The sequence below is a fragment of the Curtobacterium sp. MCBD17_008 genome (assembly GCF_003234475.1).
GTDB lineage: Bacteria > Actinomycetota > Actinomycetes > Actinomycetales > Microbacteriaceae > Curtobacterium.
This window is the reverse complement of the sequence record NZ_QKTK01000009.1, coordinates 1-55,658: the sequence shown is the minus strand read 5'-3', so window position 1 is coordinate 55,658 and position 55,658 is coordinate 1. Positions and strand designations below refer to the sequence as shown.

Annotated in this window: 54 protein-coding genes and 1 pseudogene (1 of these 55 running past the window's edge); 39 read left to right on the top strand and 16 right to left on the bottom strand. The window is 72.9% G+C overall.

Annotation, left to right across the window (positions count from 1 at the left end; all coding sequences use genetic code 11):
- Window positions 1-1,151 carry the 5' portion of a hypothetical protein gene (locus tag DEI95_RS09920; protein WP_111060127.1) on the bottom strand. 943 nt of this gene lie to the left of the window's left edge, so the window shows 1,151 of its 2,094 coding nt (coding positions 1-1,151); its start codon is at window positions 1,149-1,151; its stop codon lies beyond the left edge, outside the window.
- Window positions 1,152-2,024: 873 nt separating this feature from the next.
- Between DEI95_RS09920 and dnaK the strand changes: the two genes are divergently transcribed.
- From dnaK to DEI95_RS09895, 5 genes are all read left to right on the top strand, one after another.
- The gene (gene dnaK, locus DEI95_RS09915) at window positions 2,025-3,896 is read left to right on the top strand and encodes a molecular chaperone DnaK (protein WP_111060126.1); all 1,872 of its coding nucleotides are present in this window, start codon (window positions 2,025-2,027) and stop codon (window positions 3,894-3,896) included.
- Window positions 3,897-3,901: 5 nt separating this feature from the next.
- Entirely contained in the window at window positions 3,902-4,693 is a 792-nt protein-coding gene (locus DEI95_RS16850; protein ID WP_110890679.1) for a nucleotide exchange factor GrpE, read from the top strand.
- Window positions 4,694-4,723: 30 nt separating this feature from the next.
- Window positions 4,724-5,725 (top strand): DnaJ C-terminal domain-containing protein, encoded by a 1,002-nt coding sequence (locus tag DEI95_RS09905; protein WP_110823343.1) that lies wholly within the window; start codon window positions 4,724-4,726, stop codon window positions 5,723-5,725.
- Between the two features lie 178 nt (window positions 5,726-5,903).
- Window positions 5,904-6,314: a heat shock protein transcriptional repressor HspR gene (locus DEI95_RS09900; RefSeq protein WP_111060183.1), complete on the top strand. Its 411-nt coding sequence runs from the start codon at window positions 5,904-5,906 to the stop codon at window positions 6,312-6,314.
- 84 nt (window positions 6,315-6,398) lie between these two features.
- The gene (locus DEI95_RS09895) at window positions 6,399-8,030 is read left to right on the top strand and encodes an Ig-like domain-containing protein (protein ID WP_111060125.1); all 1,632 of its coding nucleotides are present in this window, start codon (window positions 6,399-6,401) and stop codon (window positions 8,028-8,030) included.
- A 308-nt stretch (window positions 8,031-8,338) separates the two neighbouring features.
- Here the strand turns inward: DEI95_RS09895 and DEI95_RS09890 are convergent, their stop codons facing one another.
- Entirely contained in the window at window positions 8,339-9,043 is a 705-nt protein-coding gene (locus tag DEI95_RS09890) for a GntR family transcriptional regulator (RefSeq protein WP_111060124.1), read from the bottom strand.
- A 159-nt stretch (window positions 9,044-9,202) separates the two neighbouring features.
- Between DEI95_RS09890 and DEI95_RS09885 the strand changes: the two genes are divergently transcribed.
- Window positions 9,203-10,354, top strand: coding sequence for a class I SAM-dependent methyltransferase (locus DEI95_RS09885; protein ID WP_111060182.1), 1,152 nt, complete (start codon window positions 9,203-9,205; stop codon window positions 10,352-10,354).
- A gap of 195 nt (window positions 10,355-10,549) precedes the next feature.
- Here the strand turns inward: DEI95_RS09885 and DEI95_RS09880 are convergent, their stop codons facing one another.
- The 3 genes from DEI95_RS09880 to DEI95_RS09870 form a co-directional block, all read right to left on the bottom strand.
- On the bottom strand, window positions 10,550-12,529 hold the full coding sequence (locus DEI95_RS09880) for a hypothetical protein (protein WP_111060123.1): 1,980 nt from the start codon (window positions 12,527-12,529) through the stop codon (window positions 10,550-10,552).
- A 149-nt stretch (window positions 12,530-12,678) separates the two neighbouring features.
- Window positions 12,679-13,512: an aldo/keto reductase gene (locus DEI95_RS09875; RefSeq protein ID WP_110890683.1), complete on the bottom strand. Its 834-nt coding sequence runs from the start codon at window positions 13,510-13,512 to the stop codon at window positions 12,679-12,681.
- A gap of 83 nt (window positions 13,513-13,595) precedes the next feature.
- On the bottom strand, window positions 13,596-14,018 hold the full coding sequence (locus tag DEI95_RS09870) for a pilus assembly protein CpaE (protein WP_110823351.1): 423 nt from the start codon (window positions 14,016-14,018) through the stop codon (window positions 13,596-13,598).
- 293 nt (window positions 14,019-14,311) lie between these two features.
- Here DEI95_RS09870 and DEI95_RS09865 point away from each other — a divergent pair, with 293 nt between their 5' ends.
- The 3 genes from DEI95_RS09865 to DEI95_RS09855 all read left to right on the top strand — a co-directional run bounded on the left by DEI95_RS09865 (window position 14,312) and on the right by DEI95_RS09855 (window position 19,093).
- The gene (locus tag DEI95_RS09865) at window positions 14,312-17,050 is read left to right on the top strand and encodes a glycoside hydrolase family 2 protein (RefSeq protein ID WP_111060122.1); all 2,739 of its coding nucleotides are present in this window, start codon (window positions 14,312-14,314) and stop codon (window positions 17,048-17,050) included.
- 201 nt (window positions 17,051-17,251) lie between these two features.
- Complete coding sequence (tatA, locus tag DEI95_RS09860) at window positions 17,252-17,551, top strand: twin-arginine translocase TatA/TatE family subunit (RefSeq protein WP_111060121.1); 300 nt, start codon at window positions 17,252-17,254, stop codon at window positions 17,549-17,551.
- 105 nt (window positions 17,552-17,656) lie between these two features.
- Window positions 17,657-19,093, top strand: coding sequence for an MFS transporter (locus DEI95_RS09855; RefSeq protein WP_111060120.1), 1,437 nt, complete (start codon window positions 17,657-17,659; stop codon window positions 19,091-19,093).
- On the opposite strand, the gene DEI95_RS09850 is transcribed toward DEI95_RS09855, so the two are convergent.
- Entirely contained in the window at window positions 19,038-20,267 is a 1,230-nt protein-coding gene (locus DEI95_RS09850) for a heparan-alpha-glucosaminide N-acetyltransferase domain-containing protein (protein ID WP_181436267.1), read from the bottom strand. The two genes, DEI95_RS09855 and DEI95_RS09850, sit on opposite strands and share 56 nt — an antisense overlap.
- 357 nt (window positions 20,268-20,624) lie before the next feature.
- Between DEI95_RS09850 and DEI95_RS09845 the strand changes: the two genes are divergently transcribed.
- From DEI95_RS09845 to DEI95_RS09785, 14 genes are all read left to right on the top strand, one after another.
- Window positions 20,625-22,793: an ATP-dependent Clp protease ATP-binding subunit gene (locus tag DEI95_RS09845; protein ID WP_111060118.1), complete on the top strand. Its 2,169-nt coding sequence runs from the start codon at window positions 20,625-20,627 to the stop codon at window positions 22,791-22,793.
- Between the two features lie 190 nt (window positions 22,794-22,983).
- Window positions 22,984-23,538 (top strand): DUF2231 domain-containing protein, encoded by a 555-nt coding sequence (locus DEI95_RS09840; RefSeq protein ID WP_110823364.1) that lies wholly within the window; start codon window positions 22,984-22,986, stop codon window positions 23,536-23,538.
- Window positions 23,539-23,580: 42 nt separating this feature from the next.
- Window positions 23,581-24,234 (top strand): response regulator transcription factor, encoded by a 654-nt coding sequence (locus tag DEI95_RS09835; RefSeq protein ID WP_110890690.1) that lies wholly within the window; start codon window positions 23,581-23,583, stop codon window positions 24,232-24,234.
- Window positions 24,231-25,406 carry a HAMP domain-containing sensor histidine kinase gene (locus tag DEI95_RS09830; RefSeq protein WP_111060117.1) on the top strand — a complete coding sequence of 392 codons (1,176 nt, stop codon included), beginning with the start codon at window positions 24,231-24,233 and terminating at the stop codon, window positions 25,404-25,406. The genes DEI95_RS09835 and DEI95_RS09830 overlap by 4 nt, the downstream gene beginning before the upstream one ends.
- Before the next feature lie 47 nt (window positions 25,407-25,453).
- Window positions 25,454-25,966, top strand: a complete 513-nt coding sequence (locus DEI95_RS09825) for a hypothetical protein (RefSeq protein ID WP_146243643.1) — start codon at window positions 25,454-25,456, stop codon at window positions 25,964-25,966.
- A 107-nt stretch (window positions 25,967-26,073) separates the two neighbouring features.
- Window positions 26,074-26,589: a hypothetical protein gene (locus DEI95_RS09820; protein ID WP_111060116.1), complete on the top strand. Its 516-nt coding sequence runs from the start codon at window positions 26,074-26,076 to the stop codon at window positions 26,587-26,589.
- Window positions 26,589-27,086, top strand: a complete 498-nt coding sequence (locus tag DEI95_RS16690) for a hypothetical protein (RefSeq protein WP_181436266.1) — start codon at window positions 26,589-26,591, stop codon at window positions 27,084-27,086. Before DEI95_RS09820 ends, DEI95_RS16690 begins: the two co-directional genes overlap by 1 nt.
- A gap of 23 nt (window positions 27,087-27,109) precedes the next feature.
- Window positions 27,110-28,126 (top strand): peptidoglycan-binding protein, encoded by a 1,017-nt coding sequence (locus DEI95_RS09815; RefSeq protein ID WP_181436265.1) that lies wholly within the window; start codon window positions 27,110-27,112, stop codon window positions 28,124-28,126.
- Between the two features lie 146 nt (window positions 28,127-28,272).
- Window positions 28,273-28,959: an ABC transporter ATP-binding protein gene (locus DEI95_RS09810; protein WP_258367564.1), complete on the top strand. Its 687-nt coding sequence runs from the start codon at window positions 28,273-28,275 to the stop codon at window positions 28,957-28,959.
- Window positions 28,956-30,143, top strand: coding sequence for an ABC transporter permease (locus DEI95_RS09805; RefSeq protein ID WP_111060113.1), 1,188 nt, complete (start codon window positions 28,956-28,958; stop codon window positions 30,141-30,143). The genes DEI95_RS09810 and DEI95_RS09805 overlap by 4 nt, the downstream gene beginning before the upstream one ends.
- 164 nt (window positions 30,144-30,307) lie before the next feature.
- Window positions 30,308-31,096: a DeoR/GlpR family DNA-binding transcription regulator gene (locus DEI95_RS09800; protein WP_110890698.1), complete on the top strand. Its 789-nt coding sequence runs from the start codon at window positions 30,308-30,310 to the stop codon at window positions 31,094-31,096.
- Window positions 31,093-32,124, top strand: a complete 1,032-nt coding sequence (locus tag DEI95_RS09795) for a 1-phosphofructokinase family hexose kinase (RefSeq protein WP_111060112.1) — start codon at window positions 31,093-31,095, stop codon at window positions 32,122-32,124. Before DEI95_RS09800 ends, DEI95_RS09795 begins: the two co-directional genes overlap by 4 nt.
- Before the next feature lie 114 nt (window positions 32,125-32,238).
- Window positions 32,239-34,401 (top strand): fructose-specific PTS transporter subunit EIIC, encoded by a 2,163-nt coding sequence (locus DEI95_RS09790; protein ID WP_111060111.1) that lies wholly within the window; start codon window positions 32,239-32,241, stop codon window positions 34,399-34,401.
- Between the two features lie 184 nt (window positions 34,402-34,585).
- Window positions 34,586-35,287 (top strand): DedA family protein, encoded by a 702-nt coding sequence (locus tag DEI95_RS09785; RefSeq protein WP_110823387.1) that lies wholly within the window; start codon window positions 34,586-34,588, stop codon window positions 35,285-35,287.
- 44 nt (window positions 35,288-35,331) lie between these two features.
- Here DEI95_RS09785 and DEI95_RS09780 read toward each other — a convergent pair whose 3' ends face one another.
- Window positions 35,332-35,529, bottom strand: a complete 198-nt coding sequence (locus DEI95_RS09780) for a DUF2945 domain-containing protein (protein ID WP_110891495.1) — start codon at window positions 35,527-35,529, stop codon at window positions 35,332-35,334.
- Window positions 35,530-35,803: 274 nt separating this feature from the next.
- Between DEI95_RS09780 and DEI95_RS09775 the strand changes: the two genes are divergently transcribed.
- On the top strand, window positions 35,804-36,799 hold the full coding sequence (locus DEI95_RS09775) for a serine/threonine-protein kinase (RefSeq protein WP_220036647.1): 996 nt from the start codon (window positions 35,804-35,806) through the stop codon (window positions 36,797-36,799).
- Window positions 36,800-36,922: 123 nt separating this feature from the next.
- The gene (locus DEI95_RS09770) at window positions 36,923-37,546 is read left to right on the top strand and encodes a phosphoribosylanthranilate isomerase (protein ID WP_110823401.1); all 624 of its coding nucleotides are present in this window, start codon (window positions 36,923-36,925) and stop codon (window positions 37,544-37,546) included.
- A gap of 78 nt (window positions 37,547-37,624) precedes the next feature.
- Here the strand turns inward: DEI95_RS09770 and DEI95_RS09765 are convergent, their stop codons facing one another.
- Both DEI95_RS09765 and DEI95_RS09760 read right to left on the bottom strand, forming a co-directional pair.
- Window positions 37,625-38,389: an HAD-IIB family hydrolase gene (locus tag DEI95_RS09765; protein ID WP_110823948.1), complete on the bottom strand. Its 765-nt coding sequence runs from the start codon at window positions 38,387-38,389 to the stop codon at window positions 37,625-37,627.
- 76 nt (window positions 38,390-38,465) lie between these two features.
- Window positions 38,466-39,050 (bottom strand): nitroreductase family protein, encoded by a 585-nt coding sequence (locus DEI95_RS09760; RefSeq protein ID WP_110823404.1) that lies wholly within the window; start codon window positions 39,048-39,050, stop codon window positions 38,466-38,468.
- A 61-nt stretch (window positions 39,051-39,111) separates the two neighbouring features.
- Between DEI95_RS09760 and DEI95_RS09755 the strand changes: the two genes are divergently transcribed.
- Window positions 39,112-40,035 carry an AEC family transporter gene (locus DEI95_RS09755; protein WP_111060181.1) on the top strand — a complete coding sequence of 308 codons (924 nt, stop codon included), beginning with the start codon at window positions 39,112-39,114 and terminating at the stop codon, window positions 40,033-40,035.
- Between the two features lie 16 nt (window positions 40,036-40,051).
- Here DEI95_RS09755 and DEI95_RS09750 read toward each other — a convergent pair whose 3' ends face one another.
- Window positions 40,052-40,888, bottom strand: coding sequence for an exodeoxyribonuclease III (locus tag DEI95_RS09750; protein ID WP_110823406.1), 837 nt, complete (start codon window positions 40,886-40,888; stop codon window positions 40,052-40,054).
- A 98-nt stretch (window positions 40,889-40,986) separates the two neighbouring features.
- On the opposite strand from DEI95_RS09750, the gene DEI95_RS09745 reads away from it, so the two are divergent.
- The 7 genes from DEI95_RS09745 to DEI95_RS17055 are packed head-to-tail and all read left to right on the top strand — an operon-like array spanning window position 40,987 to window position 43,981.
- Window positions 40,987-41,433: an Asp23/Gls24 family envelope stress response protein gene (locus DEI95_RS09745; RefSeq protein ID WP_111060110.1), complete on the top strand. Its 447-nt coding sequence runs from the start codon at window positions 40,987-40,989 to the stop codon at window positions 41,431-41,433.
- Entirely contained in the window at window positions 41,430-41,621 is a 192-nt protein-coding gene (locus DEI95_RS09740; RefSeq protein WP_110823409.1) for a DUF2273 domain-containing protein, read from the top strand. Before DEI95_RS09745 ends, DEI95_RS09740 begins: the two co-directional genes overlap by 4 nt.
- The gene (locus tag DEI95_RS09735; protein WP_110901061.1) at window positions 41,618-41,959 is read left to right on the top strand and encodes a hypothetical protein; all 342 of its coding nucleotides are present in this window, start codon (window positions 41,618-41,620) and stop codon (window positions 41,957-41,959) included. Before DEI95_RS09740 ends, DEI95_RS09735 begins: the two co-directional genes overlap by 4 nt.
- A complete protein-coding gene (locus DEI95_RS09730; protein WP_110823413.1) occupies window positions 41,956-42,570 on the top strand; it encodes a hypothetical protein in 615 nt (204 codons plus the stop codon). Before DEI95_RS09735 ends, DEI95_RS09730 begins: the two co-directional genes overlap by 4 nt.
- Window positions 42,567-43,157 (top strand): hypothetical protein, encoded by a 591-nt coding sequence (locus DEI95_RS09725; RefSeq protein WP_111060109.1) that lies wholly within the window; start codon window positions 42,567-42,569, stop codon window positions 43,155-43,157. The genes DEI95_RS09730 and DEI95_RS09725 overlap by 4 nt, the downstream gene beginning before the upstream one ends.
- Window positions 43,158-43,160: 3 nt before the next feature.
- Complete coding sequence (locus DEI95_RS17060) at window positions 43,161-43,553, top strand: hypothetical protein (protein ID WP_309146537.1); 393 nt, start codon at window positions 43,161-43,163, stop codon at window positions 43,551-43,553.
- A complete protein-coding gene (locus DEI95_RS17055; RefSeq protein ID WP_309146536.1) occupies window positions 43,481-43,981 on the top strand; it encodes a phosphotransferase in 501 nt (166 codons plus the stop codon). The genes DEI95_RS17060 and DEI95_RS17055 overlap by 73 nt, the downstream gene beginning before the upstream one ends.
- 105 nt (window positions 43,982-44,086) lie before the next feature.
- Here DEI95_RS17055 and DEI95_RS09715 read toward each other — a convergent pair whose 3' ends face one another.
- Window positions 44,087-45,442, bottom strand: coding sequence for a peptidoglycan DD-metalloendopeptidase family protein (locus DEI95_RS09715; protein ID WP_111060108.1), 1,356 nt, complete (start codon window positions 45,440-45,442; stop codon window positions 44,087-44,089).
- A gap of 131 nt (window positions 45,443-45,573) precedes the next feature.
- Window positions 45,574-47,259, bottom strand: a complete 1,686-nt coding sequence (locus tag DEI95_RS09710; RefSeq protein WP_111060107.1) for a hypothetical protein — start codon at window positions 47,257-47,259, stop codon at window positions 45,574-45,576.
- A 287-nt stretch (window positions 47,260-47,546) separates the two neighbouring features.
- On the opposite strand from DEI95_RS09710, the gene pyrE reads away from it, so the two are divergent.
- The 3 genes from pyrE (at window position 47,547) to DEI95_RS09695 (ending at window position 50,686) form a co-directional block, all read left to right on the top strand.
- The gene (gene pyrE, locus DEI95_RS09705) at window positions 47,547-48,098 is read left to right on the top strand and encodes an orotate phosphoribosyltransferase (protein WP_111060180.1); all 552 of its coding nucleotides are present in this window, start codon (window positions 47,547-47,549) and stop codon (window positions 48,096-48,098) included.
- Entirely contained in the window at window positions 48,095-49,975 is a 1,881-nt protein-coding gene (locus DEI95_RS09700; RefSeq protein ID WP_111060106.1) for a hypothetical protein, read from the top strand. The genes pyrE and DEI95_RS09700 overlap by 4 nt, the downstream gene beginning before the upstream one ends.
- 66 nt (window positions 49,976-50,041) lie before the next feature.
- A complete protein-coding gene (locus tag DEI95_RS09695; RefSeq protein WP_111060105.1) occupies window positions 50,042-50,686 on the top strand; it encodes a HEAT repeat domain-containing protein in 645 nt (214 codons plus the stop codon).
- A gap of 150 nt (window positions 50,687-50,836) precedes the next feature.
- Here the strand turns inward: DEI95_RS09695 and DEI95_RS09690 are convergent, their stop codons facing one another.
- Complete coding sequence (locus tag DEI95_RS09690; RefSeq protein ID WP_110891484.1) at window positions 50,837-51,529, bottom strand: metal-dependent transcriptional regulator; 693 nt, start codon at window positions 51,527-51,529, stop codon at window positions 50,837-50,839.
- Between DEI95_RS09690 and DEI95_RS09685 the strand changes: the two genes are divergently transcribed.
- The gene (locus DEI95_RS09685) at window positions 51,528-52,481 is read left to right on the top strand and encodes a CPBP family intramembrane glutamic endopeptidase (protein WP_111060104.1); all 954 of its coding nucleotides are present in this window, start codon (window positions 51,528-51,530) and stop codon (window positions 52,479-52,481) included. The two genes, DEI95_RS09690 and DEI95_RS09685, sit on opposite strands and share 2 nt — an antisense overlap.
- Before the next feature lie 5 nt (window positions 52,482-52,486).
- Here DEI95_RS09685 and DEI95_RS09680 read toward each other — a convergent pair whose 3' ends face one another.
- Window positions 52,487-53,284, bottom strand: a complete 798-nt coding sequence (locus DEI95_RS09680) for an HAD-IIA family hydrolase (protein WP_110823427.1) — start codon at window positions 53,282-53,284, stop codon at window positions 52,487-52,489.
- A 98-nt stretch (window positions 53,285-53,382) separates the two neighbouring features.
- Here DEI95_RS09680 and DEI95_RS09675 point away from each other — a divergent pair, with 98 nt between their 5' ends.
- Window positions 53,383-54,060: a TetR/AcrR family transcriptional regulator gene (locus DEI95_RS09675; RefSeq protein WP_181436264.1), complete on the top strand. Its 678-nt coding sequence runs from the start codon at window positions 53,383-53,385 to the stop codon at window positions 54,058-54,060.
- 43 nt (window positions 54,061-54,103) lie between these two features.
- Complete coding sequence (locus DEI95_RS09670; RefSeq protein ID WP_375342352.1) at window positions 54,104-54,778, top strand: TrmH family RNA methyltransferase; 675 nt, start codon at window positions 54,104-54,106, stop codon at window positions 54,776-54,778.
- Window positions 54,779-55,223: 445 nt separating this feature from the next.
- Here DEI95_RS09670 and DEI95_RS09665 read toward each other — a convergent pair whose 3' ends face one another.
- Complete coding sequence (locus tag DEI95_RS09665) at window positions 55,224-55,490, bottom strand: hypothetical protein (protein ID WP_146243642.1); 267 nt, start codon at window positions 55,488-55,490, stop codon at window positions 55,224-55,226.
- Window positions 55,444-55,658, bottom strand: a pseudogene (locus tag DEI95_RS16685) (hypothetical protein); the annotation flags it as partial. The pseudogene DEI95_RS16685 and the gene DEI95_RS09665, both read right to left, overlap by 47 nt.

Sequence of the window (55,658 nt, the reverse complement as noted above, 5' to 3'; positions counted from 1 at the left end):
GCCTGCAGCTGGATCTTGCCCGAGCCGAGGCCGGAGAGGTCACGACTGAACGACCCGTCGGCGTTCGTCACCGCGAACGAGTCGACCTGCTTCCCGCCGGTCGTGATCGCGACCTGCGCACCCTTGGAGGACTTCCCGGTGACGGTCATCTTCCCGTCGGTGAACGTCGTCGGAGCGTCCAGCGACACTGCGGCGCCGAAGTCGGCCTCGGTCGTGATGGTCTGGGTGTCGTCGATGCCGGTCTGCTCGACGGTCAGCGTGTGCTTGCCGGCCCCGAGCGGCTCGATCTCGAGTGCCCACGCACCGTTCTGCACTTCGGTGGAGCCGAGCCGCTCGCCGTCCTCGTCCTTCACGGTGATCGTGCCGCCGTCGACGCCAGTGCCCTTGACGATCGCCTTCTTCGTGACGTCGTCCGGGAACTCGACCGACGCCGTCGGCTTCGCGACTGAGTTCTTGCCGGGGTTGATCTTGAGGTCGGAGTGCGTGCGGTTGTTGCCCTTCGTGATTCCTGCGGCCACGAGGGTGTACTCGCGGTCCTCGAGCTCGTCGATCGAGGCGAACCAGGTGTTGTTCCTCGCGGCCTTGGTCGAGGCGAGGACGTCATTCGTGGCCTTGTCGTACACATTGACCTCGGTGCCCGCCGGTGCAGTGCCCTCGATCTCGAGCGTCTCGCCCGGCTCGAGCACGAGGTCCTCGGCGGGCGAGGTGACCACGACGCCCGCGCCGTAGTCGATGTCGACGCTGACGCGGCCGTTGTCCTGGCCGCGGATCTCCTGCCCCACCGTGAGGTCGTAGTTGCCCGGCATGTTCGGTGCGTTGATCGGCGTGGACCACTTGCCCTCGGCGTTCGCCTTCACGGTGACGAGGTCGTCCTCACCGTGCCGGATCGTGACCTTCGCATTCGGCTGTGCCGTGCCGGAGACCTGCACGACCGTGTGGACGTCGTCGGCGAACGTCGCCGTCGCGGAGACCGGTGCGACCTCGAGCTTCACGTCCACGGTCGTCGTCGCGATGGGCTCGCTGCCCTCCCGGGCGGTCAGCTCAACCGTCGTGGTGCCGATCTTCAAACCGTCAAGGATCGCCGAGTACTTCCCGTCGGCGACGGACGCGGTCTTCTGCCTCTGGTTGCCCGCTTCATCCGTCCATTGCACTCGGACGCTCGTCGCGTCGGTCGGAGCCCACCCTGACACGGTCGCCGTGCCGCCGATAGCGTCAACCTGAGACGCCTCGGCGCTAAAATTTGGCTGGTAATTGTCCACGAACGGGAAAGTGTCCGTAGCTCCCGACGGGATGCCGCTGGAGTATGAGTGAGCGGTGAAACCGGAGTCCCATCCTCCGCCGATTGATGCGTCTCGCCCGACGGTCCTCAACACGAAGCCAGGGCCCGTGTACCTCTCATCGACTTGCTTCGTCCAGGCGAACTTTTGGCTGAGCGCGCCGGAACATTCTTCCATCACGAGTTGAATGACGCCGCTCTTATCTGTGACACAGAGCGAGGACCCGCGGGGTCGGACGGAGCCTTCACTACCAAAACTGGGGAACACCCATTCGATATCCGACGCTGCCGCCGCCGCGTTCGCCGTGCGATACTCCGTCGATTTCAGCGTCTTGCCCTTCGCCACTGAGGTGACGGTGTAGTAAGAGCTGCTCGTGTTCTTGGTCACGAACTTTCCCGTAATCTCGGCATTCCCGGGCGGTTGTGCTGCTTGAGCGGCGGACCCGAAACTCAGCCCGCTGACGATGGTGGCAGCAGCGAGCCCAGCGGCTCCGACTGCTCGAAGTGTCTTCTTCATGTGTGAGGAGATGTCTTTCGATGCGTGCCGTGCTAGCACACGGCTCCAACATGGACATGTGAAATATCGCATGGAGAGACCGAGAGCCTCCCGAGTGCGATGCATACGCACCAAGCTGCGCCCACCCGACGCAACTTCTGCACCCCCGACTTGACGCGCCTCCCATCCCGAGTAAACTTGAGCCCATCGGACGCAAGTCCAACCCCTTACCCCAACACGAGGAGTCAACACATGGGACGTGCAGTAGGCATCGACCTCGGAACCACCAACTCCGTCGTCTCCGTACTCGAAGGCGGCGAGCCCACCGTCATCGCCAATGCCGAGGGGCTCCGCACGACGCCCTCGATCGTGGCGTTCACGAAGGACGGCGAGGTGCTCGTCGGCGAGACCGCGAAGCGCCAGGCCGTCACCAACGTCGACCGCACCATCGCGAGCGTGAAGCGCCACATCGGTACCGACTGGAAGGTCGACATCGACGGCAAGAGCTACACGCCGCAGGAGATCTCGGCCCGTACCCTCGGCAAGCTCAAGCGCGACGCTGAGCAGTACCTCGGTGAGGACGTCACCGACGCGGTCATCACCGTCCCGGCGTACTTCAACGACGCCGAGCGCCAGGCCACGAAGGACGCCGGTGAGATCGCCGGCCTCAACGTCCTCCGCATCATCAACGAGCCGACCGCCGCGGCGCTCGCGTACGGCCTCGACAAGGGCAAGGAAGACGAACTCATCCTGGTCTTCGACCTCGGTGGCGGCACGTTCGACGTCTCCCTGCTCGAGGTGGGCAAGGACGAGGACTTCTCCACGATCCAGGTCCGCGCCACCTCGGGTGACAACCGCCTCGGCGGCGACGACTGGGACCAGCGCATCGTCGACCACCTCGTCAAGAAGTTCAAGGACGAGCACGGCGTCGACCTGTCGACCGACAAGATCGCGAAGCAGCGCCTCAAGGAGGCCGCCGAGCAGGCGAAGAAGGAGCTGTCGAGCCAGCTCAGCGCGAGCATCCAGCTCCCGTACCTGACGCTCACCGCCGACGGCCCGCTCAACCTCGACGAGACCATCTCGCGCGCCCAGTTCGAGCAGATGACCTCGGACCTGCTCGACCGCACGAAGAAGCCGTTCAACGACGTCATCAAGGAAGCGGGCGTGTCGGTCAACGACATCGCGCACGTCGTCCTCGTCGGTGGCTCGACCCGCATGCCCGCCGTGGCCGAGGTCGTCAGGTCGCTGACCGGTGGCAAGTCGCCGAACCAGGGCGTCAACCCGGACGAGGTCGTCGCCGTCGGTGCCGCGCTCCAGGCCGGTGTCCTGAAGGGTGAGCGCAAGGACGTCCTGCTCATCGACGTCACGCCGCTCTCGCTCGGCATCGAGACCAAGGGCGGCCTGATGACGAAGCTCATCGACCGCAACACCGCGATCCCGACCAAGCGCAGCGAGACCTTCACGACCGCCGACTCGAACCAGCCGTCGGTCGCAATCCAGGTCTTCCAGGGTGAGCGCGAGTTCACCCGCGACAACAAGCCGCTCGGCACCTTCGAGCTGACCGGCATCGCGCCGGCCCCGGCGGGCATCCCGCAGATCGAGGTCACGTTCGACATCGACGCCAACGGCATCGTGCACGTGTCCGCGAAGGACAAGGGCACCGGCAAGGAGCAGTCGATGGTCATCTCCGGCGGCTCGTCGCTGCCGAAGGAGGACATCGAGCGCATGGTCCGCGAGGCCGAGGAGCACGCGGCCGAGGACAAGGCCCGCCGTGAGGCGAGCGAGCGTCGCAACCAGGCCGAGCAGCTCGTCTACTCGATCGAGAAGCTCATCAAGGAGAACGACGACAAGCTCCCCGCGGACGTCAAGTCCGAGGTCCAGGGCGACGTCGACGGCCTCAAGTCCGCGCTCGCGGGTGACGACGACGAGGCCGTGAAGACCGCGTTCGACAAGCTCAACGAGTCGCAGGGCAAGCTCGGACAGGCGATCTACGCGCAGAGCCAGGCAGCCGACGCCGCCGGTGATGCGGGTGCGGGCGCCGGTGCCGAGGGCCAGACCACCGGTGACGACGAGGACATCGTCGACGCCGAGGTCGTGGACGACGACGACAACGACAAGAAGTAGGACACATGACCACCAGCAACGAGAACCCGCAGGACCCGCAGCACGACGGCGCCGACCTGCCTGGAGGCTCGGCTGACGGTGGGCAGACCGGGTCCGGCCCGGCGGATGGTTCCGCCGGGCCCGCCGGGTCCGCCCCCCAGGGTGGGCAGGCACAGGGCGGCCAGGCACAGGGCGGACGGGCGCAGGGCAACCCGGCCGAGGGCTCCGAGGACGGCGCGACGGCTGACGTCGACGGCACCGAGGACCTCATCGAGGCCGAGGGTCCGGACGTCGAGGTGTCGACGGACGCCCCGCCGGCGAACGACCTGAGCCCCGAGGACGAGGCGCTCCTGGCCGACGCAGCGACCGGCATCGCCGAGGACCGGCTCTCGCCGTCCGACCGCGACCTCGTCGGCGAGATGCGGACGGACATGCTCCGCGCCCAGGCCGAGCTCGTGAACTTCCGGAAGCGCGTCGAGCGTGACCGGGACGCCAACCGCGAAGCCGTCATCGCCGAGGTCGTTCGTGCACTGCTCCCGGCCCTCGACGACCTGAACCGCGCCGAGTCCCACGGCGACCTCGCCGAGGGACCGATGCAGGTCATCGCCCAGAAGCTCCGCAGCGGGTTCGACAAGTTCAAGCTCGTGCAGATCGGCGAGAAGGGCGAGACCTTCGACCCCAACGTGCACGAGGCGATCGTCCAGCTGCCCACGCCGGGAGCGACCGGCCAGACCGTGGCGGACGTCGTGGAGCCGGGCTACAAGCTCGGTGACCGCGTGCTCCGTGCGGCCAAGGTCGCCGTGGCGGTGCCGGCCTGAGGGTCGGCGACGGTGGAAGGGAGGTGAGCCGTGGCCAGTCAGGACTGGTTCGACAAGGACTTCTACGCAGTGCTCGGGGTGTCGAAGGACGCCTCCGAGGCTGACCTGAAGAAGACGTACCGGAAGCTCGCGCGGCAGTACCACCCGGACTCCAACCCGGGTGACGCTGCTGCCGAGTCGAAGTTCAAGGAGATCAGCGAGGCGTACTCGGTGCTCTCCGACAAGGAGCAGCGCAAGGAGTACGACCAGGTCCGCGCGATGGGCTCCGGCGCTCGCTTCACCTCGGGTGGTGCGGGCGGCCAGGGCGGCTTCGAGGACGTGTTCGGCGGCATGTTCGGCGGAGGCGGCGGCGGACAGCGCGTCCGGTTCGGCCAGGGCGGTGCCGGCGGTGCGGGCGGGTTCGAAGACATCCTCGGCGGCATGTTCGGCGGGGGCGGTTTCGGCCAGAACTCCGGCGGCTTCCGCGGCTTCGGCGGACCGACGAAGGGGCGTGACGTCACCGCGACGACCACGCTCGACTTCGCCACCGCGATCGCCGGCGACACCGTCAAGCTCGCGCAGGGCAACGGCCGACCGGTCAACGTCCGCATCCCCGCGGGCGTCGCCGACGGCCAGAAGATCCGGCTGCGTGGTCGAGGCGAACAGAGCCCCGACGGCGGCGAGGCCGGCGACCTGGTGGTCACCGTCTCCGTCCGCAAGCACCCGGTGTTCGAGCGCGACGGGCAGAACCTCCGCGTGGACGTCCCCGTGACGTTCGTCGAGGCGGCGCTCGGCGCCACGATCCAGGTGCCCACACTCGGCGGCGAACCCGTCAAGCTGCGGGTCGCCCCGGGGACGCCCTCGGGCCGGGTCCTCCGGGTCAAGGGCCGGGGCGTCCCGGGCAAGAACGGCACCGGTGACCTGCTCGCCACCGTCCAGGTCGCCGTCCCGTCCCACCTCTCCGACAAGGCCCGCGCAGCGCTCGACGCCCTCGCGGACGCCCTGCCGGACGAGGACCCCCGCGAGGACCTCCTCGCGAAGGCGCGCGGCTAGCCGCGCACCGAACCGCACTGCACGACCGGCCTGGAGGCTCGTCGCGGCTCCGTCAGGGACCGGCGCCGAGCCTCCAGGCCAGCACGGGCGGCGCGCCGCTGGCGTGTCCCGTCGGGACCGGTGGTGCGGGCACAGACTGGTCCCACACGCACGACGGAAGGAGCGCTCGATGACCGAGATGGACGAGAACTCGCCCGTCTTCGCGATCGCGGTCGCGGCGGAACTCGCCGAGATGCACCCGCAGACCCTGCGGCAGTACGACCGGCTCGGCCTCGTCGTGCCCGGGCGCACCCGTGGCGGGTCGCGGCGGTACTCGATGCGCGACATCACCCAGCTCCGCGAGATCGCGCGGCTCGGGTCCGAGGGCGTGTCCCTCGAGGGGATCCGGCGGGTGCTCGACCTCGAGAACGAGAACGCGCAGCTGCGCACCCGTGTCCGGGAGCTCGAACGCGCACTCGCCGACCAGCTCATCAACCGTCCGGGTGCGCGGGTGTTCGCCGCGACGACGACCGGCGCCGCGGTGCCCCTGCGTGCCGGCATGCGGCCGCAGCGCAACACCGCCGTGGTGCTCTACCGACCGCAGCGCTGAGTGGAATACCACATGTGCATCACGAGGTGATCGTCTCTACTTTGTGCCCTGGCTCGCCTGAGCCACGACACGAGGAGGGGATCCATGGGGATCAAGACCATCGCGATGGCCGTCACAGCCGTCATCGTCTCCGCCCTGATGGGTGCTGGGCCGGCGGCGGCAGCGGCTGCGCCGGAGGCGCCGCCCGGCTCGACGAGGACGATCGCGAACAAACCGACCGGCGTCGGCCTCATCCCGGTCGACGACCGGACCTACCAGGTGACCGGACAGCCGCATTGCGGTTTGTTCGACAGTACCTGCCAGATCCACGTGGGCAACGTCGGGGGTGACTACCACTGGGACGGTGGCACATCGACCGCGACCTTCGCCGGCTGGCGGTACGGGGAGACCAGGACACCGCAGTTCTGGACGTACGCATGCGCGCTCTGGTGCGCGAACTCGGCGAAGGTGAACGGGACACCGGTCACGCGGCCGTACCCGAAGCGACCGATCACCGCGGAGGTGGCATCCCAGAGCGATGCCGGCCGGAGCGCGTACATCACGGGGACAGCGTCCGGGAAGGCGAGCATCCGCCTGAACGGGCGACAGGTCGCGACGGCGAGCGATGCCGGGACGGGGACCTGGGCGACGACGGTCACGGGGCTCTCCGTCGGACAGAACACGTTGGTGTTCCAGCAGTACGTCGACGGGCAGTACCGTGACCAGACCTCGGTGACCGTCACGATCACGGAGCCGAGCAAGCCGGGGCGGATCATCGGGAACGACGACACGGCGGAGCTGCAGCGCGGGGGGAGCACCACCGTCTACGCCCGCTACACCGCTCAGTCGGCGTTCACCACCCCGACCGGCACGCTGGTGCTCACGGCTCCCGAGGGCACCACGTTCGCCACCGGTCAGGACCACCAGCGCGGGCAGTACCTCGACGGGTCGACCTGGCGCGAGTTCGGCGGGGACTCGCTCGTGAGCGGGGTGCGATCCGCCGACGGGCACACGTACTCGTTCACGCTCGGCAACAGGAACTGGGACGTCGCCGCGGGGCAGCAGTTCCGCTTCGCGATGCAGGTGGAGACCCCGGTGGGCATCACGAGCACGACGGGTGCGCTGACGGGAGCCCTCACCGGGTCGGTCGCGGCCGGGTCGTTCGACACCACCGCCACGGTCACGACCACCGTGATGGGGGAGGCCTTCACCGCGGCGGCGACGTTCCCGGGCGACATCACGAAACCGGTGGTCGTCTCCGGCAGGGGGCAGCCCGGGGCGCAGGTCGAGGTCCGGGACGGTGATCGCGTCCTCGCGTCGACGACCGTCGGGCTCGACGGTTCCTGGTCGGTCACGGTCGCGGCGCCCGACCGCGGAGGCGTGCTCGCGGTCCGCGCCGTGCAACGCGTGCAGGGCGAGGACACAGACGCCGTCGGCGTCGACCTCGATTACGGCACGGCGGTCCGGATCTCCTCCCCGGGTGACGGCTACCACACCAACCCGGTCTTCTCGAGGGTGCGGATCGTCGGTGTCGCCGAGCCCGGAAGCGTCGTGCGGGTGGGCGAGCGCGGCGGAGCTCCGGACGGTCTCGGCCGCGTCGACGTCGGCGCGGAGGGACGCTGGGCGGTCACCACGCCCGCGCTGGGTGTCGGTGAGCACGTCGTCGTCGCGACGGCGACCTCGAAGGGTGCCAACACGACGAACTCGAGCGTCCGGGTCATCGTCGACGACGAATGAACGGAACGGGGCGGGTCCGACGGGACCCGCCCCGTTCCCGGCGACCCCGCTGGCTCGGCGTCGTGCCGACACAGTGAGGGGCGGCCCGGTCGACTGGGCTCGCGCCACTCTGTGCGCTCGCCGCCGAGTGGTGTGACGCTGCTCGTCAGGTCCCCGGTGGCGGATCCGAGAGCGCGCGCTGCGTGCTCGGTGCCGAGCTGCAGGACCGGACCGGATCCGGCCGCTCGGAGGACGGGGTGCATCGGTCGCTCACCACGCGATGAGCCCGGACGGTGCGGATGACCTGACGGATGCACTCCTGGCACACGTCAGCGCCCCGTGCGTCCTCGTACCGGGTCGTCGTCGTCGAAGACCCGTGTGTCTGCGCGGTCTGGATCCGGCAGGAGGTGCACCGCCCAGGTCGCACGCTCGGCCAGTCGTCCGTCGCGGCCGTCCACCGCGATCCGCAGCGCCACGACACCGTTGCGGATGTGTTCCCACGGCAAGGTCTCGTGGAGTCGGTCGTTCCGCAGGCGGAAGGTCAGGCCGTCCAGCGTGCCCCCGAGTGCCGCCGAGAGCATCGGGTTCCCGCACTCGTTGATGAACGTCCGGTAGACCGGGGTCGCGGCCGCCGCAGTGGCCATCCAGCCCGGCTCCTGCATGCAGTCGAGCAGGATGCCGAGGCGCCGGAAGAGGGAGGCGCGTGTGCGGTCACGCAACGTGGGAACGGCCGTACGCACGACACCGCCGAACAGGAGGCCCAGCGCCTGGAGCGCGGGCAGGACGTCCTCGTCCCGTGGCTGCGCGACCCGGGTGTACCGGTTGGCGCGGAGCTCGACGAGGCCGAGCCGATCGAGGTCTGCGAGGGCCTCGCGCACCGGCGTCCGGGAGCATCCGAGCCGGGCGGCGAGTTCGTCGTCGTCGAGGCGTTGGCCCGGGCGCAACCGCCCGCTGATGATCTCCGACCGCAGGCGGTCACGAGCGACGTCCCGGAGCAGGGTCCTCGTGCCGGGGGTGGGTTGCGCTGCGAACATGGGCCCCTCCCGCAGTGCCGCGGAGCCCGGGCGGTCCGGGCGCGTTCCCGAGCGTACGACCCGAGCCCGACGCTGTCGCGTGTGGTATATCGCTCACCTGTGGCGGTCAGTGGTGACTCGGGACCGGGACTGCCAGTGCACCGCGGCTACTCTCGGTCCGTGCCGTCCTTCGACTTCGCCGACCACTTCCGGCGCCACGCCCGCGAGCAGGGCCCGGACCTCATCGCGATCGACGGGACCGACCGGTTCCTCCTCGATGAGGCTCCGCACGTGCACGGCGACGCCCTGCGGCACCCGGGCGCCGTCACGGTGGTGGACGACCGGTACGGGGTGCTCACCCTCGGAGTGCTCGCCCTGCACGGAGCGTCGGATGTCCGTGTGGTCCAGGACTCGCTCGTCGGTGAGCGAGCATTGGAGGCCAGCGCCGGCACGTTCGGCCGTCGCGGGTTCCACCACCCGGAGGGCTTCGAGGAGGCGTTCCGTGACGCCCGACTCGTCGTCCTCCGGCTCAGCAAGTCGCACGACCGCCTGGACGAGGTCGCACGCGCGGTCGCCCGCTTCGCCGCGCCGGACGTCGTGCTGCTCTGCGGTGGACGCACGAAGTACATGACCCTGACCCAGAACGACGTGCTCCGGCGGTCGTTCGGCGAGGTCGTCGCGAGCCGTGGGCGCGGCAAGTCCCGCCTGCTCATCGCGTCGGACCCGCTCCGCGCCGCCGCCGAACGCGCCGCGGTGACCGATCCGTGGCCGCGTCAGGTACGTCAGGACGAGCTCGACATCACCATCGCCGCCCACGGCGGCGTGTTCGCGGGCACGTCGCTCGACATCGGGACGCGGGTCCTGCTTGAGGCCGCCGAGGCGGCCATGCCGGAGGCCCGGGTCGTCGTCGACCTCGGGTGCGGCAACGGGGTGGTCGCGACCGTCGTCGCGCGCTCCCGCCCACGCGTGCGCGTGGTGGCGACGGACGTCTCCGCGGCGGCGATCGCCTCGACGCGTCTCACCGCCGACGTCAACGGCGTCGGCGACCGCGTCCGTACCGTGCGGAGCGACGCCGGCGACGAACTCGACGAGGACAGCGCCGACCTGGTGCTGTGCAACCCGCCCTTCCACGCGGACACGACCGTCTCGACGGACGCCGCCGAGGCGATGTTCCGGAACGCGGCCTCGGTGTTGCGTCCGGGTGGGGAACTCTGGACGGTGTGGAACTCGCACCTCCGGTACCGCCCGGTGCTCGAGCGCATGGTCGGACCCACGCGGCAGGTGACGCGGACGGCGAAGTTCACCGTCACGGCGTCGGTCGCCCCGCGCTGAGCTCCGGTCAGACGAGCCGCCGACGTCTGCGGGCCCGGGGGAGTGGCCGGCCGCGAAGGGGACGGCCCCGCACCACGGGCGCTCACTGGGGGCGACCCCGCACGGGCCGGCTGAGACGGGGACGACCCCGCACCACTGGCGTGGAGCGGGGCCGTCCGCATCTGACCCTCGTGAGGGGCCGTCGTGCCGTGCGGGTCAGATCGTGACCGCGACCTGCGTGGAGCGGTCACCCGAGACGACGGTGATGACGTGCTCGCCCGCCGTCAGCCCGGTCACGGTGAGGTGTCCGGTGCCGTCCTCGTGGATGGCGCTGTAGGCGAGGACCGTGCCGTCCGCGTCCTTCGCCTGCAGGCCGCCGATGCCCGAGGGGAGGCCCCAGACGTCGATCTCGGCGCTGCCGGTGAGTGCCGACGCGTTCACGACCGTGGCCGCGAGCTGGTCGGACGGGTGGTCGCCGTTGCCGACGACCACGTCCTGTTCGGCGGTGCGGTCGCCGTTCGTGGAGGTGACGTGCACCGTCGTCGTCAGCGCTTCCGGTGCAGGCAGGACGACACTCGCGACGCCGCCGTCGCCGATCGTCGCCTGCTTCGTGACGCCGTTCGCGGTGGCCGTCACCTCGGTGCCCTCCGCGCCCGAGAAGTGCGCGACGATCTCGGAGGCGGTGAGGCGGCTGGTGGTCACGGCGACCTCGGCCGGAGCGGGGGTCTCCTCACCGTCGCCCTCGCCGGGGTCGGTGGTGCCGTCGCCGTCGCCCTCGCCGGGGTTCGGGGTCCCACCGTCGGCGTCGTAGCGGAGGGAGTACGGCTCCGACTTCCAGCGTCCGTGCTCGTCCTGGTACTGCACGGTGAGTTCGTTCGGGCCCACCTCGAGGTCCTCCGAGAACGCGATCCGGAAGTCGCCGTCGGCGTCGGTCGTGCCGTGCGCGGCCGTTGACCCGGTGTGGTCCGTGACCAGGACCTGTCGGTACGAGCCGACGGTCGATCCCTCGATGGTCGGACGGGCCTCCGTCACGGTGGAGCCGTCGGCGGGCGTCGCGATGGTGAAGCCGGTGGTCTTCGGGGCCCAGGTGACGCTCTGGGAGACCCGCTTCTGCCAGCTGCCGTCCGGCTGCTCGAACGCGACGACGATGCCGTTGTCGCCGAGGTGCAGCGCGCCCTCGATCGTGACCGACCAGTTGCCGTCGGCGTCGGCGGTCGTGCTCCCGAGGGGGTCGACGCCCATCGCGAGGATGCTGACGCGGCCGTTCGGACGGCCGTGCCCGGTGAAGGTCGGCTGCGCGGTGTCCACCGTGGCGCCGTCGGAGGGGCTCGTCACGTCGTACACCGGCTCGGTCGACTCGCCGGGGCCCGGGTTCTCCGAGCCGGAGCCGGAGCCGGAGCCGGAGCCTTCGCCGGCGCCGGAGTCCTCCCCACCCGAGCCGGAGCCCGAGCCGTCCCCGGCGTCCGCGCCGACCTCCGCCAGCACCCAGCCGCTCGCCGCGAACTGGTCGTGGTCGGGCGTGCTCGCCGGGACGGCGTCGTTCACGGTCCGGACGAAGGCGTGCTCGGCGTCGGCGCCGCCCGGGATCCGGACGCTGAAGTCGCCGTTCGACCCGGTCTCGGCGGTGGCCAGGACGGTCTCGCGGTCGGTCGACGTCTGGACCTCGGCGCGGAGGTTCGTGTGACCCGTGACCACGAGGTCGTCACCGTCGCGCGTGACCGTGTCGATCGTGGGGGTCGCCGCGTAGGCGTCGAGCTCGGCCTGACCCGGCGTGCTGTACGTGCCGTTCTTCTTGACGACCGACGCCGTGATGGTCTGCGGACCGGAGACGAGCGGTTCGAGCGTGCAGGAGTACAGGTTCGGACGCGCCTGGGTCGCGGTGCCGGTGCACAGGACGTGCCCGTCCGCGTCGACGATCTTCAGCGTGCCGCCGGTGACGGAGCTCGTGACCTGGGCCTCCGGGGTGGCCTGCCCGGTGACGAACAGGCGGTTGCCGTCCCGCTCGCCCTGGGCGGTGGCGCCCTGCACCGTGTACACGTTCGTGGTGCTGCCGACGATCGGCCGTGAAGCCGTCGCCCCCGGGATCGACGGGGTGTCCGCAGGGCTCGTCGCGGCGGAGGCGGCCGACGGGACGAGGGTTGCGGCGAGGACGAGGCCGAAGGCGGCCCCGGCTGTTGCTCGGTGGATCGTGCGCATGGTTCCCTTCCTGTCCGCGCGGAGCACGCGGACCTGGGAATACTGCATGTGGGATACGGAGAAGATCCCGAGTGTGATGGTGAGGTTCCTCCACCAGAACGAGGAAAGCCCCGACCAGCTGGCCGGGGCTTTCCTCGTGGGAGCGTGGACTACGCGGGGACGTAGTCGAACGTGTCCGGGTCGGGGCCGGTGCGGTGGCCCTTGTCGAGCGTCGTGATGTCCGTCATGTCCTCGTCCGAGAGCTCGAAGTCGAAGATCTGGAAGTTCTCCTCGACGCGCGAGCGGGTCACCGACTTCGGGAAGACGATGTCGCCGCGCTGGATGTGCCAGCGGAGGACGACCTGGGCCGGGGTCTTGCCCGTGCTGCGGGCGATGCGGGTGATCGTCTCGTCGTCGAGCACGAGACCCTGGGCGATCGGGGACCAGGCCTCGGTCGCGATGCCGTGCTCCGAGCCGTACGCGCGGAGCTCGTCCTGCACGAGGTACGGGTGCACCTCGATCTGGTTCACGGCCGGCGTGATCGTGGTCTCGGCAGCGAGACGGTTCAGGTGGTGCGCCTGGAAGTTGCTGACGCCGATCGAGCGCGCGGTGCCGGCGTGGTAGAGCTCCTCGAGCGCCTTCCAGGTCGGGACGAAGTCGCTCACGGTCGGGAGCGGCCAGTGGATCAGGAAGAGGTCCGTGTAGCCACCGAGCAGGTCGGCCGACTTCTTGCCGTTCTCGGCTGCTGCTTCCGGGGCGTGGAAGCCGTTGTTGAGCTTCGAGGTGACGAAGACCTCCTCGCGGGGGATGCCCGACTCGGCGATCGCCTCACCGACCTCCTTCTCGTTGCCGTACATCTCGGCGGTGTCGATGTGGCGGTAGCCGACCTCGAGCGCAGTGAGGGTTGCGGCCTTCGTCTCGGCGGGGTCGATCTGGAAGACGCCGAAGCCGAGCTGCGGGATCGTGCGTCCGTCGTTGAGCGTGATGTTCGGAACGGTGGTCATGCCTCGATCCAACTCCCGACGTCGCGCACGGCTTCCCGGGGACGGTCAGGCGGGCGTGTCCCCCTCCCGCCGGTCCGGGTGGGTCAGGCGAGTGCGGCCGCGATGTACGCGGCGAGCGCCTCGCCGTAGGCCACCGCCGGGTCGGCCGAGGCGAAGGTCCGGTCGGTGCCGGCGATGCGGGCGGTGACCGTCCACAGCACCTGGTCGTCCTGGCCGACCAGCCGCGTCAGTCCGACGAACGCCGGCCCGAGCAGGTCCCGCAGTTGGTCCTCGCGCGGCAGCCACAGGGAGTCGGCCGCGGCGACCGAGTCGAGCGCCCACTCGGTCGTGCCGTTGAAGCCGAGTTCGACGCCCGTGGGGTGGTCGTGCCGCTCGACCGTCATCTCGGAGACGGTGTACACGTCCTCGTCGACCCCCGGCTTGTCGATGACGAACCGGTCGCCGGTGTCCGGGTGCCAGCGGAGTCCCGCGGTGCGGAGGGCACGGGCGAGTTCCACGGTGATCATGCGCCCACACTGGCACGCACCGGACCGGCCGGCACCGAGCGCACGACCAGGTTGCGGACCGGTCCCGCGAGGCCGCGCTCCCGGGACGGCAGGAGGGCCCTCCGGAGAACTCGTCGGGCGGTCGTACTACCATCGCGACGCACCGCGCGTCACGCCCGTCGTGACGCGCGCGCGACGCGACGACGCCCGGCCACCGGTGCCGCGCCTCCCGGTCGGACCACCGACCACGGGGCGGGCCGAGGGCCGGCGTCCCGAACCGCAGGGCCGACCGGCCCGCTCAGCAAAGGACCCGTATGACCCTCGACCGTGAGGAACTCCGCGACGGTTGGACCGTGTCGCTCGTCGAGGACGGCGCCTCCGGCGTCGCTGCCGACCTGCCGACCGGCGTCCGCGGTGTCACGTTGCCGGCGACCGTGCCCGGACAGGTGCACACCGATCTGGAGCGTGCCGGGCTGCTGCCCGATCCCACCTTCGACCGCAACGAGACCCGGACGCAGTGGGTCGGGCGGTCGGACTGGGCGTACCGACGGCAGCTCGACGTCGACCCCCGCGGCCACGAACGCGTCGACCTCGTCTGCGACGGCCTGGACACCGTGGCCGAGCTGTCCCTCGACGGAGTCCCGATCGCGACCACGCGGAACATGCACCGGCGCTACCGGTTCGACCTCCGGCAGGTCGAGACGTCGGGTCCGGTCGACGGCAAGGAACTCGAGATCGCGTTCGAGTCGCCCTACCGCGAGGCCGAGCGCGTCGCCGCGCGCGCGGGCAGCATGCCCGGCCCGTACGACGAGCCGTTCCCGTACGTGCGGAAGATGGCGTCGAACTTCGGGTGGGACTGGGGGCTGACCGCGGTCACGAGCGGACCGTGGCGACCGGTCGCGATCGAGCGGTGGTCGACCGCCCGTCTCGCCGACATCCGGCCCCTCGTCGACGTCGAGGCCGGTGAGGGCGTGCTCGACACCCACATCGCGCTCGAGCGCTCCGGCCCGACGCTCCACGGCACGAGCACCGGCGACCTCGACCTGGACGGCGAGGACGACGACCTCGTGCTCGTCGTGACCGTGTCGGGTCCCACGGTCGACGGGCGGACGACCAAGCAGCGGTCCCGCGCCCAGGTCACCCCGAAGGAGGACGGTGCGGTCGTCACGGTCCGTGTCCCGGACGCGGCGCTGTGGTGGCCGCGCGGGTACGGCGAGCAGGCCCTCCACGACGTGGTCGTGGAGCTGCAGACCGTCGACGGCGCGGTGCTCGACCGGCGCTCGTTCCGCACCGGGTTCCGGTCCGCCGGGGTGCGGACGGCGCTCGACTCCGCCGGTCGCCCGTTCGAGGTCGTCGTCAACGGCACCGTCATCGACATCCGCGGCGTGAACTGGATCCCTGACGACGTCATCGTGTCGCGGGTCGACCGTGCGCGGTACGCCGCCCGGCTCGACGCGGCGGTCGACCTGCGCGCGAACCTCGTCCGCGTCTGGGGTGGCGGGGTGTACGAGTCGCACGACTTCTACGAGCTGTGCGACGAGCGCGGTCTGCTCGTCTGGCAGGACTTCCCCTTCGCGTGCGCCGCGTACCCGGAGGACGAACCGCTCCGCGGCGAGGTCATCGCCGAGGCGCAGGACAACGTCGCCCGGCTGTCGCGGCACCCGTCCCTCGTGGTGTGGAACGGGAACAACGAGAACATCTGGCTGCACGACGTCGACGGCTGGGGGGACGAGCTCGGTGACCGCCCGTGGGGCCTCGGCTACTACCTCGACCTGCTGCCGACGATCGTCGACGCGGTCGACCCGTCCCGCTTCTACACGGTCGCGTCGCCGTGGTCGGGGTCCGAGTCGATCGAGCCGAACCACGTCGACCACGAGACGCACCACTCGTGGGACGTCTGGAACCGGGTGTCGGACGACCACTACCGCGACTCGGTGCCCCGGTTCGTCTCCGAGTTCGGGTGGCAGGCGCCGCCGGCCTGGCGCACCCTCCGCGACGCGGTGACCGACGACCCGATGACGCCGACGTCCCCCGGGGTGGTGCACCACCAGAAGGCCGCCGACGGGATGGCGAAGCTCGCGCGGGGGATCGAATCGCGGTTCGGCAGCGCCGGGGACGACCTCGACCGCTGGCACTACCTGACCCAGCTCCAGCAGGCCCGCGCGATCGCGACCGGCGTCGAGCACTGGCGGACGCACTGGCCCCGCAACACGGGCGTCGTGGTCTGGCAGCTCAACGACCTGTGGCCGGTCTCGTCGTGGTCGGCGATCGACTCAGCCGGTCGCCGCAAGCCGCTCGCGCACGAGCTCCGCCGGCTCTACGACGACGTCCTCGTCGCGATCCGCCCGGTGTCGACCGTCGACACCGCCGTCCGCGCGGCGCCCACCGATGTCGACGACCGGACGGGAGGCCCGGCTCCGCGCACCGCGTCCCTGCCGGTCACCGATTCGGCCGGGTCCGGCACCGTCCCCGGCGACGACGGGCGTGACGACCCGTCGCGGGCCTCCGACGCCTCGCCGGTCGAGGTCGCGGTCCGCTCCGCCCGCACCGGGCTCGACACCGTCGTCCGGGTCCGCCGGATCGACCTGTCCGGGCGGATCCTGGCGGAGGAGACCCTGCCCGTCGTGCTCGACCGTCCGGGGGTCGCCGTCGTGCGGCTGCCCGCGAGCGTCGGTGTCGTGGACGACGCCCGGGACGAGGTCGTCGTCGCGGACATGGACTGGCGCCGGGCCGTGTGGACGCCGGCGCCGGACCGGGAGATGCGCTGGCAGCCCGCGCGGTACCGGGCGACGTTCTCGGTGACGCCGGAGGGCGACGGGCTCGACCTCGTCGTCGAGGCCGACTCCCTCGTCCGCGACCTGCTCGTGCAGCCGGACCGGGTGGCCGCGACGGGCACGGTCGACCGCGGGTTCATGACGCTGCTGCCGGGGGAGCGCGTGCGGTACCGCCTGACCGGCGTCGTGGAGGCGGACATCGCGGCCCTGACGAGCGAGCCGGCGCTGCTGACGCTCGACCGGGTCCTCGCGGAGCGGAGGAGCGAGGCGGAAGCCTGAGCCCGACCGGCGCCGGGGCACCGCCCGCTCGGCCGTCCCTGGACGAACGGTGACCATCGGGCTCCTCGCCTGGGCTTCTCACGCGGTGCGAGTTACGATGGTGGGACAGCGGGACACCGCCGGACCGGTCGACGGTGACCGGACGGGACGACCAGGGACACTGGTCGGACGGCGGCCAGTTCCAGTACCGAAGGAGTCGACATGTTGCAAGGCCTCACCGGAATCCACCTGGTGATCATCCTCGGCATCGTGCTGCTGTTGTTCGGTGCGACGAAGCTCCCGGCGCTCGCGAAGGGCCTCGGCCAGTCGATCAACGTCTTCAAGAAGGAGATGGGGACCGACGACGGCAAGAAGACCGGTGCCGCCTCGACCGATGGGACCGCGACCGCCGCACCCGTCCAGCAGCCGGCGGCGCAGTACCCGAGCAGCAACGGCGTCCAGGACCCGGTCGTGAACCCCGGCCCGTCCACGCAGCCGAACAGCGACTCCCGCTCCCTCTAGACCGCCGACCCATCGGCATCCCGGCCCCGGGACCGACGACAGCCCTCGTGCACCAGCACGGGGGCTGTCGCCGTTGCACGGCGCGACCGGGCGCATGATGGCCTCATGACGACCAGCGCCCCAGCCGCAGCCGCCGACCGGCCGGGAGGCACGGCCCCCCTCCACGACGACCGACGCCTGGTGCTCGTGGTCGCGGTCCTCGCGTCCTTCGTCGTGGGGCTCGACTCCAGCGTCGTGAACGTCGCACTCCCCGCGATCCGGACCGAGCTCGGCGGTGGCCTCGTCGTCCAGCAGTGGACGGTGGACGCCTACCTGGTCACGCTGGGGTCGCTGGTCCTGGTCGCCGGGTCGCTCTCCGACCTCTTCGGCCGGGTCCGCATCATCACGTGGGGTCTCGTCGTGTTCGGCGTCGCCTCGGTCCTGTGCGCCGCTGCACCGAGCGGCGAGGTGCTCGTCGTCGCGCGCGCGGTGCAGGGGGTCGGTGGAGCGCTGGTCACCCCGAGTGCGCTCGCGCTGATCGTCGCCGCCTACCGCGGGGCAGCCCAGACGAAGGCGATCGGGACGTGGACGGCCTGGTCGAGCGCAGCGATGATCCTCGGCCCCGTCGTCGGCGGGCTCGTCGTGGACGGCATCGGGTGGCGCTGGATCTTCGTGCTGACCGCGGTGCCGATCGTGGTGACGATCCCGCTCGTCCGCCGCATCGGGTCCGAGGTGCGCGGCGGCCCGCACGCGCGGGTGGACGTCGTCGGCGCGGTGCTGGCGGTCGTCGGGGTCGGTGGCGTCGTGCTCGGGCTCATCGAGCAGGAGCGGCTCGGGTGGGGCTCGCCCGTGGTCGTCGGCGCGCTGGTCATCGGCGGGGTCGCGCTCGGGGCGTTCGTGCCGTGGGAGCTCCGGGTGACCCGGACGTCCGGGGCGCCGCTCGTCCCGCTCGGGCTCTTCCGGGCGCGGAACTTCACCGTCGGGAACCTCGCGACGCTCTCGATCTACGGCGCACTCGGGATGGTCTTCTTCGTCGTCACGCTGTTCCTCCAGGAGGTCTGGGGTTTCCCGGCATGGGTGGCGGGCCTCGCGACGCTGCCGCCGACGCTGATGCTCCTCGCGCTGTCCACCACGGTCGGTGCACTGGCCGGTCGGTTCGGACCGCGGTGGTTCATGACGGCCGGGCCGGCGATCGCCGCGGTCGGTGCGCTGCTCATGCTCCTCGCCGGCGACGACCCGGCCGGCTACTGGTGGTCGGTCCTGCCGGGACTGGTCCTCGTCGGTGCCGGCATCGCGACGATGGTGACCCCGCTGACGAGCGCCGTCCTCGGCTCCGTCCCGCAGCCCCAGGCGGGTGCGGGGTCGGCCGTGAACAACGCCGTGGCGCGCATCGCGGGCCTCGTGACGGTGGCGCTCGCCGGGGTCGTCCTGGGCGGCGAGATCGGCGTCGCCGGCCTGCACCGGGCGATGGTCGTGATGGCGGTGCTGCTGCTGGCCGGAGCCGTCGTCAGTGCGGTCGGGATCGTGGACCCGGACCGTCGAGACTCCGACTCGTCCGCCTGACCAGCCGTTCGAGCGGCCCGGTGCCGATCCACCGCCGCCACGGGGTCGCCACCAGACCGGCGCCGACGACCACCAGGAGGGTCGCCGTCCACCCGGTGTGCCAGTGTCCGTCACCGGTTGCGTCGAGTGCGGCGTACACGACGATGTGGGCGGCGTAGACGGTCAGGGCGAGTGCCCCGACGGCCCGCACCGGGGCGAGGAGGACGCCGGCGCGACGTGCGGCGAGGAGGCTGAGTGCGAGGACCGCGAGCGCGACGCCGAGTGCGCCGAGCAGCTCCGGTGTCGACCCGGCATGCGGCTGCACCGAGGTCAACCCGGCCCAGTCGACACCGGGGCGCTCGACCGTGCCGCCACCCTGTGGGACGAGGTGTGGTCCGGCGTCGGCCGGGCTGGTCCCCGCCGACCCGGCCCCTGCGGAACCCGCGCCGGCCGTACCGGGGCCGGTGGACGCCGACCCGCTCGCGCTCGTGTCGCCGGGTGGGAGTCCCAGGGCCGCCCGGACGAGGACACCGCCGCCGTAGCCGACCACCGCGGCGGTGACACCGGTGGCGAGCAGGAGCAGGTGCACCCGGGTCCGCCGGAGCGGGAGCCGCCCGACCACGAGCCCGACGAGGACGACGCCCCACCAGGTGATGCCCGGGTATGCACCGAGCAGGACGCCGTGCACGAGTGGGTCGCTGGCGTCGTGCAGCACCGACCGGCCGACCGCGGTGCAGACCGGCCCCGTCACGAGCGCTGCGGCCCCGACCCCCGCGACCGTGCGGGTGCGGGCCCGCAGGAGCGGGATCGTCGCCACGAAGCACACCGCGTACGTGGGCAGGATGACCTGGACCGGGGTGTCGAGGACGGTCAGGAGGGAGCCGAGGACGAACAGGGCGACCGCGCGCACGAGCACCCGCCGTCGGTGCACCACGAGGCCCTCCGGTGCCGATGGGTCCGACGGGTCCGACGGGTCCGACGGGTCCGACGCCGGCCGAGGTCGGGTCATCAGCGTGAGCGAGACGCCGGCGCAGAGGGCGAAGAGGACCGCCGAGCGCCCGTCGACCACCGCCACCCAGGTGTCCGGCCGCGCCCAGTCGAAGTCGGGGTGCGGTGGACCGAGGTGCGCCACGACCATGCCGAGCACGGCCAGACCGCGGGCGAGGTCGAGGCCGTCCAGCCGGGACGGTCGCACATTCGACGCCGGGGCTGGCCCGGCGGACAGCCCGTCGGCGGACGGCCCGTCGGCGGATCGACCTGCGGCCGGGCCCGGGGACCGGCCGGGGGATCGGCGGGTGGAGCGGCGGAGGGACGGGAGCGGACCCGGGGTCCGGCGAGCTGTCGAGGCGGTCATGTCCCCAGCACAGCGCGCGGGGTGTTTCGTCGGAGTTGCCCGCAGGTGGCGGGAATGCCGTCACCCGCCGTAAACTTGAGTCAAGTGGACTCAGGAAGGCGCTGACGGGATGGGCCCCGCGCCGGACGGTCCGAGGACTCCGGTCCGGCTGGCGGTCGCCGGCCGACCACACGGCAACGCAACGGAAGGACGGAACGCATGGCGAACCTCCAGGGCGCTCCTGACTCGCAGGAGAAGCAGAAGACCGCCCTCCAGCAGTACGGCGTCGACCTCACGGCGATCGCGCGGAGCGGCAAGCTCGACCCGGTGATCGGGCGGGACGCCGAGATCCGGCGGGTGTCGCAGGTGCTCACCCGCCGCACGAAGAACAACCCGGTGCTCATCGGCGAGCCCGGCGTCGGCAAGACCGCCGTCGTCGAGGGGCTCGCGCAGCGCATCGTCGCCGGTGACGTCGCCGACTCGCTCAAGGACAAGCGGCTCGTCTCGCTCGACATGTCCGCCCTCATCGCCGGTGCGAAGTACCGCGGCGAGTTCGAGGAACGGCTCAAGGCCGTGCTCAAGGAGATCGACGACTCCGACGGGCAGGTCATCACGTTCATCGACGAGCTGCACACGCTCATGGGCGCAGGCGGCGGCGAGGGGTCCGTCGCCGCGTCGAACATGCTCAAGCCGATGCTGGCGCGCGGCGAGCTCCGGCTCATCGGGGCGACGACGCTCGACGAGTACCGCGAGTACATCGAGAAGGACGCCGCCCTCGAGCGACGCTTCCAGCAGGTGTACGTCGGGGAGCCGAGCGTCGAGGACACCGTCGCGATCCTCCGCGGCCTCAAGGAACGCTACGAGGCGCACCACAAGGTGACGATCAACGACTCCGCCCTCGTGGCCGCGTCCGCGCTGTCCGACCGGTACATCTCCGGCCGTCAGCTGCCGGACAAGGCGATCGACCTCATCGACGAGGCGGCGAGCCGACTGCGGATGGAGATCGACTCCAGCCCCGTCGAGATCGACGAGCTCAAGCGCACCGTCGACCGGCTGCGCGTCGAGGAGTTCGCGCTCAAGCAGGAGAAGGACGACGCCTCGAAGGCCCGGCTCGAGACCCTGCGGGACGAACTCCGCACCCGCAGCGAGCTGCTCGCCGGACTGGAGGCGCGGTGGCAGGCCGAGCGCGCCACCCTGAACCGGATCGGTGAGCTGAAGCAGCAGCTCGACGACCTCAACATGCGGTCGCAGCGTGCCCAGCGGGAGGCCGACTACGAGACCGTGTCCCGCCTGGAGTACGGCGAGAAGCCCCGCATCGAGGCCGAACTCGCCGCAGCCGAGCAGGCCGGGTCCACCGACCGCATGGTGAACGACAGCGTCACCGACGAGGACATCGCCGCCGTCATCGCGCAGTGGACGGGCATCCCCGTCGGGCGCCTGCTGCAGGGCGAGACCGAGAAGCTCCTGCACCTGGAGAGCGAACTCGGTCGTCGGATCATCGGGCAGCGGACCGCCGTGTCGGCCGTGTCGGAAGCGGTCCGTCGGACCCGCGCCGGCATCTCCGACCCGGACCGACCGACCGGCTCGTTCCTGTTCCTCGGCCCCACCGGCGTCGGCAAGACCGAGCTCGCGAAGGCGCTCGCCGAGTTCCTGTTCGACGACGAGAAGGCCCTCGTCCGCATCGACATGAGCGAGTACGGCGAGAAGCACTCGGTCGCGCGGCTCATCGGCGCCCCGCCCGGGTACGTCGGCTACGAGGCCGGCGGGCAACTCACCGAGGCCGTCCGCCGTCGGCCGTACTCGGTGATCCTGCTCGACGAGATCGAGAAGGCGCACCCCGAGGTGTTCGACGTCCTGCTCCAGGTCCTCGACGACGGCCGGCTCACCGACGGGCAGGGCCGCACGGTCGACTTCCGGAACACGATCCTCGTGCTGACGTCGAACCTCGGGTCGCAGTTCCTCACCGACCCGGCGCGCTCCGCCGAGCAGCGTGAGGCGGCGGTCCGCGAACTGGTGCAGCAGGCGTTCCGTCCGGAGTTCCTCAACCGGCTCGACGACATGGTCGTCTTCCAGGCGCTCACCCCGGACGACCTCAGCCAGATCGTCTCGCTCTACGTCGACCGACTCGCGCGTCGACTGTCCGGTCGCCGCCTCGAGCTCGCCGTGACGCCGGACGCCCGCACCTGGCTCGCCGAGGGCGGGTACGACCCGGCGTACGGCGCTCGGCCCCTCCGCCGGCTCATGCAGCGGCAGATCGACGACCAGCTCGCTCGCGCCATCCTCGCCGGCGACGTCCGCGACGGCGACACCGTCCGCGTCGACGTCGCGCCGGGCGGCGAGCAGCTCACCGTCGAACCGTTCGAGGTCGGCGAGCTGGTCGAGGAGTGACCGGCCCGGCCCGCACCACGGCGGATCCGGGCGTGACGGCCGCGCGGTGACGGACGGGAGGCCCGGTGCCGGTCCCACGGACCGGTACCGGGCCTCCCGTCCTGCGGTGCCGGCCGTCGTCGGTGTCGCCTGGCGGACAGTGGCGGCGTGCTGTGAACCCGATCCGCGGCGGCGGTCTACCGTCGGCGGCATGCCGGAGATTGCAGCACTGCGACGCGTGACCGATTCCATCGAGCAGGCGAGTGTGCTCGACAAGGCCGTCGACCTGGACCGCAAGGTCGTCAACGCCCTCATCCGACCGCGGGCGCTCCGGCAGATCCTGCACGGGGTGCCGTTCGGGCACCCGATCCACCCGCTCATGGTGCAGGTGCCGCTCGGTGCCTGGATCTCCGCGGCCGTCCTCGACCTCGTCGGCGGGAAGGGCAACGAGAAGGCCGCGAAGACCCTCGTCGGGCTCGGCGTCGCCTCGGCCGGGAGCGCGAGCGTCGCCGGCTACACCGACTGGTCGGAGATGAACCGCGAGCAGCTGCGCACGGGTTGGGTGCACCAGGCGGTGAACTGGGTCGGCATCACGTTCTACGGCCTCTCGTGGCTGCAGCGGAAGCGCGGCAACCACGCAGCCGGGCGGACGCTGGGGTTCATCGGACTCGCGACCGTCTCGGTCGGCGGGTACCTCGGTGGGCACCTGTCCTACCGGCAGCGTGGCGGCGTCAGCACCTCGGGCGAGGTCCCCTTCGACGCGTAGGACTCCCAGCCACCGCATACCGTACTGGTACATCATGTTCCGGTGCGTGTGTTGGTGGTGGACGACGAAACGGCGCTGGCCGACCTCGTCGCGAGGGGGTTGCAGCGGCAGGACATGGCCGTCGACGTCGCGTACCGCGGCGACACCGCCGACGAGCTCCTCGCCGTCAACGACTACGACGTCGTCGTGCTCGACCGGGACGTCCCGGGCCTGCACGGCGATGCGGTCGCGCGTCGGTTGGCAGCGCGGGGCTCGCTCACCAGGATCCTCATGCTCACGGCGGCGACGTCGCTGGCCGACCGGGTCCAGGGCCTGGAGATCGGCGCCGACGACTACCTGACGAAGCCGTTCGAGTACCCGGAACTCGTCGCCCGGGTCCGTGCCCTCGGTCGGCGCTGCCTCGCGCCCGTCGCGCCCGTGCTCGAACGCGGCGGGATCGTGGTCGACACGAACCGGCGGATGGCCACCCGGGACGGCCGACCGCTCGACTTGACGAGCAAGGAGCTCGGCGTCCTCGAGGAACTGCTGCGCGCGGACGGTCGGGTCGTCCCCGCCGAGGAGTTGCTCGAGAAGGTCTGGGACATGAACGTCGACCCGTTCACCACGGCTGTGCGGGTGACGATGTCGAAGCTCCGGCGGAAGCTCGGCGCCCCCGATCCGATCACGACCGTCCCCGGGCGGGGCTACGCGCTGTGACGCGGACGTGGAGCATCCGGGCGCGGACGGCCCTCGCGTTCGCGCTGACGGCGATGGCGCTCGCGGCCGGCACCGTCGCCGTCGTCAACCTCGGGTCCCAGGCCTCGCTGCAGCGTGCGGTGCTCGATCGGCAGCCCGGCGCCGGGCATGCCGACGGTGTCCCCGCGGTCGGCCCGGACAGCGGTCCTGCGACAGCGGTCACCCTGGACGGCAGCGGTGGCGTGCAGGTGGTGGCGGTCGTCGCCGGGTTGCAGTGGCAGTGGTCCGTGCTCGGGGTGACGGGCGCGGGCGTCCTCGCCGGTGGGATCGGGTGGGCGGTGAGCCGGCGGATGCTCGCGCCCGTGGACCGCATCACCGCGACCGCCCGCCGGATCTCGGCGTCGACCCTGCACGAGCGGATCGCGCTCGACGGCCCGGACGACGAACTCCGGCGGCTCGCGCACACGATCGACGACCTGCTCGACCGGCTCGAGGACGCCTTCGCGAGCCAGCGGCGGTTCGTCGCGCAGGCGTCGCACGAGCTCCGGACGCCGCTCGCCGTGCAGCGCGCGGCCCTCCAGATCGGGTTGCCGGACGACGCCGGACCGGCCGACGTGGCCCGCACGCGGGAGGAACTGCTCGAGCAGAACCGGCGGACCGAGCACCTCGTCGAGTCGTTGCTCGTCCTCGCCGAGGCGGACCGGGGACTGGACGGGCGGACCGTGGCGGTCGACCTGGTGGCGCTCGTGGACGATGTGGCGGCGGAACACCGCGCCCGGGCGGAGACCGCCGGGCTGACGCTGACCTGCCGGACGGAGGGCGGGCCTCCAGGCCGGGTGCCCCCGGTGCAGGGTGAGCCGGTGCTCCTGCGGCAGGCGCTGCGGAACCTCGTCGACAACGCGATCGAGTACAACGTGCCGGGCGGGAGCGTCCGGGTGACGGTCGACGCTGCCGGGGTGCTCGTCGAGAACGACGGGCCGGAGGTCCGTGCAACGGAGGTCGCCCGGTTGACCGAGCCGTTCCGGCGGGGCGGGACGACCGCCGAGCCGCCGAGCACGACCACCGGTCGGCGGCACAGCGGGCTCGGGTTGTCCATCGTGGCGGCCGTGGTGCGCGCGCACGGGTGGGTCCTCGCCGTCGACCCGCGTGACCGCGGTGGACTCGTGGTGCGCATCGGTGTTTCGTCGGTGTGACCTCGGCGGTACCGCTGCCGCAACGTGCCGACCGCTCTGCTCGGAGCATGACGACGACACCGAGATCATCCTCCCGACCACTCCTCGCCGGCCTGCTCGCCCTCGGGTTGGTCACCGGCTTGTCCGCCTGTACCGGGGCGCCGAGTTCCGCTGCCGGGACCGCGGACGCCGACGCCGGCCTCGGGTCCCGGTGGGGCGCGTGCATGCGCTCCGCGGGGTTCTCCGTCGAGGACCCGAGCGACGACCAGATCCGCTCCGGGACCATCACGTCGCCGTCCGGCGTCGACCAGGACCGCTTCCGGTCCGCGGCCGACCAGTGTGCGGAGGACCTCGGCGTGCACGGGGCCGACTCCGCCTCGAAGGAGAAGTGGATCCGCGAGTACGACCAGGTCGCGTCCTGCATCCGTGACGCCTACCCGGACTTCCCGGAGCAGCGGCCCGGCGTGATCGAGTGGGACCGCGAGGAGTACCCGCCCGCCGGTGACCCGGCGTTCCAGCAGCGGGCCGACGAGTGCACGAGGAAGTACTCGCCCGACACGAAGACGCAGAGCGTCGGATGAGGCGCGTCGACGACGCCCTCCGGCGGGCTGTCGGCGCGGAACGGTGTTGCGTCGATGTGACCTCGGCGGTACCGCTGCGGCAACACCTGGGCCGCTGTGCTGGAGGCATGACGACGACCACGAGACCACGCACACGACTCTTCCTCGCCGGTCTGCTCGCCCTCGGGCTGACGACCGGCGTCACGGCATGCTCGGGCGCGACGGACCCCACCGCCGGACCGACCCACGCGAGCACGGGCATCGGAGCCCAGTGGGGTGACTGCATGCGCTCCGCCGGGTTCGACATCGAGGACCCGAGCGACGACCAGGTCAGCTCCGGGACGGCCCTCTCGCCCGCGGGAGTCGACCAGGAACGCTTCCACAGCGCGGCGGACGAGTGTGCGGAGGACCTGGGTGTGCACCGCGCCGACTCGGCAGAGCAGGACAAGTGGGTGCGCCAGTACCAGCAGGTCGCCTCGTGCGTCCGCGAGGAGTACCCGGACTTCCCGGAGGACGGGTCGGACGGTGGCATCTCCTTCGACCCGGACGGGTACCCGCCCGCCCGCGAGCCGGCGTTCCAGGAACTGGCGCAGAAGTGCATGCAGCAGTACGCACCGGACACGCAGACGCAGGAGGTCGGCTGATGCGGATCGACGCGCGAGCCGTGCTCGCCTCCTTGCTCGTGCCGGCGCTGCTCACCGGGTGCTCGTCGGCGCCCGACGACGAGTCCCGTCCTCCGGCCACCGGCACGCCCTCGGCATCCACTGCGTCAGCCGCAGAGGTCGGCGCATGCATGCGGGACCGCGGCCACGACGTGGACGACTCGCAGTTCGCCGAGAGCGGGGGCTCCCGTGCCCGCGTGAGCGTCCCACCGGGGGTCGACGCGGACCGCTGGGTCGCCGATCTGAACGCCTGCTCCGGCGGTGCCGCCGACGCGCCCGCTGCCCAGCCGGTACCCGGCTGGGACGCGCTGAGGAGGAAGGCGGCGGCCTGCATCCGGGACGGCGGGTTCCCCGACTACCCGGACGGGACGGAGGACCAGCGCCGGTGGAAGCCGTCGGACACCGACGCGTTCGACCGCGTCGCGGAGGACTGCGACGCGGAGGTGTACGGCACCGTGGGGACGGAGGCCGGGCGATGAGCATGACTCGCAGGGCCAGGACCGTGACCACGGCCGTCTGCCTGGTGGCCGCCCTCGGAGCAGGGACCGCCACGTGGGCACTCGTCGCCGCACCCTCGACCGAGGCCGCCGAGCACGTCGCCGAGCACCACGGGCCGACAGCGGAGGTGACGCGCGGTGACCTCGTCGAGTCCCGGACGGCCGCCGGCACCCTCGGGTACGGTGCACCGACCCCGGTGGAGGGTGCCGGCGATGGGACGCTCACGTGGCTGCCACGGCCCGGACAGGTCGTGCACCGTGACGAACCGCTGTACGCCGTCGACGAGCGGCCGGTCCGGGCGTTCACCGGCACCACCCCGCTCTGGCGGCCCCTCTCCCGAGGGCTGCACGGCGCCGACGTCCGGCAGCTCAACGAGAACCTCGCGGCGCTCGGCTACGACGTCGCCGAGGACGACGTGTTCGGTCCGCGGACCGCCGCTGCCGTCCGGGCGTGGCAACGGGACCGCGGGCTCGAGGTCACCGGCACGATCGACTCGGGACAGATCGCGTTCGTCGACGGGACGGTCCGTGTGGCGTCCGTGCCCGGACGACTCGGACAACCGGCCGGTGGCGACGTCCTGCAGGTGACGAGCACGAAGCGGGTGGTCACGGCGACGGTCGCACAGCGTGACGCCGAGCCCTTCGCGGTCGGCACCGCGGTTCGGGTGCTCGTCAACGGCGGCGGGGATGCGATGGCCGGCGAGGTCGTCGACACCGTCCCGGCCGAGTCGGACGACGGCAAGGAGACCGTGACCGTCACGGTGTCGTTCGACGCCGGCGACCGGGAGTTGCCCGACGCAGCCTCCGCACAGGTCGTGGCCGACGGACACACCGAGCGGGACGTCCTGTCGGTCCCGGTGTCGGCGCTGGTCGCACACGGCTCGTCCGGGTACGCCGTCGACGTCGTGGGGAAGGGCGGTCACACCCGGCGCGTCCCCGTCCAGGTCGGGTTCGTGGCCGACGGCCGTGCCGCGGTGACGGGCGACGTCGCCGAGGGCGCCCGCGTGGTGGTGCCCTCGTGACCGCCGGCACCCCCGGGACCGCGGGCACCGCCGCGACCGCCACGACCGCCGCGACCGCCGCGACCGGCACGACCACGGGAGCAGGGCGGTCCGCGGGGGAGGACACCGTCCTCGTCCTCACCGACGTCACCCGGTCGTACGGCGAGGTGCAGGCCCTGCGCGGGGTCTCGCTCGAGGTCCGGCGCGGGGAGCTCGTCGCCGTCGTCGGCCCCTCCGGGTCGGGCAAGTCGACCATGCTCAACACCATCGGCACGCTCGACCGGCCCACGACCGGGTCGGTGACGATCGCGGGCGCGGACGTCGGGGCGCTGTCCGACGACGCGCTCTCCGCCCTCCGCGCCGAGCACATCGGGTTCGTGTTCCAGCACTTCCACCTGCAGGCGGGGGCCACGGCGACCGAGAACGTCGCGGACGGGCTGCTCTACACGGGGACGCCGCGGCACGAGCGCCTCGAACGGGCGGTGGCAGCACTCGAGCGCGTCGGACTCGGGCACCGGGTCGACCACCGGCCGCACCAGCTCTCCGGCGGCGAGAAGCAACGCGTCGCCATCGCCCGCGCGATCGTCGGCGAGCCCACCGTGCTGCTCGCCGACGAACCCACCGGCGCGCTCGACACCGTGGCGGGGGCGGCGATCCTCGGTGTGCTCCGCGAACTGCACGCGGCCGGCACCACGGTGCTCGTCATCACCCACGACCTGGAACTCGCCGCGTCGCTGCCCCGACAGGTGCGCATGCGGGACGGCCGGATCGAGGACGACAGCAGGAGCGACGCAGCGCGCCTCGCAGCGGCGATCGGCGCGGTCCCGGCCGTCTCCACCGAGGCCGCGCGGTGAGCGCCCGACGCACGCTCGGCACGGGGGACCTGCTCCGGCTCGGGGTGTTCGGCCTGCGGACCCGACCGACCCGCGTCGTGCTCTCCGCCCTCGGCATCGCGATCGGGATCGCCGCCATGATCGCGGTCGTGGGCATCTCGTCCTCGAGCAAGGCCGCGCTCGACCGGGTCCTCGACGCCCTCGGGACGAACGTCCTGACGGTCACGCAGGCGGAGTCGTTCGCGGAGCAGGTGCCGCTGCCCGCCACCGCCGTCGAGTCCGTCCAGCGGCAGGACGACGTGCTCGAGGCCGCCGGGGTGGGCAAGGTCGAGGACGCACGGGTCTACCGGACCCCGTACGTGCCGACGGCGGAGACGAAGGGCATCGGCGTCCTCGGGGCCGAGGGGGACGTCCCCGAGGTCCTCGGCGGCTCGGTCGCGGCCGGCCGGTGGCTCGACCCGGGATCGGCGGCGCCGGCACAGGTCGTGCTCGGCGCGACGGCGGCGCGCGCCCTCGGCATCGACCGCGTGACGGCGGACACCCGCGTGTGGCTCGGCGGTCGCTGGGTGCAGGTCGTCGGCGTCCTCGGGCCGCTGCAGCTCGCCGAGGACCTCGACAACCAGGTCTTCGTGCCCCGTGGCCTCGCCGCAGACCTCGGCTGGGACGGGCATCCGTCCGCGGTCTACACCAGGGCCGACCCCGACCGGGTCGCCGCCGTCCGCGACCAGCTCCCGCGGACGGTCAGCCCGGCGTCCCCGGCGGACGTCGCGGTGACCCGACCGTCCGATGCACTCGCGGCGAAGAACGCGACCGACGACTCGTTCACCGGGCTGCTCGTCGGCATCGGTGGCGTGGCGCTCCTGGTCGGCGGGATCGGCGTCGCGAACACGATGGTGATCACGGTGCTCGAGCGACGGGCGGAGGTCGGTGTCCGCCGAGCGCTGGGAGCGCGGCGACGGGACGTCCGGAACCAGTTCCTCGTCGAGTCCCTGCTGCTGTCGTTCCTCGGTGGTGTCGCGGGGGTGGTGATCGGCGTGGTCGTCACGCTCGTGTTCGCGCTCGGACAGGGGTGGCCCGTCGCGGTCCCGCTCTGGGCCGTCGCCGGCGGGCTCGGGGCGACCGTACTCATCGGCGGGCTGTCGGGGCTGTCGCCGGCTGCGAAGGCGGCGCGGATCCCGCCGACGTCGGCGCTCGCCGCGGCCTGAGGCGGGCGGGCAGGACCGAGCCGGGAGGCACGGGGCCGGGTCGGACGGACCGGTCCCGTGCCTTCCTCCGCGTCGGTGATGTTGGTTCTCCTGTGGAACGGTTGCGTTCGTGTTGGTTCAGCACGTACAGTGCTCAGAACCAACGGGAACGAAGGAGTCCGGGCATGTACGCAACGGAGCGGCACGAGGCCATCGCCGCGGCCCTGCAGTCCGCGGGCCGGGTGTCCGTGGCCGGGCTCGCCGAGCACTTCGACGTCACCACGGAGACCGTCCGCCGCGACCTGGACGCCCTCGAGACCGCCGGGGTGCTGCGCCGTGTGCACGGCGGAGCGGTCCCGGTCGAGCGGTCGAGCCTCGTCGAGCTCAGCGTCGCCGAGCGGGAGGGGCAGCACGGCCCGGAGAAGACCGCGATCGCCCGGGCCGCCATGCGCCTGGTCCCACCGACGTTCACCGGATCGATCGCGCTCGACGCCGGCACGACGAGCGGTGCAGTCGCCGCCGAGCTCGCCCGCTGGGAGCCCGCCACCCCCGGCGCGACGATCACGGTCATCACGAACTCCGTCCCGATCGCGGGCGTCCTCCAGCACAGCGCACACGTCGAGCTCCACCTGCTCGGCGGCCGGGTGCGCGGGGTGACGAGCGCCGCCGTCGGCACCGCGACCGTCGAGCAGATCGGCGCGCTCCGCCCCGACGTCGCCTTCGTCGGGACGAACGGCCTGTCCGCCGGTTTCGGCCTGAGCACGCCCGACGAGCACGAGGCCGCGGTGAAGGCCGCCTACGTCCTCGCCGCCCGACGGAGCGTGGTCCTCGCGGACGCGGCGAAGCACGGCGTCGAGGCCCTCATGCGCTTCGCCCGACTCGACGAGATCGACACGCTCGTCACCGATCAGGAGCCGCCGGCCGACCTCGCCGGGGCCCTCGCCGACGCCGACGTCGAGGTGGTCGTCGCATGAGCGCCCGCATCGTCACCGTGACGCCGAACCCCTCGCTCGACCGCACGATCGAACTGTCCGGGGAACTCCAGCGCGGCGCCGTCCAGCGAGCCGTGCGGTCCACGGCCGAGCCCGGCGGCAAGGGCGTCAACGTCTCGCGGGTCGTCGTCGCGAGCGGCGGGGACACCGTCGCGGTCCTGCCCGGCGACGAGACCGACCCCGTGCTGCTCGGCCTCGCCACCCGCGGGATCCCCACCGCAGCCCTGCCGATCGGCGCCACGCTCCGCTCGAACGTCACGGTCACGGAGCCGACCGGCACGACGACGAAGCTCAACGAGCCGGGCCCGTCGCTCGCCGGCCGGCTCGACGACCTCGCGGAGCTCGTCGCCACCACCGCCGGGCCCACCGCGACCGGACCGGCCGCACGCTGGGTCGTGCTCGCCGGGTCCCTCCCGCCGGGACTGCCGGACGACGCACTCGCCGTGCTCGTCCGCGCGGTCCGGCAGCGGCACGGCGACGACGTCAAGGTCGCGGTCGACTCGTCCGGCGTCCCGTTCACCGCGCTGCTGCAGTCGGGGGAGCGGATCGACCTGGTGAAGCCGAACGCCGAGGAACTCGCCGAGGTCGTCGGCGGCGACCCGGAGGCGTACGAGCAGGAGCCGGGACTCGCCGCCGCCGCAGCCGCACGGCTCCGGGAGCGCGGCGTGGACACCGTCCTGCTCACCCTCGGCAGCGCCGGCGCCGTCCTCGTCGACGGCACCGGCTCGTGGTCGGCAGCGGCACCACGGATCACGGCACGCTCGACCGTCGGAGCGGGTGACTCCGCGCTCGCCGGGTACCTGCTCGCGGAGGTCGCCGGAGCTCCGCAGGAGCGTCGACTCGCCCAGGCCGTCGCCACCGGGGCAGCCGCCGCGGGCCTCCCGGGCAGTGACGTCCCCGCGCTCGACGCCACCGACCCCGACGCCGTCGTCGTCCGTCGCCTCGACCCGTCGGCGGACAGCTCCCCAGCGGAGCACGCCACCGACCACCCCGTCCCGCACGTCGTCTGACCTCCCCGGTCCGTCGTCCGCCTCCCGGCCCGCCCCGCCGCCGGAGCACCACCAGCACACCCGTCCCACCAGCACAGCCCCCCGGCGCACCGCGCCACTGCGAAGGAGCAACCCATGTCCGCTGCGCACAGCACCGGCGCCGGCGACGGTGCCGGCCTGATCGGCGTCGACCTCGTCGGCCTCGACGAGGACCTCGGCGCCACCTCGTCCGACGTCATCCGCGTCCTGGCCGACCGCATCGCCGCGACCGGCCGCGCCGCCTCCGGCGAGACCCTCGCCACGGACGCGATCGCCCGCGAGGCGAGCGTCGGCACCGGGGTCCCCGGCGGCATCGCCATCCCGCACGCCCGGTCGACCTCGGTCACGGCCCCGACGCTCGCCTTCACCCGCCTCGCGCGGACGGTGCCGTTCGGTGCGCCCGACGGCGACGCCGACGTCGTGTTCATGATCGCGGTGCCCGACGGCGCGGACAAGGACCACCTCACCGTCCTGTCGACCCTCGCACGTGCGCTCATCCGCGAGGACTTCACCGCCGCCCTCCGCGCCGCGACCACCCCGCAGGAGATCGTCGACCTGGTCGACCGCGAGGTGAGCGGCGAGGTCGCCGCAGCCGGTGTCGGCGCCGCTGGTCGGGCCTCCACCGCGACCGGCCAGGAGGCCCGTCCCACCCCGGCAGCGGACACGCACGTCGTCGACAGCGACACGACCGGCACCGCCGGTCGCCGGAAGGTCATCGTCGGCGTCACCGCCTGCCCGACCGGTATCGCGCACACCTACATGGCCGCCGACGCCCTCGTCGCGGCCGCCCAGCGGGCCGGTGCCGAGATGCACGTCGAGACGCAGGGGTCCTCGCAGGTCGAGCCGCTCGACCCCGCCCTCATCGCCCGAGCCGACGCCGTCGTCTTCGCGGTCGACGTCGACGTCCGGGACCGCTCGCGGTTCGCCGGCAAGCCGCTCGTCTCCGGCCCGGTCAAGCGCGGCGTCGACGAGCCGGACGCGATGATCGCCGAGGCGCTCCGCGCGGCCGACGACCCCGCGGCCGCCCGGGTCTCCGGCTCCGCGGCCGAGGCGGGCACGAGCACCGCGAAGGACGAGCACTTCGGGCAGGCGCTCAAGCGCTGGCTGCTCACGGGTGTGTCGTACATGATCCCGTTCGTCGCGGGCGGCGGGCTCCTCATCGCCCTCGGCTTCCTGCTGTCGGGCTACGGCATCGCGCTGGCGCACGGTGACGACGGCGTCAACAACGCGGTCTGGACGCTGCAGCACTCCACCCTGCTCGATCTGCCGTCGCAGGGGCTCGGGTACTACCTCGGTGCCGCGGCCTTCCAGATCGGCTCCGTGTCGCTCGGGTTCCTGGTGGCAGCGCTCGCCGGGTACATCGCGTACGCGATCGCCGACCGGCCGGGCATCGCGCCGGGCTTCGTCGCGGGGTCCATCGCCGTGTTCATGAACGCCGGGTTCCTCGGCGGGCTCGTCGGCGGCCTCATCGCCGGTGCCGCCGCGTACTGGATCGGCCGCATCCCGACCTGGCGCTGGCTGCGCGGGCTCATGCCGGTCGTGATCATCCCGCTGTTCGCGTCGATCATCGCCTCGGGCCTCATGCTCCTCGTGCTCGGCGGCCCGATCGCCTGGCTGATGACGCAGCTCACCGGCTTCCTCAACTCGCTCTCCGGTGCCTCGGCGGTCCTGCTCGGCATCATCCTCGGCCTGATGATGGCGTTCGACCTCGGCGGTCCCGTCAACAAGGTGGCCTACGCGTTCGCCGTCGCCGGGCTCGGTGCCGGCAGTGCGTCGAACGTCGTGCCGTTCGAGATCATGGCCGCCGTGATGGCCGCGGGCATGGTGCCGCCGCTCGCCCTCGCGCTCGCGTCGACCGTCCTGTACCGCAAGGGGTTCACGAAGCCCGAGCGGGAGAACGGCAAGGCCGCGTGGCTGCTCGGCGCGTCGTTCATCTCCGAGGGCGCGATCCCGTTCGCCGCCGCCGACCCGCTGCGGGTGATCCCGGCGTCGATGGTCGGTGCGGCCGTCACGGGTGCGATCTCGATGGCGGCGGACGTCACCTCGCGGGCACCGCACGGCGGGTTCTTCGTGTTCTTCGCGATCGGGAACCTGCTCATGTTCACCGTCGCGATCGTGGCCGGCACGGTCGTGTCCGCGCTCGTGCTCGTCGCGCTGAAGAAGTGGGTGCGCCGGGCGCCGGCCGCGACCGACGCGGCTGCCGCCGAGGCAGGGTCCGCCGGCGAGACGGTGGGGCAGCGCGCGCCGGTCGCCGCGTAGCGCGTCGAGCCCTGCGACACGCCGCCGGGCTGCCGAGACGCCGCTGAAGGCACGAGACGCCGCCGGATCCGGCGGCGTCTCGTGCCTTCGGCGGCGTCTCGTGCCGACGCCCCCGCTCCGCGGGCGGGAGCCGGGGCGGGGCCGCACCCCGGAGTCTGTCAGGCCACTCAGGCAAGGTGGCGGGATGACGACCGCCGTACCCTCGACCGTCGCCCACGTCGGCGCCACCACCGCGTCCTCCGGATCGGGAGGTGGCCCGGACCCCGACATCGGCGGGCTGACCGGCCTCGTCCTGCAGGTGATCGACACGATGGGGGAGTGGGGCGTCGCCCTCATGCTCTTCATCGAGACGGTGTTCCCGCCGATCCCGTCCGAGGTGATCCTGCCGCTCGCGGGCTTCCTCGGCGGTGCCGGGCGCATGGACCTGACGCTCGTGCTCGTCCTCGCGACCGTCGGCTCGTACGTCGGGGCGCTCGTGCTCTACTGGCTCGGCGCGGTGATCGGCTTCGAGCGGACCGTCCGGTGGTTCGGCAAGCTCCCGCTCGTCGACGAGGACGACTTCCGCAAGGCGGCGTCGTGGTTCCACCGGCACGGGAAGAGCGCGGTGTTCTTCGGACGCCTCGTCCCCGTCGTTCGCAGCCTCATCTCACTGCCAGCGGGTGCCGACCGGATGCACCTCGCCACGTTCTCGGTCTTCACGATCCTCGGCAGCGGGCTGTGGAACTCGGTGCTCGTGCTCGGTGGCGCGGCGCTCGGGACGCAGTACGAGCGCATCGAGGGGTACACCGAATGGATCGACCGAGCGGTGTACCTCGCCGTCGTGGTGGTCGTCGTCGCGTTCGTCGTCCGGCGCATCCGCCGGGGCCGCGCGGCTGCCCGGAACTGACCCCGGCGGTCCCGCAACCCCGGCGACCACGCCGAGCGCGCTCGTCACTTCGCGGTGAGCGCCGACTCCTTGTGCGCGGCCTGCTTGCCCGACTTCTCCGACTCGATGATCCAGTACGGGTCGTCGTCCGTCGGCTTGAAGGTCTGCCCGTCGAACTCGAAGTCCTCCGTCTTCTTCTCGACGAGCTTGCCCGTCGTCTTCCCCTGCGACGTGTTCCACTGGACTTCGTCACCCTTGCGCATGTCGGCCTCCCGCCGTCCTCCGGAGGACACTCCGTCCGGGACGTGGACGGTACGCGCGGCCGCTGGATCATCCCTGGTGCGCAGTTCCGGCCCTTGCGCCGGTCACATTCGGGTAACCGCGGCTCGGATCGGCGGGGCCGCGGGTACCGTGGCCGGGGAGTCACACCGCGAACACCCGACGCGGATCCGGACTCCCGAGGGATCGACGTGCACCATGAGCCTGGCCACCGACAGCGCGCGGGCGGAGACCGTCCTGGCAGGACGGTACCGTCTCGTGAAACTGATCGGCACCGGCGGCATGGGTTCGGTGTACGAGGCCCGCGACGAACACACGTACCGCGCCGTCGCCGTGAAGATGTTCGCCACGCCGGAGCGCATGACCACCGCGGACCGGGTGCGCCAGGAGCGTGAGATCCGCCTGCTCAGCATGCTCTCGCACCCCGGGCTCATCCCGCTCTACGACGCCGGCACGCACGACTTCGAGGACGGCCCGCACCGCTACATCGTGATGGAGCTCATCGCCGACGCGACGCTGCTCCGCCGCCTGGCCGAGGGGCCGCTGCACAACTACGAGGTCGCGGACCTCGGCGCCCAGCTCGCCGACGCCCTGGCGTACGTGCACTCCCGCGGGATCGTGCACCGCGACGTGAAGCCGGCGAACATCCTGCTGAGCGACGAGGGCGCCTCCGGGTTCGTCCGCACGGTCAAGCTCACCGACTTCGGCGTCGCGCACTTCGTCGACGGTTCCCGCCTGACGAACGACGGCACGATCATCGGCACCGCCGCCTACCTGTCGCCGGAGCAGGTCGCCGGGGAGCCGATCAGCTACGCCACCGACGTCTACTCGCTCGGACTCGTGCTGCTCGAGGCGCTGACCGGCGTGCAGGAGTACTCCGGCACCGTCATCGAGGCCGCGCTCGCCCGGCTCCGCCGCAACCCGTCGGTGCCCGACTCGGTCGCCTCGGAGTGGCGTGACCTGCTCACCAAGATGACCGCCCGCGACCCCGCGAAGCGCCCGACCGCGGTCGCGGTCGCGCGCGCTCTCCGCGGCGGGTCGACCCAGGTGACCGGACCGGTTCCGCTCGGCCCCGGTCGTGAGGTGCACCGACGCGAACACCGGATGCACCGAGCCGCTCACCGTCACGCACGACGTGGCACGTTCGACGCCGCCCGCCGCTGGCGCCGACGGAACGTCATCGCGGCGTCGGTCACCGCGCTCGCGGTCGCCGCCGCCTGCGTCGGGTCGTACGTCGTGGGCGCGCTGCACTGACCTGCACCGCACCGCCGGGCACTGCACCGCACCGCACCGCACCGCCAAGCCCGGCCGGCAGCGTTCGCTGAGCGCGCCGCTCCCGACCCGTCCGCGCGCGGAGCGATCGGGCAGGATGGGTGCATGAGCGACCAGCGCTGGATCAAGATCTGTGGCCTCTCGACGCCGGAGACCCTGGACGCCGCCGTCGACGCCGGTGCGGACGCGGTCGGCTTCGTCTTCGCCGCGGGCAGCCCCCGCACGGTGACCGCCGACGCCGCGAAGGCACTCGTGGAGCGGCTGCCGGACGGCATCGACGCCGTCGGGGTCTTCCGCGACCAGGCGATCGACGAGGTCGTCGGCATCGCCTCCGAGGTCGGCCTCACCACCCTGCAGCTGCACGGCCGGGAGTCCGCGTCGGACTTCGCCCGCGCCCGCGACGCCGGGTTCTTCACCATCCGGGCCGTCGCCGCCGCCGACTACCTGCGCGAGACGCCCGAGCAGCGCGCCTCCTTCGACCACGACCTCCTGCTGCTCGACGCGGCCGAGCCCGGGAGCGGACACCTCGTCGACCCCGCCACGCTCACGGGGTCGGTGGACGAAGCCTGGATCCTGGCCGGCGGACTCACCCCCGCGAACGTCGCCGACCTCGTGCAGCGGCTCGACCCGGACGGCGTGGACGTCTCGAGCGGCGTCGAGTCGTCACGCGGCGTCAAGGACGTGGCACGGATCCGCGCCTTCGTCGAGGCGGTCCGCAGCATCCCCTGAGCCGCACGCGCGCGGACGACGGACGGGAGGCTCCCCACCCGCCGGTGGGGAGCCTCCCGTCCGTCCCGTGGTCCGCCGTCAGGCGGTGCGGAGCGTGGGCACCAACTCGCGGAGGAACGCGTCGGTGTCCTCCCAGCCCTCGACCGCGTGGCAGGGGACGCCGAGCGCCTTGACCGGGTAGTCGTTGCCCTCCGGGTCGAGCCGGTCCCCGACGAAGAGCATGTCGTCGAGCGCGATGCCGGTCAGCTCCGCGAGGCGCTGCATGCCGTACGCCTTGTCGATGCCCTTACGGGTGATGTCGATGCTCGTGGAGCCGCCGGAGCGGACCTCGAGGTCGGGGAGCTCGGCCTGCACGCGGCGACGGAGGTCGTCCTTCTTCGCACCGGTCGGGTCCCACAGCTTCTTGACGTCCACCGGAGCCGTCTGGCCCAGCGCGGAGAACGTGATCTGCGAACCGCGGTCCTCGAGGATGGCGCCCCACGTCTCGGACTCCCAGTACCCGGCGGCCTTGGCCTGGGCCTCGACCGCGGCGAGGGCACGCGTCTTCTCGTCGTCGGTCAGGTCTTCGGCGTACTGGAGTGCCCAGTCCCCGGCGTCCCACCGGTAGTACCGCGTCCCACAGGTCGGCATGAGGTGCAGCGCGTCGAGTGCCAGGCCGTCCCGGTCGCGGAGCGGGGACACGAGCTGCTGTTCGAACTGCTGGAAGTTGCCGCCGCTGATCACGGCGACGGGGACGACCTCGAGCAGGGACGCGAAGGTGTCGAGCATGCGGGGGTCGAGCGGCGACTTCGACGGGGCGAGCGTGTCGTCGAGGTCGAACGCGACGAGGCGGGGTGTGGACATGCCCTCGATCATGCCAGGACCCGGTGTCCGGACCGAGTGGGGCGGGCCCGGAGGCGTGCCGGGCCCGCCCGTCGGGTCACTCCTTGACGAGCACGACCTCGTCGAGCGGGAGGCGTGTGCGCTCCGCGGTCTCCCGGGCGGCGGCCTTCTCGTCGAGCTGCGACGGGTCGGCGACGTGCCCGATCGCGGTGACCGTCACGGGCACGAGGTGCTCCGGCAGGGCGAACGCCGAGCGGATGGCGTCGACCTCGAAGCCGCCCATCTGGTGCAGGTGCAGGCCCTCGGCGTGCGCCTGGACGGCGAGCGCGGCGACCGACTGGCCGAGGTCGTACTCCGCCCAGCGACGCGGCTCGCCGTCCGCGGTCACCGGCTCGGCGATCGCGACGAGCAACGCACCGGCGCGGTGCGCCCAGGCACCGTTGAAGCCCATGAGCGACGCGTGGATCGCGTCGAAGGTCGGGGTGCCACGGCGACCGACGACGAAGCGGCGGGGCTGCGTGTTCGCGGCGGACGGCGCCCAGCGAGCGGCCTCGAGGAGCGCGTCGAGCTGGTCGTCCGAGATGGTGGCGGACTCGTCGAACGAGCGGGGGCTCCAGCGCTCCTCGAGGAGCGGCACGAGGGGCTGGCTGGAGTCGGTGGTGCGGGAGAGCGTCGTCGTCATGCTCGCTGGAACAACTCTCCGGGCGCACACGATTCCCGATCCGCCTGCGAGGATGGGCACGATGAGTGGTGTCCTGGTCGGCTTCGCGATCATCGGCGTCGTCATCGCGACCGGCTACGGCGTCGGGAGGGCGGCGTTGCTCGGGCCGCACGCGCAGTTCGTGATGAGTCGGCTGGCCTTCTTCGTGCTCATGCCGTGCCTGCTGTTCCACACGATCGCCACGGCCGACGTCGCGACGCTGTTCTCCCCGATGCTCGCCGTGTCGGCGCTCTCCGCGCTGTCGGTGGCCGTCGTCACCGCGACCGTGTTCGCGCTCGTGCTGCGGCGCCCGCTCACCACGACCACGGTCGGTGCGTTGGCGGCGTCGTACTCGAACGCGAACAACATCGGCCTGCCGGTCGCGGTCTACGTCCTCGGGCAGGCGACCGCGGTCGTGCCGGTCATCATGCTGCAGCTCGTCGTGATGGCGCCGATCGCGCTGACCGTCCTCGACGCGGCCACGGCCTCCGGGGGCGGCTGGCGACGCCGGGTGCTCGGCCCGGTTTCGAACCCGCTCATCATCGCGTCGCTGCTCGGGCTCGTCTGCTCGGTCACCGGGCTGACGCTGCCGGACCCGGTCCTCGAACCGTTCGTGCTCGTCGGCGGTGCCGCGGTGCCGGTCGTGCTGCTCTCGTTCGGCATGAGCCTGCACGGCTCGGCTCCGCTGCGGGACCCCGCGATCCGGCTCGACGTGCTGCTCGCGACCGGCGGGAAGCTCCTGGTGATGCCGGTGGTGGCGTTCCTGCTGGCCCGGTACGCGTTCGGCCTGGACCCCGCGCACGTGTTCGTCCTGACGGTCCTCGCCGGGTTGCCGTCGGCGCAGAACGTGTTCAACTACGCCCAGCGGTACGACGCCGCGGTCCCGGTCGCGCGGGACGTGGTGCTCCTGTCGACGGTCGGCTCGGTGCCGGTCCTGGTCGCGATCGCGGCGCTGCTGCACCCGTAGGCGGGCGCTCGGAGCGTCAGAAGATCATCGGGCGGTCGTCGTCCAGGACCGTGTCGAGGTCCAGGTCGACCGACACCGGCACGTGGTCGCTCGGGGCGTCGCCCTTCCGCTCGTCCCGGTGGATCGTCGCGCCGACGGTGACGTCCGCGAACGCCTGCGACCCCATGACGAAGTCGATGCGCATGCCCTCGTTGCGGGGGAAGCGGAGCTGCTTGTAGTCCCAGTACGTGTACCCGGTGGGGACGAGCGGCCGGACGACGTCCTGCAGCCCGCGCTCCTCGAACGTGCGGAACGCGGCGCGCTCCGGCTCGCTGACGTGCGTCGACCCCTCGAAGACGCGCATGTCCCACACGTCCTCGTCCAGCGGGGCCACGTTCCAGTCGCCCATCAGCGCGAGCGGCAGGTCGGGCTCGGCCGCCAGCCACTCGGATGTCCGGTCGGCCAGCTGGGCGAGCCAGTCGAGTTTGTACGTGTAGTGCGGGTCACCGAGCTCGCGGCCGTTCGGGACGTACAGGCTCCAGAGGCGGACACCCTCGACGGTGACCCCGATCGCGCGGGCCTCGACGGGCAGGCCCGGTCCCTCCTGGCCCTTGAGGAAGCCGGGCTGGCCGGGGAAGTCGCGGGTGACGTCCTCCATCGGCAGGCGGCTGGCGAAGGCGACGCCGTTCCACTGGTTCAGGCCGTGCGCCTCGACCGTGTAGCCGGCGGCCTCGAACGCCTCGACCGGGAACTGCTCGGGCTTGCACTTGATCTCCTGCATGCCGAGGACGTCCACGTCCTCCCGCACGAGCCAGTCGACGACCCGACCGACTCGGGTCCGGACGGAGTTGACGTTCCAGGTCGCGACACGCATGCACCGAACCTACCGGGATCGACCGACCGGGCGGACGTGCACCGGGACAGGGTGTTCCCTGGACGGACACATCACGACCAGGACCGCTGGAGGCACTCATGGCGACGACGACGAACTCCGACCGGGTGGACGGCACGACCACCGGCAGCACTACCACCCAGGTCACCTCGGCCGGGCGCACGATCATCGACGACGCCGTGGTCGCGAAGGTCGCCGGCATCGCGGCCCGCGACGTCCCCGGCGTCCACGCACTCGGCGGGAACACCGCGCGGGCGTTCGGTGCCATCCGGGACGCCATCGGGTCGAGCGACCTCGGGCAGGGCGTCCGGGTCGAGGTCGGTGAGACCCAGGCTGCCGTCGACCTGACGATCGTGGTCGAGTACCCGATGCCGATGCAGCAGGTGGCGGCCGGCGTCCGGCAGGCCGTCACCGACGCGATCACCGACCTCGTCGGCCTGCAGGTCACCGAGGTGAACATCGCGATCGTCGACGTGGACATCCCCGCACTCGACGCTCCCGTCGTCCCCGAGACGCGCGTCCGGTGAACGCCACCGTCGTCGGCATGGCCGTCGGAGCGGTCCTGGCGGTCGTCGCCCTGACGCTCGGGTTCTGGGCGTTCGTCGTGGTGGCCGTCGCGATCGCGGTCGGCGGACTGGTCGGCCGCATCGTCAGCGGCGACGTCGACGTGCGTCGACTGCTCGACGTTCTCCGCGGACGACGGAGCTCCTCGTGAGCCACGTGCCGGTGCCCGGCACCGACCGGATCGCGTCCCCGGCCCTGGTGCACACCGCGCAGGCGGTCGCCGCCGAGGTGCTCCGGGCACCGTTCCGGGAGGTCCGTGCCCGGGTCGTCGACGACGGTCGCGGTGCCCTGGCGGTCGAGGTGACGAGCCCGCTGGCCCTGCCGGTCCTCGGCACGCACGCCGTCCCGCACGAGCCCGTCCTCGCGACCGCGCACCGCGCGCGCACCTCGATCGCGGAACGGCTCCGGACGATCACCGGGCGGAAGGTCGCGCGCGTCTCGCTGACGTTCTCGTCCGCCGTCCTCGCCCGGCCGCGGAGGGTCCGGTGAGCACGAGTCCCGCGAAGGGGACCCCGTCCGCGGACGACGACCGCTCCGTGCGCCGCCTCGTCCGTCGGGAGACGTCCGCGTCCCGGTCGGTGTCCGTCGTCGTCGCGATGACGTTCCTCGTCCTCGTCGCGGTCACGGTGGCCGTCGCCGCCGTGGTCGTCCTGCTCGGGCAGCGCATCGCCGGGGTCGACCCCCGGGACGTGGTGGACGCCGCCGTCCGTGCGCCCACCGGGCTGGTCGACGCGGTGGTCGTCGCCGTCGGTGCCGTCCTCGCGCTGCTCGGTCTCTGGTCCCTGCTGCACGGCCTCCTGCCGGCACGACGTCCCCGACACGTCGTCCGCTCCGACCGGCTCGGCGTGGTCGTCGACGACGAGGTGCTCGCGTCCGCCGCCGCGCGCGCCGCCCGGTCCGCGACCCGGCTGGGACCGGACGCCGCCGTCGGGTCCGTCGGTCGCCGCGCCCTGGACGTCGTGCTCCTGCCCGCCTCCGGTGTGGACGTCGACGAGGCGTCCGCCGCCGCGGCCGTGGACCGTGAACTCGCCGCCGTGGACGTCGTGCCGCCCCTCACCGCCCGCGTCCGGGTGCGCACCACCGGCAGGATCGACGGATGAACGGCACGAACCGCACGGTCGGTCGGATCGTCCTCGTGGTGGTCGGGCTCGTGCTGCTCGCCCTCGGGGTCGCCGTCGTCCTCGTGCAGACACTGCCCGACGCGGCCGACCGCTGGCACGTCGTCGCCGACACCGCACTCGGCGGCCTCGGCTCGGGAGCGGCACGGGAAGCAGGCGTACGCGCGTGGTCGGCGGTGCTCGCGGGCGCGGTCGTCCTCGGTGTCCTGGCGCTGCTCGTCCTCACCTCGATCCGGAGTGGCCGGACCGGCACGGTCGTGGACGACGACGGGCCCGCGGACGGCCTGCCCGGACGGGTCCGCATCGAGGCCGCGGCGATCGAGCACGCGCTCTCGTCCGCGATCGCCCCGCTGCCGCAGGTCGCGTCCCTCGCCGTCGACGTCCGCCGGGTCCGTCGTCGCACCGCGGTCCGGATCCTGGTCCGCACGCGCCGCGGAGCGCCCCCGCGTGAACTCGTCGAGCGGGTCGAGGCCGTCGTGCACGACCTCGACGCACTGCTCGGGGAGCGCCTGCCGGTGCTGCTGCGCATCGCCCGCGGCGCGTCGTCCCGTCCGGACCGGGTGCGCTGACCGATGCCCGGCGTCGGTGACGACGGCGACCCGACGGACGACCTCGTCGGCCGCGGCGGACTGCCGGAGGGGTCGGTCGAGGTCCCGGCCGCGGTCGTCGGGGTCGCCCGCGGGCGGCCGCTCGAGCCGGTTTGGGTGAACTCGGCCGGCGGACGGACCTTCCGTCTCGGCCCGACACCGGACCGTGCCGAGGGCTACGTGAAGTGGGTCCCTCCGCGCTACGCGCCGTGGATCGACGCCGAGGTCGCACGGCTGCGCTGGGCGGCCCGCTGGCTGACCGTGCCGGAGGTGCTCGAGCACGGGCCGACGGTTCCGGTGCGTGGATGGCGACACGACCGGTGCCGGGCTGGAGTGCCGTGGACCCGCGGTGGCGGGACGACCCGCGCGCGGCGGTGATCGGTGTGGGGGAGGGGCTCCGCGCGCTGCACGACAGCCTGCCGGTGCCGTCGTGTCCGTTCACGTGGTCGACGGACGAGCGCCTCGACCGGGCACGAGCGGCCGGTCGGAACGTCGACGCGATCGGTCCGCAGCCCGCGACGGACCAGCTCGTGGTGTGCCACGGGGACGCCTGCGCCCCGAACACGCTCCTCGGGGCCGACGGCCGCTGGGCCGGGCACGTGGACCTCGGCGCGCTCGGCGTCGCGGACCGGTGGGCCGACCTCGCGGTGGCGTCGATGAGCCTGGGGTGGAACCACGGCCCGGGCTGGGACGACCTGTTCCACGAGGCGTACGGGCTGCCGCAGGACCCGGAGCGGACGGCCTGGTACCGGGCGTTGTGGGAGCTCGACGTGGATGACGTCGACGACCCACGGCGTGCGGCCTGACCAGCCGAGTGGCCTGACCAGCCGGGCGGGCTGACCAGCCGCGCGGTCCGGTCGCGCGGGCGCTGCTGCTGGGCGCGGGCGCTGCGGCCGGGCGCTGCTGCCGGGCTAGAAGCCGACGCCGCGTGCACCCATGAACGACACCGGGTCGACCGTCCCGCCGCCGACGTGGGTCTCGAAGTGCAGGTGGCACCCGGTCGAGTTGCCGGTGGAGCCGACGAGGGCGACGAGGGTCCCGGCGCCGACCTGCTGGCCGGGGCTGACCCGGAAGCCGCCGGCGACGATGTGCCCGTACGCGGTCTTCACGCCGCCGCCGTGGTCGATGCGGACGTAGTTGCCGTACCCGCCGTAGGGGCCGACGTACTCCACGGTGCCCGCGGACGCCGCGACGATCGCGGTCGAGCAGCCGCTGCCCAGGTCGATGCCGTCGTGCATGGCCGTGGCGCCGGTGTACGGGTTGACGCGGACCCCGTAGCCGCTGGTGATCCAGCCGCCCGCCGGTCGGACCCAGCCGGACCCGGACGGCGCCGTGGCACCGCCGCCGCTCGGCGCGGCCGGCGCGGCCGGTGCACTGCCGCCCTGGTTCGCCGCCGCGGCCGCGGCCTGCTGGTCCCGCAACTGCTGCGCCTGGCGTGCCAGCTCGGCCTCGAGGGCCTTCCGGCGACGCTCCTCCGCGGCCTTGCGGATCCGCTCGCCCTTCTCGTACTGGGCCTCGGTCGTGGCGCGACCCGACGTCAGGGAGGCGAGTTGGGCCTCCAGTCGGGACTTGTTCGCCTCCTGCTCGTCGTACGCGGCCTGCGCGCGGTCGGACGCCGCCTGTGCTTCGCCCATCCGGTCCTGTGCGGCCTGCGCGAGCTCCTCGAGCGCGAGCGCGGCGCGGTCGGCCTGGTCGGTGAGCGACCGGGCGACGGACGCGTCGTTGGTGGCCGCGGTCTCGACCCGTTCGGCCTGCTCGGACAGCTTGCTCAGCGCGCCGAGGTCGTAGAGGAGGTCCCGCGCGTCCTCGCCGCCGGTGAGCACGCTCGTCGTGACGTCGGCACCACCGGACCGGGCCATCTGCGCGGCGAAGCGGCCGGCCTGGGCGGCGCTCGCCTCGGCGACCTCGGCGTGCTCCTCCGCGTCGTCCCGCAGCGCCTGTTCCCGCTCGGCGGCGCGCAGGGCCCTGCGCTGGGCGGCCTCGAACGCGGCACCGAGCCGTTCGGCCTCGGCGCGGGCGGCGTCGACCTCGTCCGACAGACCGGAGATGATCCCGCGGATCTCGACGATCTGCGACTGCTTGGCGGACTCCTTGCCGCGGGCCGCGACCACGTCGTCCCACGAGGGGTACGTGGCGGCCTGGGCGGCGGGCGCGTCGAGGACGAGCGTGCCGATGAGACCGGCGATCGCCAGCCCGGTGGCGAGCAGACGCCGCCGAGCCGTCGGCGCGGAGCGGGGACGGGGGGCGGTGACCACGGAGCGAGACATCGCAACGGAGCCTATACATCTCCACAGGCGGTTCGCTGCGGCGACGCTCCGCTGTGGACGGATCCGTGGCGCGATCGAGCCTGTGGACGACTCCGTCGCCGGATCGGAGCAGGACGACGGCCGGTCGGAGGTCAGAACCCGCGCTCGTGCAGGATCCGCTCGGCCGACCCCACCACCGTTCTCTGCAGCACCTCGGCGCCGCGGGTCCCCGCGTAGTCGTGGACGTCGTACCCGTCGCAGTGCGTGATCGTCGCCGGGGGGCCGAGCGAGTCCTCCACGGGCGTCGTCCAGACGTCCCCGGACCCGACGACCACGTAGTCCGGTCGGGCGTCCCGGTAGGAGCCGAGGTCGACGAGCCAGGGGTAGGTGTCGAAGGTGTCCCGGACCTGGAGCAGCCGGACGTCCTGGTCCGCGTAGGCGGCGAGCGGACGGATCGTCCAGAACTGACCGACGCCGACGGGATCGCGGTCAGCGGTGCGGTGTGCGTCCACCCACCGGTCGAGGCAGGCGACCGGTCCGTACCGGGCGTCGACGACCGAGCGGACCGTGCCCGGCGTGACCGCGACGCCCGCGACCAGGACCAGGGCGGCACCCACCGCGGACAGCGTCCGGAGGGTCCGCGTGGGACGGTGCAGCCGGGTCTGCCGGACCGCGGTCCGGGCGAGTTCGCACACCGCGACGAGCGCCAGGAGCGGCATCGTCACGACCGGCTCCAGGTAGCGGGGTGTCTCCGAGCCGGCGACGACGACCCCGACGGACACCGCCACGATCGTCACGAGCGGCAGCGCGGTCGCGAGCAGCACCGCCCGGGAGGACCGCGTCCGCCAGGCCCAGACCGTGCCGCCCGCACTGAGCAGCACACCGAGCAGCATGAGCAGCAGCCCCGCGTCCCCGGAGGCCGAGGCGGCACGGTCGTCGGTGAGCGCCGCGAAGAACGCGGCCGTCGTGCCGGCCCGGTCGGGGTGCACGTACGTCGACGGGTCCAGGGAGACGAAGGGGCGGAGTGGGATCCGGACGAGGTACCCGACCACGGCGCCGACGGTGAGGGCTCCGGCGACCAGGGCCGCCGGTCGCCACGGCACCCGGCGTGCGACGACGAGCAGGGCGAGCGTGACGACGACGGGTCCGGCGGACCACGGGACGTACAGCGGGTTCGACCCCGTGCTGAGTGCCGCGACGACGCCGACCGTCCCGAGCACCGGCAGCGACGCCCGGCCGGTCCGGACGGTGCGCAGTACGAGCACCGCGGTGGCGAGCATCGCGAGCACGGCCCCGTAGTAGTAGGTCGTCGTGAGCAGCAGGGAGGCGAGTTCGAGGGACGTCGCGGTCGCCGAGGACTCGGTCAGGACGAGCATCGTCACGAGCACGACGGCGAGGACCGACACCGCGATCCGGGCCGGGCGGGCGGCGGCGGGCATGAGCTCGTTCGCTGCCGCACGGACGAGCGCGTACACGGCGAGCAGCACCAGGACCCCGTTCAGCGCCAGGGCCTGCTGCGGCGTCGCGGTCACGGCGGAGACGGCCAGGTAGACCGGCAGCTCCGGGAAGAAGAACAGCGCCGGGGACATCGCCCACTCGAATGGCTGCCCGAGCGCGATCGACCGTGCCACGAGCGGCAGCAGCACGGAGTCGCCGTCGTACCAGAGCAGGGCGACCCGCTCCGTCGCGAGGACGTGGCGGAGCGCGACGACCGCCAGGGCCAGGGCGAGCAGGGCCCCCACGGCCTCGTGCCCGACCGCCCGCGCGACTGCGGAGCGGGGGCGGGGAGTGCCGGCCTCGAGCGGCCGTGCACCGTCCCGCGGTCGGACGAGGGGCATGACCGGAGCGTACCTGCGACGGCGTCCCGGGAGCCGGGCGGAGCGCTCCGGGGAGCGCGGAGCGCCGGTCACCGCTGATCTCGGGTGCCGTCCCGGGAGACGGGCGGAGCGCTCCAGGGAGCGCGGACCGCCGGTCACCGCTGATCTCGGGTGCCGTCCCGGGAGCCGGGCGGAGCGCTCCAGGGAGCGCGGGCCGCCGGTCACCGCTGATCTCGGGTGCCGTCCCGGGAGCCGGGCGGAGCGCTCCAGGGAGCGCGGACCGCCGGTCACCGCTAATCTTGGGCACCGTGACCCACGCGCGCGAGCAGTTGATCGAGCACATCAAGGCCGATGCGGTCTTCCACGGCGACTTCACCCTGACCAGCGGGAAGCAGGCGTCGTACTACATCGACCTCCGCAAGGTGAGCCTCGACCACCGCGTCGCTCCCCTCATCGGTCAGGTGATGGCCGACCTCATCGCCGACGTCCCCGACGTCGATGCCGTCGGCGGCCTGACGATGGGCGCCGACCCGATCGCCAGCGCGGTCCTGCACCAGGCCGCTGTCCGCGGGGGCTCCTACGACGCCTTCGTCGTGCGCAAGGAACCGAAGGACCACGGTCGCGGCCGCCAGGTCGAGGGGCCGGACGTCCGTGGCAAGCGTGTGGTCGTCCTCGAGGACACCTCCACCACCGGCGGGTCACCGCTCAAGGCGGCCGAGGCCCTCGAGCGCGAGGGCGCCGTGATCGCCGCCGTCGCCGTCGTCGTCGACCGGGACACCGGCGCGAAGGAGCGGATCGAGGCGGCGGGCTACCCGTACCTCGCTGCGATCGGGCTGGCCGACCTGGGGCTGTCCGCGTGACCGAGGAGCGTCCGGACGACGCGCGCGAGCCCGACGGCCCCGTCACCCCCGATTCCGGGGACGACGGCCGGGAGGCCCGCCGTGCGCCCGCCCCGGACGCTCCGTTCTCGGGCCTCCGCAGTGCCGCGGACATCTTCGGCGCCCCGCTGACGGAGGAGGAGTGGCCCTCCCGGCGCGAGCGCCGCGAGGCCGAGCGTGCCGCCCGTCAGGCTGGTCGGCCGGAGCCCGAGCCGTTCACCGCCCCGGCGTCCGCGCCGGTCGCCCCCGCGTCGGCACCGGCGCCCGAGCTGGACCCCGGCGCGACCCAGGCGATCTCGATGCCCGAGGAGCTCGCGCTGCCCGGTGGCGTCGCCGGTCGGGTCCCGCCGCCCGCGGCCGTGCCGCCGGTGTCGAACGCCCCCGACCCGCGCGCGATCGTCCTGCCCACGGCCCGCTCGGACCGGGAGGCCCGCGCGGCCGAGGCCCGCGCGATCGAGGACGAGCGTCGACGCACCGACCCGGACGGCCTCGGACGGTCGGACGTGGACTGGCTCGGACGCGTGCGGCCCGGCGCCGTGCCGTCGGCCGACCCGTCGTCGTCGCCGGGTGTGACGCCCGTGCCGCCGGCCCTCGCCGGTGGTCCGGACGCGCAGCCGCTCGGCGTCGAGGACGTCCTGCCCGCGACCGACGAACCGCCGACCTTCACCGAGCTCCTCCGGCTGCACGACGACGTGGACGGGGCCCCGCAGGCCGACCGCCCCTTCGACTGGTCGGTCCTCGGCGAGGAGACCGGCGAGGTGCAGACCACGCTGACCCAGGACGCCTTCGACACCAACCTCGTCGCCGCCGGGTCGTGGGCCACCGGGGCGACCGTTCCCGACGCTGCCTCCCACGCCGACCCCGATCCGATCGACCCCGATCCGGTCGACGACGACCGGGCCGGCGAGCGGACGACGCCGTCGGGCGGGTCGAGCTGGTCGCTCAGCGACGAGGCCGCCCGGACCGGCGAGGTGTTCCCCGGTGACGTGACGGACGACGACAGCACGATGGCGATGCCCCTCGACCGCAACGGCGTCGACGACCACGGCGCGGGGTCCCGCGACGGTGGCCACGACGACGGCGACCTCGACGACGACCTGGACGACTCCGCCGGGACGGCTCCCACGGCCGCCTTCGCCCCGCGCTCGGCGGCTCCTGCCGTGCCGCCGTCGGTCCTCCCGTCCGTCGTGCCGCCGTCCTCCGCCACCCCGTGGTGGGAGGCGGAGGAGGACGAGTCGCCGCGGGTCGTGCCGGCGGACCACGTCCCCCCGCTGGTCGAACCGGGCCCGCACACCGCACGCCGCGCACCGGAACCGCGCACACCCTCGGACGACCGTGTCGCCGGAGCCGACGGGACGACCGGCTCGGACCGTGTGCACGACCGGGACCCCGCCCCCGAGCGGGACGGCGCCCCGTGGCGCCTCGCGCCCGAGGACATCGACCAGTCCGAGTGGCAGGGTCGCGAGACGAGCGACACCGGCGTCATCAAGGACCTGTTCGGTACCGAGGCGATCCAGCAGCTCCGTGACGCGGACGCCGCCCGTGCCGAGGACACGAGCACCCGGATGATGCCCGCCGTCGCGGCGACGCCCCCGTCCGGCCAGGCGGAGTCCCGGACGACGGACGCCGACCGTGCCAACTTCATCAACGAGGGGTTCGCCCGTCTGCAGAGCGAGGGACGGCGCGGCAAGCAGCTCCTGGTCTACGGCTCCGTCGCGATCATCGTCGTGCTCCTGCTCCTCGTCCTGGTCATCACCGCCTGGATCCGCGGGAACAGCCTCGAGGAGCAGCCGGCGTCGCCGTCGAGCAGCCCCGCCGGCGCGCTGGCGGTGCACCCGCCGACGAGCGCACTCGACTGACACGCCGACCGGCGGACCGACCGCGCCGAGCCGACACCCAGGCGTGGGGAGTGGAGTGGGACGGCCATGCCGACGCTCGCTTCGACCCTGACCGATCCCCGACCCGCCGTCCGTCTCCGGGCGGTGATGGCCGCCGGGACGACCCCGACCGTGGACGAACTCGACGTCCTCGTCGCGCAGTGCGCGGTCGAGCCGGACCTGCAGGTGCGGGAGATGCTCACGTGGGCGTTGGTGCGCCTCCCGGCCGCGGTGGTCGTCCCGCGGCTGCTCCCGGAACTCGAGCGCCCCGAGGCGCAGGCCCGGAGCCAAGCGCTGCACACGCTCTCGAAGATCCGCGACGGCTCCGTGTACCCGCAGGTCGCGGAGCGGCTGTCCGACCTCGACCCGGGTGTCGCCAGGACCGCGTGGCGTGCTGCCGTCCTGCTCGCGCCCGAGTCGGAGCGGCCGGAGCTCGCGAAGACGCTCGCCGTGCAACTCGGCCACGGTGACGAGGAGACCCGGCTGGCGCTGAGCCGGGCGATCGCCGGGCTCGGGTCCGAGGTCGCCGGGCCGGTCCTCGCCGTCGCGGCGGAGCACCGGAACGCCGCGGTGCGGGAGCACGCGGCCGAGACGGCCCGGCTGCTCGAGGACCCGGACGCGGGGTCGGCGCTGGCGCTCGCGCGGGCGCGCCGTGAGGTCGCCCTCGGCCGGACGCGTTCCGCGAAGGGCTGACCGCCGGCGGCGGCAGTGCGGGCAGGGCAGCGCCCGGGGTTCCATGACCCGCCGTGACCCTGCCCCCGCGGTTCCGGGATTCGCGCATCTCGGGCGCCGAGATGCGCGAATTCCGGAACCGCGGGGTGGGGGTCGCGGCGCGGCGTGCCGTCAGTGCGGGGCGTCGGGCGTCAGCCAGATGGCGGTCGCCGCGGCGGCCGGGAGGTCCACCAGCGCCTCCGCCCCGCCGGCGTCACGGCGCGCGACCGCCACCACCCCCGCGTAGTCGCGCACCTGTTCCACGCGGAGGTGGGTGCCGAGCCCGACCCCGAGTTCGTCGAAGTACCGCAGCAGCGCCGGGTCGTCGTCCGACACCCGGCCGACGGTCCCGCAGACGCCGGGGTCGACGGTCCCGAGCAGCGCTCCGGGCGAGTCCGGCACGACCCCCTCAGCGCTCGGGATCGGGTCGCCGTGCGGGTCGTGCGTCGGGTGGCCGAGGTCGGCGTCCACCCGGTCGAGGAACGTCTCCGACACGGCGTGCTCGAGCGCCTCCGCCTCGGTGTGCACCTCGTCCCAGGAGTACCCGAGCCGCTCGACCAGGAACGTCTCGATGAGGCGGTGCCGACGGACCATCGCCACCGCGGCCTGCCGACCGAGCGGGGTGAGCACGACGCCGCGGTACGGGGTGTGCTCGATGAGGCCGTCGCGGTCGAGCTTCCGGAGGTTGCCCGACACGGTCGACGCCGAGACGTGCAGGGCCGCCGCGATGTCCCGGGTGGCGAGGCCGTCGTCGCCGCGCTCGCCGGCCTTCCAGACGAGCTTGACGTAGTCCTCGGCCATCGTGCTGAGCGAGGGCAGGCGCATGCGCCAATGGTACGGCCGCTCCTGGTACAACCGGGAGGTGACCTCCGTCCAGCCTCCCGCCGTCCGACGTCGCCGTCGCGGGTGGTGGCCGGTCCCGCCGTCGCTGCTGGTCGGGCTCGCCCCGCTGGTCGTGTTCGCCGTGGTGAGCATCGTGCGCTCGCGCCCGAGCGACGACTACCCAGCGCTCGGCCGCACGGTCGACAGCGTGGTGCGCGACCTCGTCGTTCCCGAGGCGGTCGTCGCGGGCATCCTGGCACTGGTCGTCACCGCCCTCGGGTGGTGGCGGATCGCGACGGTCGACCCGGCGCGGGGCGGACCGCAGTGGACGATGGTGGCGCCGCTCCTCGTCCTGGCGGTGTGCCTCGGTCGGCTCCCGCTCCTCGACTGGGGTGGGAAGAGCCTGCGGTACTTCCTGCTCCTCGCGCTCGGGGTCCTGCTGGTCGGTGTCGTCGAGGAGCTGATGACCCGCGGGGTGCTGCTCGTCGGACTCCGCCGACGCCTGCCCGAGATCTGGGTGTGGGCGCTCTCGTGCGTGCTGTTCGGGCTGCTCCACTTCCTGAACGTCCTGTCCGGCGCCCCGGTCGCCACGACCGTCCTGCAGGTGGTGTTCGCCACCTCGTTCGGGTCGGTGCTGTACCTGGCCCGGCGCCTGACCGGCAACCTGCTGGCCCCGGTGCTGCTGCACGCCTTCTGGGACTTCGGCGCGATCGGCGTCAGCGCCTCCGCACCGGGGTCGGTCGACGTCCTGCTCGTCGGACTGCTCGGCCTCGCCACGATCGCGGTGCTGCTGCTCGGTGTCGTCGCCGGCGGGCTCGTCGCATGGCGGGATGACCGGTGCCGGCGCCTGCGCCGCCGGTGGCGGACCGTACCGCCCCTGGGAGCCGCCGCGGTGCGCGGTCCGGACACGGGCCTCCCGGCCGGAGCGGACGCCCCGGTCGAGCTGACGAGCTGACCGGTCTAGATCTCCACCTCGTACGGCTCGGTGTGCAGGAGCTCGTGCACGCCGGAGATGACCTCGCTCGGGCGGAACGGGTACTTGTCGATCTCGGCCTGGTCGCTGATGCCCGTCATGACGAGCACGGTGTGGAGGCCCGCCTCGATGCCGGCCTGCACGTCGGTGTCCATCCGGTCGCCGATCATGCCGGTGTTCTCCGAGTGCGCGCCGATCCGGTTCATCGCCGAGCGGAACATCATCGGGTTCGGCTTGCCCACCACGTAGGGCTGCTTGCCGGTGGCCTTCTCGATCATCGCGGCGATCGCGCCCGTGGCCGGCAGGACGCCCTCGGCGCTCGGGCCCGTCGCGTCCGGGTTCGTCACGATGAAGCGCGCCCCGTCGCGGATCAGACGGACGGCCTTCGTGATCGCCTCGAACGAGTAGTTCCGGGTCTCGCCGACGACGACGTAGTCCGGTGCCGTCTCGGTCATGATGAACCCGGCCTCGTGCAGGGCGGTCGTCATGCCGGCCTCGCCGATGACGAACGCCGAGCCCTCCGGCATCTGCGACGCGCAGAAGTCCGCGGTCGCCAGGGCTGAGGTCCAGATCCGCTCCTCGGGGACGTGCAGCCCGGACTGGCGGAGTCGCGCGCTGAGGTCACGCGGCGTGAAGATCGAGTTGTTCGTCAGGACGAGGAACTCGGTGCCCTGGTCCTGCCACTGCCGGATCAACTCCGGGGCGCCGGGGAGCGCCTGGTTCTCATGGACGAGCACGCCGTCCATGTCCGTCAGCCAGCACTCGACCTCGTCGCGGGATGCCATGCGGCCAGCGTAGTGGGCGGACCCGGTCGGAATCCCGAAGTGCCCTAGGCTTTCAGGGCGCGTTCCCGTACGCGTACCGGAAGCGTCAGGAGGAAGCCGTGCTCGTCGACCAGGACCCCCGTCCCAGCCCGGACGGCCCCGCAGCAGCACCTCGCCGCCGAGGCCGACCGAACGTGGTCTCACGCGACCAGGTCATCGACGCCGCCACCGTCATCGCGAACGAGGACGGCCTGGACCGCCTGTCCTTCCGAGCGCTCGGTGCGGCCCTCGGCGTCGCCCCGATGACCGTGCACCGGACGATCGGCGGCCTCGACGACCTGCACGCCGAACTCGTCCGTCGGACGGTCGACGAGTTCACTGCCACCTTCGTCTGGCCCGAGGACTGGCGCGCCGTGGTCCGGGTATTCGCCGCCACCTTCCGCGACCTGCTCGTCCGGCACCCGCTCGTCCTCGAGTCGCACAGCAGCCGGGCGCCGCTCGCCTCGTCGGAGTCGGACGCCGTCGTCGCGACCGTCGTCGGTGCCCTCCGCTCCGCAGGGCTGTCCGAGACCGAGGCGATGTACGCGTTCTTCGTCGTCTACGACTTCGTCGTGGGGCACACCGCCGTGCAGGTCGGGCGCGGCGACTCCGAGGCCGGGCGGCCCGAGCGGCACCGGCTGGTCGGGGAGGTCCTCGGCGAGCACTCGTACGAGGCGCGCTTCGCGCTCGGGCTCGACGTGCTGCTCGGCGGCATCGAGGCGCGGGTCGCGGACGCCGGGGTGCAGGCCGCGGGCTGAGCGTCGGACGGGAGGCGCGGTGCGCGCACCGTACGCTGGTCACGTGACCCAGGGCCTCCCGTCCGGCGACCTGCCGGAGCCGTCTCCGGCGCTCCCACCCACCCACGAGGCGACGACGCACGGGGTCGGGCCGCACCCGCGGCCGTGGCCCGAGGGGCCGCAGTACGACCCGGAGCTGCTCGAACACGGGGACACCCGCAACGTCGTCGACCGCTTCCGGTACTGGTCGATGGCGGCGATCGTCGCCGACCTCGACACCCGCCGGCACGCCTTCGACGTGGCGATCGAGAACTGGCAGCACGACCTGAACATCGGGTCCATCGTGCGCAGCGCCAACGCCTTCCTGGCCGGCACCGTGCACATCATCGGTCGACGCCGCTGGAACCGCCGTGGGGCGATGGTCACCGACCGGTACCAGCACGTGCGGCACCACGAGGACGTCGCCGCGTTCCTCCGGGTGATGCGGGACGAGGGACGCCCGGTGATCGCGATCGACAACATCCCGGGGGCGGACCGCATCGAGACCGCCGACGTGCCCGAGCGCTGCGTGTTCCTGTTCGGGCAGGAGGGGCCGGGGCTCACGGACGAGGCGGTCGCGGGCGCCGACGGGCACCTCGAGATCACGCAGTTCGGGTCGACGCGGAGCATCAACGCCTCGGCGGCTGCGGCGATCGTCATGCACAGCTGGGTCGTCCGGCACGCGGTGCTGCCGGGCTGAGGCGGGCGGGCGGGGGCGCCCCGTCGAGGTTCCAGAATTCGCGCATCTCGACGTGCGAGAGCGGCGCATTGCGGAACCTGGGCGGGAGGCGCGCGGCGTGTCGTGCGACCTCGGCGCGAGCACGGCGGGCACGGGCCCGCGGGCGCGAGCCCGCGTGGTCCGCGGTCTCGAGGTCGCGCGACTCGCCGTGGCCGTTCCGTCGAGGTCGCACGAACTGCGCATCGCGACGTGCGGGAGCGGCGGATTGCGGGACCTGGGCGGGAGGCGCGCGGCGTGTCGTGCGACCTCGGCGCGGGTCGGTGGGCGCGAGTCGGACGAGCCCGAGCCCGAGCCCGAGCCCGAGCCCGAGCCGGTCGGCCCGGGCGCGCACTTCACGCGCGACCCGGACCGACCGCGGGCGGGATCACGACACCGAGCGGGAGCCCGGCGCCGTCACCCCCGGGGGTCAGGCCCGGCGGCGGCGCACCGCGGCGAAGGCGGCGAGGGCGCCACCGAGGAGCATCGCGACCAGTGCGCCGACGCCCACGCCGAGGCCGACGGGCGAGCCGGTGAACGCGAGCTCGCCGGTGCCGTTCGAGCCCGGACCGGTGCCCGGTGCGCCGGCGGCCGTGGTGCTCGTACCGGTCGGGGTCGTGCCGGGGAGCACGGTGCCGTTCGGCGTCACGTCAGCGGTCGGGGTCGCGGGTGCACTCGGCGCAGGGGTGTTCGTCACCACGGCCGGGGTGGCCGGGGCGTTCGGCGTCGGGGTGTCCGTCGGCGTCGGCGTCGCGGGCGTGGTCGGGATCGCGGGCGTGCTCGGGGTGCCCGTCGGAGGGGCCGTCGGGGTCGCGGGGGTCGTCGGTGCAGTCGAGCACAGCGTTGGCGTCCCGGTCGGGGCGGG

What these genes read in the sequence shown, in the direction of transcription:
- DEI95_RS09875 (WP_110890683.1), bottom strand. Translation starts at nt 13,512, where the DNA reads ATGACCACCGTTCCGAACATCACGCTCAACGACGGACGCACGATCCCG.
- DEI95_RS09745 (WP_111060110.1), top strand. Translation starts at nt 40,987, where the DNA reads ATGGCGACGACGACGAACTCCGACCGGGTGGACGGCACGACCACCGGC.
- DEI95_RS09765 (WP_110823948.1), bottom strand. Translation starts at nt 38,389, where the DNA reads ATGTCCACACCCCGCCTCGTCGCGTTCGACCTCGACGACACGCTCGCC.
- DEI95_RS09685 (WP_111060104.1), top strand. Translation starts at nt 51,528, where the DNA reads ATGCGCCAATGGTACGGCCGCTCCTGGTACAACCGGGAGGTGACCTCC.
- DEI95_RS09900 (WP_111060183.1), top strand. Translation starts at nt 5,904, where the DNA reads ATGGACGAGAACTCGCCCGTCTTCGCGATCGCGGTCGCGGCGGAACTC.
- DEI95_RS09770 (WP_110823401.1), top strand. Translation starts at nt 36,923, where the DNA reads ATGAGCGACCAGCGCTGGATCAAGATCTGTGGCCTCTCGACGCCGGAG.
- DEI95_RS09795 (WP_111060112.1), top strand. Translation starts at nt 31,093, where the DNA reads ATGAGCGCCCGCATCGTCACCGTGACGCCGAACCCCTCGCTCGACCGC.
- DEI95_RS09710 (WP_111060107.1), bottom strand. Translation starts at nt 47,259, where the DNA reads ATGCCCCTCGTCCGACCGCGGGACGGTGCACGGCCGCTCGAGGCCGGC.
- DEI95_RS09840 (WP_110823364.1), top strand. Translation starts at nt 22,984, where the DNA reads ATGCCGGAGATTGCAGCACTGCGACGCGTGACCGATTCCATCGAGCAG.
- DEI95_RS09760 (WP_110823404.1), bottom strand. Translation starts at nt 39,050, where the DNA reads ATGACGACGACGCTCTCCCGCACCACCGACTCCAGCCAGCCCCTCGTG.
- DEI95_RS09845 (WP_111060118.1), top strand. Translation starts at nt 20,625, where the DNA reads ATGGCGAACCTCCAGGGCGCTCCTGACTCGCAGGAGAAGCAGAAGACC.
- DEI95_RS16850 (WP_110890679.1), top strand. Translation starts at nt 3,902, where the DNA reads ATGACCACCAGCAACGAGAACCCGCAGGACCCGCAGCACGACGGCGCC.
- DEI95_RS09780 (WP_110891495.1), bottom strand. Translation starts at nt 35,529, where the DNA reads ATGCGCAAGGGTGACGAAGTCCAGTGGAACACGTCGCAGGGGAAGACG.
- dnaK (WP_111060126.1), top strand. Translation starts at nt 2,025, where the DNA reads ATGGGACGTGCAGTAGGCATCGACCTCGGAACCACCAACTCCGTCGTC.
- tatA (WP_111060121.1), top strand. Translation starts at nt 17,252, where the DNA reads ATGTTGCAAGGCCTCACCGGAATCCACCTGGTGATCATCCTCGGCATC.
- DEI95_RS09695 (WP_111060105.1), top strand. Translation starts at nt 50,042, where the DNA reads ATGCCGACGCTCGCTTCGACCCTGACCGATCCCCGACCCGCCGTCCGT.
- DEI95_RS16690 (WP_181436266.1), top strand. Translation starts at nt 26,589, where the DNA reads ATGCGGATCGACGCGCGAGCCGTGCTCGCCTCCTTGCTCGTGCCGGCG.
- DEI95_RS09755 (WP_111060181.1), top strand. Translation starts at nt 39,112, where the DNA reads ATGAGTGGTGTCCTGGTCGGCTTCGCGATCATCGGCGTCGTCATCGCG.
- DEI95_RS09890 (WP_111060124.1), bottom strand. Translation starts at nt 9,043, where the DNA reads ATGTTCGCAGCGCAACCCACCCCCGGCACGAGGACCCTGCTCCGGGAC.
- DEI95_RS09790 (WP_111060111.1), top strand. Translation starts at nt 32,239, where the DNA reads ATGTCCGCTGCGCACAGCACCGGCGCCGGCGACGGTGCCGGCCTGATC.
- DEI95_RS09880 (WP_111060123.1), bottom strand. Translation starts at nt 12,529, where the DNA reads ATGCGCACGATCCACCGAGCAACAGCCGGGGCCGCCTTCGGCCTCGTC.
- DEI95_RS09750 (WP_110823406.1), bottom strand. Translation starts at nt 40,888, where the DNA reads ATGCGTGTCGCGACCTGGAACGTCAACTCCGTCCGGACCCGAGTCGGT.
- DEI95_RS17055 (WP_309146536.1), top strand. Translation starts at nt 43,481, where the DNA reads ATGGCGACACGACCGGTGCCGGGCTGGAGTGCCGTGGACCCGCGGTGG.
- DEI95_RS09895 (WP_111060125.1), top strand. Translation starts at nt 6,399, where the DNA reads ATGGGGATCAAGACCATCGCGATGGCCGTCACAGCCGTCATCGTCTCC.
- DEI95_RS09725 (WP_111060109.1), top strand. Translation starts at nt 42,567, where the DNA reads ATGAACGGCACGAACCGCACGGTCGGTCGGATCGTCCTCGTGGTGGTC.
- DEI95_RS09825 (WP_146243643.1), top strand. Translation starts at nt 25,454, where the DNA reads ATGACGACGACACCGAGATCATCCTCCCGACCACTCCTCGCCGGCCTG.
- DEI95_RS09785 (WP_110823387.1), top strand. Translation starts at nt 34,586, where the DNA reads ATGACGACCGCCGTACCCTCGACCGTCGCCCACGTCGGCGCCACCACC.
- DEI95_RS09690 (WP_110891484.1), bottom strand. Translation starts at nt 51,529, where the DNA reads ATGCGCCTGCCCTCGCTCAGCACGATGGCCGAGGACTACGTCAAGCTC.
- DEI95_RS09865 (WP_111060122.1), top strand. Translation starts at nt 14,312, where the DNA reads ATGACCCTCGACCGTGAGGAACTCCGCGACGGTTGGACCGTGTCGCTC.
- DEI95_RS09800 (WP_110890698.1), top strand. Translation starts at nt 30,308, where the DNA reads ATGTACGCAACGGAGCGGCACGAGGCCATCGCCGCGGCCCTGCAGTCC.
- DEI95_RS09715 (WP_111060108.1), bottom strand. Translation starts at nt 45,442, where the DNA reads ATGTCTCGCTCCGTGGTCACCGCCCCCCGTCCCCGCTCCGCGCCGACG.
- DEI95_RS09855 (WP_111060120.1), top strand. Translation starts at nt 17,657, where the DNA reads ATGACGACCAGCGCCCCAGCCGCAGCCGCCGACCGGCCGGGAGGCACG.
- DEI95_RS09870 (WP_110823351.1), bottom strand. Translation starts at nt 14,018, where the DNA reads ATGATCACCGTGGAACTCGCCCGTGCCCTCCGCACCGCGGGACTCCGC.
- DEI95_RS09680 (WP_110823427.1), bottom strand. Translation starts at nt 53,284, where the DNA reads ATGGCATCCCGCGACGAGGTCGAGTGCTGGCTGACGGACATGGACGGC.
- DEI95_RS09820 (WP_111060116.1), top strand. Translation starts at nt 26,074, where the DNA reads ATGACGACGACCACGAGACCACGCACACGACTCTTCCTCGCCGGTCTG.
- DEI95_RS17060 (WP_309146537.1), top strand. Translation starts at nt 43,161, where the DNA reads ATGCCCGGCGTCGGTGACGACGGCGACCCGACGGACGACCTCGTCGGC.